Genomic DNA, 57671 nt, shown 5'->3' with positions numbered 1-57671 from the left:
CGTTACCTCTCGATGTCATTAATTGTCATCTATTCAAATAGATATTAAAGTATACGTCTTACAATTTACCGGACCTTGGCCTTTCATGCTTGGTTTCATACAGCAGCTCATGAAAATATCTGATCCCGAACTGTTTGATACCCTCGATATCAATTTTTTGGATAACACGCCCGTACATCTATTTTGGAAAAATGAAAATGGGGCCTATCTTGGGTGCAGTGAAAAGCTAGCTCAAAGTTTAGGTTTTAACGGCTCTAAAGATATTTTGGGCTGTACTGATTTTGATCTATGCTGGGCGGCCTCTGCTCCAAATTTTAGACTCAATGACAAACAAGTGATACATCATGCTAAGCCTAAAATAGCAATTGAAACGGGTAAATTGACCAATGGAGAGGTGGGAAGAGCACTGAGTTATAAGTGGCCGCTGTGCTTGCGCTCTAAAAAAGTAGTTGGGACTATATGCATTGCGATGGAATTTGAAAGTGATGACGTCTTTTCATCATTCTTTGCCGATCAAGCTCTAAATCATTCTCATATAAATTGTCCAACAATGGATGAAATTACTTCACATGGTCTTAGTAAACGCCAAGCAGAATGTGTATATTATTTAACAAAAGGCATGTCTATCAAACAAATTGCCAATATTTTGAATCTTTCTCCACGCACAGTAGGCCATTATCTTGAGGCCGTTAAAGATAAATTAGGATGTTATTCGCGAGCACAATTAATCTCAAAAATTCTCGAAAAATAACTTGGCTCTTTGACTCTAGAGGTCTACGCCGATTGCCCAAAGCGAAGAACAAGACTTTTTCAATTAAACCAGGGGTAAAATTACCCTAGTTAGACATCTTGTTACTCATTACTCTAGTCAGTAAATTAATTTTAACAAGGTAAAGGAAATGTTTCTTAAAATTACATCGCAAACCCCTTCCCAAGCAACGAGTGGTTTTTTTGCAACAAATGAGCGGTTCCAATATGAAACTTTAAAATTGGAACACATGGATGCAGTTGTAGATTTATTTACGAGCTCATTTTGTGAGTACGAGCCTATGACTAAACATCTTGGGATAGAACCGGCTCAGTTTAAGCCTTTTGCACAAAAAGTTGTGGAAAAAGCTATCGTAGATGGTCTTAGTATCGTTGCTTGTGACGGAAAGAAAATTGTGGCTTGTGCAATCGTAGAAGATATTTTCACTCCAGATCCCTTGGACTTTTCTGAATTTGATCCAAAATTCGAAACTATTTTTAGTTTATTAGAAAAACTGGGTATTCATTATTTTGAGGGAAAACAATTTGTAAAAAATAATATTTCTCATTTATTTATTACCGCTGTTGATGCTCACTATCATGGATGTGGATTATCCAAAAAAGTAAATAATGAAGCCATGAAGTTATCTGAAAAAAGAGGTTTTGGTTTCATGTATTGTGAATTTACTAACGATAGAAATGAAAAGGGCACTATTGGTCCTATGGAAAATAAAAAAACCTTAATAGGTTCATGCACGTATAACGATTTTGTTTTTAAGGAACAATCACCATTTCAAGGGCTTGAAGGTGCCGCAAATTCTTATCTCTGGGTATTAAATCCGGAAGCAAAATTGACCTATTACCAAAAAAAAGAGCAAGAGAATGAATTGGTATCTCAACCCTTTGATTCTGAATTTATGCAATCAAACTATGGGATCAGGAAATAATTTCCCCATTAATGGGGTCAGGGCCTGACCCCATACGTTCACAAAACTATAGATGAGGCTCAAGAAGATGAAAAACAAAATAGAGTACTTCATGCTTTATTACAATTCATTGATACTTTGGCCTTTAAATTTAACACTTGGTTTGCTGGTGCACGGAATGAAGTAATTCGAAATGCAGCAGATAAAGAGGTTACCCGGATGACATTCGAAACGTCTTATGCTGAAATGGCCGATTTTAGCGCTGGACGCTTAGCCAGAGCCTTTGATAATCAACAGTTTATTGAGGCTAGAATTTATGGCAAATCGTCACAAAAGGACGCTCCAGAGACACCTGGTGAAGAGGAGGATAATAAAGATGATGAACTTGGGTCTGATTGGACTTTTACTCAATAAGTAACTTAAATTTTTTCGTAGTCAAAATGAATTGATCTATTACAATAAACCTGACATTTTGGTAGGTCTGCGTTGCTGTATACTGATCTATTAATCAGTCTATAGCAACAAATAATTTTGCGGCACAAACACGGCACCGTCAGCTGACCCTATATGTCTCGTGCTTTTTATTTACAAAATTTAAGCCCAATACCTCCAGATTTTGCACTTACTTATTAGTTTTGCTTGATATGGGCAAAAGTGATAGATCTTGGGGCCGTACTGAGGAAATTGCCTCCCTGGATTGATTATTTGGAAGCAATGTTATTGCTGTAATCAAACCTATAACGGTCATAAAAAATAGATAATATGAGGGGGCTGTAGGACTAATATTGTTTACAAGCAGGGTAACAATTAGCGGGGTAGTCCCACCAAATAAGGCATTTCCTAAATTGTATGAAAAGGCTATGACGCTGTAACGTATATTTTCAGGGCAATTTTCAACAATGGCTGTCATGGTATTACCTTGGTCTAGGGAGCTAAGAAGGGTTGCTACCCCTAGAGCTAAAGAAGTCATTAATAATGATTTAAATTGCAATAAATAAAAACAAGGGAAAATGGATAATAGAATAGCTAGGCTTGTGATAACTATCATTTTTTTTCGACTAAAATAATCTCCAAGAACTCCTCCAATGGGAACGATAAATAACATGGTAATTAATGTGACCGTTTGAAAAGTTAATGCTGTTTTGAAGGGGAAACCCATGTAATGTTCTAAATAGGTGGCGATATAACCAACAAAAAAATAATAAAATGTGGCACTCATACAAGTAAGTCCCAAAATTTTAAAGAGTTGGTAAGGGGCATATCTGATACCAGTAATAAATGGGCTATTTTCAATAAGATGATTTGTTTTTAAATATGAGTACACTTTGGTTTCAGATAATTGAAAACGATAATATGTAAGTAATGAACCGAATATACCTACTACAAGAAAAGGTATTCGCCAGGCCCACGTATTGATAGTTTCCACAGAAAAAAATAAATTAAGTACTATTAATGTTAATGTTGCAAATAGAAACCCCAAATTTGCTCCACTTGCTGCAAAACTTGTAATAAATCCCCGATGTTTAGGTGAGGCTGATTCAGCCAGATAAATCATTATACCGCTATACTCACCACCTATGGATAATCCTTGAATTAATCGCAGTAAAACAAATAGGGTCGGAGCGAATACACCTATCTCGTTATAAGTAGGAATAATGCCAACTAAGAAGGTGGATAGGGTAATAATGAGTATTGAAATTCTTAATGTTTTTGCCCGGCCTCGAGTGTCTCCAAAATAACCAAAAAAAATACCGCCAATAGGACGACAAATAAAGCCAATTGCAAATACCATTAAAGCGTCAATAGTTGCAGTGCTTGCTGATTCTTGAGGAAAAAATTTGCCCCCAATGATTGGAGCCATAAAAATAAATAACCCAAAATCAAACCATTCTATAATGTTACCCATACTTGAAATGAGTATTGCTTTATTTTTCAATTAAAATTGCCAAAAGTTCGTTAATATGCAGTACATTACTGTAATGAAGAGCAAACCTCGTATGCTTTGTAACAGATTTGATCCAAATAGTGATAATCATATTAAAGAAAAAGACGTGTAAATCAAGAAAAGTATTTTGTGCTCTCATTTTTAGAGCAAAATGTTTAACTTTTAATCGATTGTCATACCATTTTGCTCTTTAATTCGATTGACCCAACAGCATCTATTATTAGTTATTTTACTACAAGCTCGAGCAATTGCTCGACCACAATGAATGAGCATTAATGGGGTCAGGGCCTGACCCCATACGTGCTAGTTAAAGGTATTTTGGACATATCCTATCAATTGAACTAAATTTAATATAAAAATCATATTAATTCAGTGCGGTTACATCTATCGATTAATAACATCTGATTAAAGCACAATAATATCAAAGGAGAGTGGGATGTTGCCTATAAGTTTGAGTCGAGTAGTAATGGTAACTTTGGGGGTTATTGGCACTATGGTGCCCACGCTCGGTTTTTCAGGAAGTGGTCGTGGAGACTTTGAGACGGTATATCATGGGCAATCTGTAGATGATTTGGTCATTCAATTCATGAAAGAGCATAATATCCCTGGTATGTCATTAGCTATTGTACAAGCACCTTATATTACCCGTGTGGTGGGATATGGACTTGCTGATACTCAAACCAAACGTTTGGCAGCGACTAACACGGTGTTTCATATTGGCCAGTTGACCAATGCTTATACCGCTGTTGCGATTATGCAACTCAAAGAAGATGGAAAACTGCAATTAGAGCAGGGCTTGGGTACTTACCTTACTGATGATTATATCCCCAAAAAGTGGAGTACTATAACCATTCGGGATTTATTGACGCATAGTTCTGGTTTACCGGACTATACTGAGGCCAGTGATTTTGATTTTAGTAAGGAATACACCCCTGCACAAATTGTTGCATTGATAAAAGATAAAGCACTGTTATTCACTCCTGGAACCCAAACGTCGAATAGTGCGACTGATTTTTTTCTACTGGGATTAATTATTGAAAAAACAAGTGGTATGTCCTACCAAGAATATGTAACTAAAAATCAAATTGAAAGGGTCGGTCTGCATCATACTTTTTTTATTTCTAATATAAATACCGTGAAAAATGAGGTGAATAATGGAACAAATCCCTTCAAGCATAGCCAATTTTTAAAAGATCCTGTGATGATTAATCCTACCGAACCGGCCTCAGGCTATTCGGATGAAAATGGAGCGAATGTTCCAGCTAAACCACTTAGTTGGACTGCAACATTTTCCAATAGTGGGCTTATTGCTTCTGCTGAGGATATTAGTACCTGGGATATTGCTTTAGCCGGTACTATTTTGGTAAAGGATCCTAAGGACAGAGAATTTTTATATCATCCTGTCACATTAAAAAATGGTAAAGTGATACCAGGAAATAGCGGTTGGTTTTTCCCTGGGCATCCAGGTATGATGGAAATTAAAGGAAATGTACCGGGTTACTCTGCATTTTTAAGTCGATTTACTGCACCCACAGAATTAGTATGTGTCACCTTGTTAGCCAACAAAGGCGATATTACTGATTTGGATATTTTGGGTCGTAAAGTAGCAGGAGCTTTTGATACTAAACTTGCTGCACCTATGGGAGCCTCTTGGTCTGACACCATTCAAAGTCCTTATTCAGTTCAAGAAACTTTAGATCGGGTTGAAGCGCTCGTTAAATCTCAAGGCGGTACAGTGTTTGCTCGTATCGATCACAGCGGCGAAGCAGCGAAGGCAGGGCAAAAGTTACAAGCCACCCAGGTACTGATCATAGGAAATCCTGCTAAGGGTACGAGTATTATGAACGCCAAGCCTGCAATGGCATTGGATCTGCCTTTACGTATTATGGCGACTACCGATCCTGATGGCCAAACCTGGTTAAGTTTTACTAATCCTGTAGCACTTGCTCATGCTTATGATCTCCATGATCCACAAGCAATGGGTATCTTGAAGCACATGGAGGCCGCTTTGAATAAAGTGTGTCACAAAGCGGTTTCTTCTAATTGAGAGTGCGTTGAAGAGGAATGAACATTCACTGACCAAAACGCGATGATATGAAAGGGGCATTATTATGAATATCCGAAAAGAAATAGGAATCTTGTTTGCTGGAGTCACCTTATTACTACTCAATGTTCAAGCTTGGGCAGATTTTGCAACTCAGAGTTTTGGTGCCAATGGTTACGATGTCGTGGCCTACCATACTCAAAATAAACCAGTACAAGGAAGTCGAGATTTTTATAGCTTGGTTCATGGAGTCACTTATTTATTTGCTAGTGAAGGAAACAAGAAGTTATTTGATGCTAATCCAGAACAATACCTCCCTGCTTATGGAGGTTATTGCGCCATGGCTATGACGCGTGGCAAAAAACATCTTACCAATCCAGAAGCTTTTTTAGTTTATAAGGGTAAACTTTATCTGAATAAGGCCGACGCACGACCTCTGTGGTTGAAAGACGTACCAGGTAATATTGAAAAAGCGGATAAAGTATGGAAAGAGATAAAAGATATTGATCCTGCAAAACTCCAATGAGTGTTAATTGGCATCTCATTCTTAATACCAGTATCGGATTTCGGGCTTGATATTCCTCTTCAAAAAGGTGCAGCCCATTCTGTAAAAGTTCTTGGGGTCATGCCTCGAATTGTGAATTTAATTTACTTTTAATGAAAAATTCACAATTCAAGGCCTGACCCCGTGGGTCCAAGTGTGGTGAGTGCAAGTTCATTCTCGTCTGAGATTACATCCTGCTGCTTTGCTCCAAATAATCCTTGTCCCGGATAATTTATTTTTATGTTTGACTTTTTCACCAGTTTTTCATCAGGCTTATGGAAGCCAGGAGATGCACGCGAGCCTTTGCGAGGTGTTAAAACCACCACTCTACTTGATACTACAGATTTAAGTTTACCTGATGGCCTTCGTCCATTGGCTCCTTCGTCCAATTGCTTATCAAATTCAACTCTTGGAGTTGTAAAGCCTTCCGTTATTTCAGAACAATCTGTCACAGCACTTTCGTCTCCAGTTAAACCGGAAAAATCAGTTTGCGCATCCTGATGTTGAGGGCCATTTGTAATATCAGAACCCTCTATATCGGCACTATCAACCCGAGGTACATCAGGATTATCTAATAAGTTTGCTTCTCTTTCATGAGACGCGGATAAAGTTTGTGATTTGAATTTATCAGATCGGCCAATTTTGTTACGCTTTATTTCTTCTTCTCTATCTTCTTTACTCCAGTATTCGCTCTCATAATCTGATGAATCCGAATTAGTAGTTATTGATTCAGAGGAACTTGTAAACGGATCAATATCATTGATGCCAATTGTTAATACATCTTTTCGTTCACGAGATTTTTTAATTTTGGAGTTAGAACGCCTAAAAGGTAATGAATCAAATTTTGATTTTTTCTTTTCATCTGCTTGAGGTAAAGTAGAATACTCTGAGGAAATTTTAGACTGATTTTGAACAACTTGTTGGCTAAGGTATCTTGGGGTTTTTTTGCGAACAAAATCATGCTCTCTGAGCTCTAATTGATCCAGTTGAAGAGGGCTAAGATTAAATTTAACCTTTTCTTGTTCTGGTCTTTTTTCTGGATGCAAAGGGAGATCAAGATGCTCTTCAAGATCCAGCGCAAATACTTCTTGAAAAAATGCTACAGGGCTAGAGCTAAGACTACCCTCATTGCTGGTATCAGAAGAGGTAATAGAGGTATCTGGATAACTGTGTCTATTATGTTCAGTTTTAGATATTTTTCTATCAGCGTCTGTTTCTAAATCTTGCCACTGGGGTTCTTGTTCGTTTCCGTTCGTATTATTTGATTCCAATTGTAGCGCTGAGCCCATAAAAAATTTATCGATGGAGCGTGTACGATAACCGAGCTCTCTCAGTCTTTCCCTGTCCGGATTTGACTGAGCTCTCGAACGCGTTTGCTCACTGCTTGCAAAAGTATCTTCTATTGATTTTTGTTCGACAAAATCTTGAGCTTCAGTAACTTGTTCTACTTGATCTATTCCAGCGGGGTCTTGTAATGCGTCCTTTTCTTTAACAGGTATCTCTATTAAACTTTTCAAGAACCCTTTAATTTTGCCTTGCTTTTTTTCGGCCTTTTTGGCTCTAAATTTTTTCGCCACTTTCTCCATGCCCAGCATTCTTCACCTCATCATAACCGTGGCTTACATAATTTTCCGCGACATATCACTGTTTTTGCGGATTCTAGCAGCTTAAGTTTTTCTGTAAAGAAATATCAACAATGCTTACTTACTTAATGGGGCAGGCCTTGAATTGTGAACTTAATTTACCTTTAATGAGCAATTCACAATTCAAGGTCTCACCCCTTAGGCTGAGTACATAAAAGACAGCGAGTCAAGGAGTAGTTCTTGATAATTAGCAGAGTTATAAGTCAACAACACGTATCAAGTCAAAGGAGCAGATAAACCATCTGTCTTATTTTGGTCTAATTGGATACAAATATGTTATATTGGCTTGGAATTTTTTAGAAAGGAAAATAAATGCGTTATTACTATGAAACAAATGGTCGAATCTGTACAACAGAATCCATTGACGAGTTGGTTTATTATTCATTCCCCGCTCATCTACAATCACCGGAAAAAGAAGCTCATTATAAGGCAGTTGCCCCAATTATTTACTCACCAGAATATAAGGGAACTTGTCCAGTTACGGCAGAAGAGCTCAATTTAGGCCAGGATTTTATAGATTTTATAGCAGAACATAAATTAACTTTGGCAACCAAGTATAATGGAGTTGATCTTTTATATCTCTTGTCCTTAAGCCATGAGGGCGCATTGCGTGCTGGAATTTGGACCTTAGGTTCTCAGTCCCATATGAAAGCGACTCAAATTATCAGTAACCTGTTACAATTAAAGACTGCTGATCGCGTACCGCTTATGAAAGAATCCCTAGCGGCATGGATGGCATTGTTTCTGGAGGCGAAAATTGAATTAAAAATCCAAGAGGCAGGAAGTGGCCCGGATAGTACCCGAAATATGTTGGGTCGGTTGTCTTTATATGCCTCAGCAAAAAATGATAAAGAGAATGGACCGTCTCAGAGTGAGCAAACACGATTAGAGGTTGAACAGGAACAATTTCGTTTGCTGGAAAGAGCTTATTATAAAAGAGAGCAGGAAAAGAAAGAAATAGAATCCTACAGCAATGAAGATGAGGAATACTACGTCTCACAACCGCAGTATTACTACAATTAATGATTCTATTGTAGAAAATTTCTATTGGAAAATGCTTCATGGGTTCAGGCCTTGAATGGTGAAGAAATTGGGGGTTATTTTTGCTTGCATTATTCTAGTGTGAGTAAAGGAGTCAAAAATTACGACTTCGGTTTCGAAAATTTACAATCCAAGGCCTTGCTCGTGAGGCATCGAAGTGAGAAGGACAAAGGAGTAAAGGAAACAACGATGCTGGCTCTGAAGTTAATTTAGAATTGAATGATAAAGGAATTGAAATGAAATTTGCATGTAATATAGATAAAACAGATCGGATAAACCGTACAATATTTGGTGCTGTATTGTGTCTGGCTGCGATCTTTGGAATGGGAAAGTTTTTTTATATCACATTGGGTGTTGTATTGATTTTAGAGGGCATTATCGGTTGGTGCTCTATCCCTTATTTGCTTGGGAAACTAAAGTTAAAGCGCTTAAAACGATAGATTCTCTCACAAATGTATCACTTTCTCTTCATTTGCCAGGATAAAGAAATTAAAAGGAAATTTATTGGATGCCTCAATTTAAAAATTCAAAAAATTTTACAATTTAAGGCCTGACCCGGTAAGCTAACGCAGCTTTTTATCATTGGTTATTAGTTGAAATAATACCTTGATGTTGAACATCATCCTCAAAATATTTAATAAAAAATGTTTTAGTTAGTTTTGGATTATGTTTATTTTCTCGAACAAACTCCACCTCATAGCCGCATTTTTTATAAAACTCTGGAGCTTGAAATGCACTGGTTACCAAGTTGATATTATTATAACCTTTGCCTTTGAACTTATTTTCAAGAGTTTCAAGAAGCGTGCTCCCAATTTTATGCTTTCGATAATTGGCGTGCACCCACAGATCTTCCACGTAAATTTCTGCAAAGGCAGTGTACGCGGTCAATAGCCCAACTAAATGATTCTCTTCATCTCTAGCTGCAATGTAAAATAATGCATAATTACAAACAATACCATGTTCCGCTTCCGCTGCGATATGAGCTTTTTCGACTAGGTCCAACTCAGCTTGTTTTACACCTGCCTCATAATGATAACTGATTTCGTCCATACATTTTCCGCTCTAAATTAATTTGAAAAAGAATCCCGTTAGGTTAATAAAATTGTCTGGATTTTGGAGGGGTGCTTTGTTAATGTTTTCACTTTATAGGATAAGTTTAGAAAATCAAGATCAATCGAAAATGAATTTAATATTAATCATCGCGCTTGCTATCAACATAGTGGTTCTTCTACCGGTGATCGTCGGTTTTATTTTAGACGCTCATTGGATTATCCAAGCATATGGGCCCAAAACCCCAGCAAGACAAATATTACTATCAATTTATCTAGCTATTCTGGTCTTATCTATCGCATTAATTTTAATGCCTAATTCGCAAATCATCATTACATTACTTACGATTCAAATTATTTATAAGATAACTACACCATTCACAGTGAATTCCTGGAGAAATCCAGTGGTGGTATCCAACTTAATTATTGCAATGAGTTTTCTCATTTTAATTTCTATCTTTGGGTTTCTTCTTTAATCAGATCAACGTTCTAATTTGAACAAAATTAAAAAGATTTCCTCTTTGGGGTAACGATACAATTTTAAATAAATACGCCATGGGGGCAGGCCTTGAATGGAGAGGAAATTGGGGGGTATTTTTGCTTGCTTTATTCGAGGGTGAATCAAAGCGTCAAAAAATTACGACTGCAGTTTTGAAAAGTCACAATTCAAGGCCTTCCCCCTCGCTGTGATCAAATCCCTCATCCTTTACTATTTTTAGAATCATACATTTTAGAATCGGCAAGAGTTATCATATCCTCAAGTGTTTGATGTTCTTTTTGATTGTATTCGATAATACCGACACTAAATTGAATCGGATGATCCTTGATTTTTGCAGATTCCAAGGAGTCTTTTAGGCGTTGAATGATTCCAGTGACATATTTTCGCTGTAAGCCTGAACAAAATACACAAAATTCATCACCACCCAAACGTGCAATTATATCGTAATATCGAAAGTTCTGGAGAAGAGCGTTCGCAAAAGTCTTTAAAACCTTGTCACCCTCCAAATGTCCGAATTCATCATTAATCTGCTTAAATTTATCTAAATCAAAAAATAACAGGGTAAAAACTTGATTTTCACGTTGGCATTTTTGAAACAAATAGTCGGCTAATTTTAAAAAACCTCTGCGGTTCGATAAACCGGTTAATTCATCAGTCATGGAAACCTGTAATTGCTCTAAATCCATTTCCACCATTCGCGCCAGGTCATTTACCATTTTTTGATCAATTTCCAATTTCGATCTCGGCTTGTTGTCGATTAAACAAAATACGCCCACATTGTAGCCTTTAACTTGCAAAGGACATCCTAAATAAAATCTGAAATTGGGTTTTTTTAAGACAAAAGGATTATCATAAAATCGCTCATCTTGAGCAGCATCTTCAACTACCATAATTTTATCGGAAAGAATAACATGACCACAAAAAGAAGTTTCGCGCGCAGCTTCTTTTATATTCAATCCTTGAGTAGATTTCATCCATTGGCGGTCAGCTTCAAGAAAAGATATGGCCGAAATAGGGACCTCAAAAAGTTTGCGCGCAATACGTGTTACTCGATCGAAACGCTCCTCTTTCTCCGTATCGAGGATGTGCAATTTGTAAAGCGTTGCTAAACGTTCCGCTTCATTTTTGGGTTTTTCAGGCGGAATCATTAATATTCCCTCGCTTGCAAATTTACAATATTAAGAAAAACACTTATTAAATAGTATATATCATTTATTCTGGATAAATTGAACGTGTGAGTGCTGCATTAAAAGCAGTAAGGTCATGCAAACGAAATTTGATAGTGTTTTATTCTGAGCATGCTTAAAAATGAGGGTCTTTTGATGAGATGGCACTCAAGGAAAATGAGTGCCATCTAAAAACAACTACTCTTTAGGAATTAAAACGTGATCGATAACGTGAATCACGCCATTAGACGCTTTCACATCAGCTTTGACAACCTCGGCATTATTGACAAACACTTTACCCTCTTTAACCGTTACATCAACATCTTGCCCGCTGAGTGTTTTAACCATTCCTGGCTTAATTTTATCAGAAGTAACGTCTCCACTGACGACGTGATAAAGTAAAACAGCCTTCAGCTTCTCAGGATTTGCGAGAAGGGCATCTAAATCAGCTTTTGGAACACTGGCAAAAGCCTCATTGGTTGGTGCAAAAACCGTGAAAGGTCCTTTACCCTCAAGTGCACTGACAAGCCCTGCTTTTTTAAGTAAAGAAACAAGAGTTGAAAAATCTTTATTGCCTTCAGCAACGTTAACGATTGTATCGTTTGCGCTTGCTGCGAAGCTGTAGAGGGAAATGAGTGCAACTAAGAACAACTGTTTAATTAATTTCATTTTGATATCCTTATGAGTTTTAACATCATTTGAAGATTAGACTATTTTCTGATTAAAGCAATTTCAAATAGTCCTTAAATTCAGCCTAGCTTATTTAATAAATCATAAACATTTACTCTCAGTACGAATCAAATTTTTTGATGTAACACCTCCTTATTGCAAAGTTTTTTCTAATACTTTTTTGTTGATCGATGAACATTATTTTTACCCGTTGATCTTACCTGTCATAGATTATCCACCAGCGATGGCGCACTCCTTTTGCATTTTGATGAGCTTCAGCTTGCTGTCCTGGTACCGCTCAGGATTTTTATCGACTAAAGTAACATGGCCAACCTTGCGCTTCGGCTGAGACGTTTTACCATAATCATGATAATGGGCACCTGGTATTTCCAGGCACGCTTGGATGGGGGGCATCTTGCCAAGGCAGTTGACCAAAAAGCACTTGCTCATAAGCTCCGTAAGGCCCAAAGGTAAAGCAAATACCGCACGTAAATGATTTTCAAACTGACTGGTTATTGCCCCTTCAATGGTTAGATGCCCAGAATTATGGACTCTTGGAGCAATTTCATTGACTATCAGTTCGCCCTTGTGGTGAAAAAATTCGATGGTTATGACGCCGACATAGCTTAAAGAATCCATAATCTTGCTCGCAATGTCTTGGGCTTTTTGTTGCAATAAATTATTGTCTAACGGGGCTTCGGACCACTGAAGGATGCCCTGATGATGTTGATTTCTGATGAGAGGATAAAATTGAACCTCTTCTTGCTGATTTCTCACGGCAATAAGCGATAGCTCCTCCTCAAAAGGAACAAACTGCTCCAAAATCAAATCACGAGACTGCATCAATTCCCAGGCAGTTGCTATGTCAGACTGCTCATGCAGAACATATTGTCCTTTGCCATCGTAGCCTAATCGTCTTGTTTTCAAAATGGCAGAGCTATTCCAGCTGACAAAGGCATCCTGCAGTTCCTTAAGCGTTTCAATCGCGGTAAAACGAGCCGTTTTTATTTTTAATGAGTTTAAAAATGATTTTTCCAAAAAGCGATCTTGAGTGATCTGCAGCGCTTTGGTAGAGGGATAAAATGGAACTTTTTTGGCAATGAACTCAGCACAAGCCAAGGGAATGTTTTCCGTTTCAAATGTGACGCAATCAACTTCATTACAAAACGCAGTAAGTGCTTTTTCGTCATCAAATGATGCTGAAATGAGGCGAGTTAAATGGCGCACACAAGGATTAGGATCGGGAGATAAGCATACCGTACTAATTCCTAACGAGTGGGCTGCCAAAACCAGCATTTTTGCGAGTTGCCCGCCACCTAAAATACCGAGTTTCATAATGACTCCAATTGGGGTTTGCTGTTATCAAGAACCTTTTGGGTTTGTTGCGCCCGGTATTGATTTAAGCGTTCGCAAATCTCCGGGTTATTGTTGGCAAGGATTGCGGCTGCTAAAAGAGCTGCATTAATTGCGCCTGCTTTGCCGACTGCTAATGTACCAACCGGTATCCCTGCCGGCATCTGTACTATGGAAAGCAGGGAGTCCAAGCCATCAAGTAAAGAAGAAGGTATTGGGACACCCAAAACAGGAAGTCTGGTCATTGCGGCCATCATTCCTGGAAGATGAGCCGCGCCTCCAGCACCCGCAATAATAATCTGTATTCCGCGTTTTTCCGCATTTCGTGCGTAGTCATGGAGTTTGTCTGGTGTCCGATGTGCCGATACAATGTCTGCGTCAAAGGAAATCTTCAAGCCCTTTAGTGTTTTTGCGCTCTCAGAGAGTATCGGCCAATCACTTTGAGAGCCCATAATGATGCCAACTAAAGGTTTTTCTTGCATTTCAATATACTCCTAATCGGGTTACTTTTTTTAAGGGTTACAATAATCACAATATTGCGGCTCAGCTGCTTCTAACCCGTCTTTCCTGGGGTGAGTCTCCCGATAATCACATTGAATGCAGCCCCAAACTTCGTGCAGGTAGAAGGAGGTCGGGGATGTGCAATCATTGCAAGGAAGACTGCCTGAGGTTTCTTTAAACCCAAAACCAGGAGCACCACAATTGGGGCAACAACATTGAATTCGATGAGCTAGTTTTTCTGCGAGTTCAGAAATCGCCTGCATCCTCAAGGGATTCATCATGGCTCTCATATCCGTTGCAAGAAAGAGTTCATTTTCTTGTTGGAAGCCAAGAGACAATGCGGTCTCGAGGGCCTCCTTGTCTCTGATTCCTTTGGCAATAACCGCTTTATCTTTGTTGGTTTGCAGGGTTAGAGCATGCTCGGGAAAACCGGCTTTTACTAAAAATTCGTCAAGCTCTGTTTTTGGGGTTATGGTCATCATACGATAGTTTGTTTTGGTTGTTGTCAATTGCTCTGCAATCACCCAATTGTTTTTGAGATCTAAAAATACCATGATTTCATGGTCGCTGGGAATAAAGGGAAATGCAGGATGCGGACCAAAACTTCCTTCACTCGCAATTGCTAATTCATAACCGTAGTGCTCTGCAGCACGTTTTGCTTTTAAAATACAGGTATCATAGGGGCTTAATGTCCTTGCTATTTCACCAGTAAAAGTCCCAAATTGGTCGGTATCGAAATCATGTACATCCAATGTGCACGAGAGTGTATCAAAAAAAGCTTTGGCAATTGCTTTTTCTTTCTCATGTTTTGAGGCCAGCAAAACCGACTGATTGCGATAGTGCATGATCAGGCTCCAGTGATGGAATGGAAATAATCCATACGTGCCACATCAACATCGGAAACAAACATGACCCCCGAATTCTGCTGAAATAAGGTTTTCATTCCTAATGCAAGGGTTGCTATGACTTCTTCCGGAGCTACGGCAAGAAACATAATCAGCGACGCTCGGTCGTTGAATAATATTTTTCCTTCATGAAATCCATTATGGCCTTTACCTGAAATGTTGCGAAACAGGGTAAACCCTGTGACTTTTGCCTCTTCCATCATCGAACTGATGAGCTGTTCATGCTCACCAGATACGATTATTTCTATTTTTTTCATAGGGTGGAGGTTAATGCCAATATCCTTTCTTTCTTGAACTTTAATCACCTTCATTTTTTTCTCCTCATTAGCGAGCTAAAATCCAACTGCCATTTTGATTCAGTTTGTAGGCTTGACCATCACTTGGTTCAATGATGATAAGATGAACCCATTCATTGAAGAACAATGTTTTTAAAATCGCTTGACGCTCAATGATGCTTGAGACGAGCGCTTTGGGTGCATGGACTACAGTCAACAGGCGTTGTGGCTGATGGTAAGGGGTTTCATCACTTCTCATCACGGATTGCAAAGGAAGTCCATGCATTAAATCACTGCCATTGCCCTGCATGATACCCATTTTGCCCGTGACATTGTGAGTGATTTTGCTGCCACTGCCGTAAGCAACATTATCAAGGGTTGAAAATAAATATTGGGTATTAATCCATTGAGCAACCACCATGGGTGCGGTGAGGATTGTTTCCAGGAAACTTCCTTCGGGGTCTTGTTCCCAGTCATAGGAATGTAAAAAGCATCGACCATCAAGATTGATATTTTTAGTTAAAGAACGGGGCGCCACAATAAAAGCAGCATTGCGGGCAAGACCCCATTCAGGGCGTGTTTCAGACCAATCCTGACTTCTTCGCAGAATGTCTTGTTCTGCATGTTTTGAATTTAATTTGCGACCCCGTTCCAGATTATTGCTCGATTTTGCTTCCTCCAAATCGGCAAGTAACTGATTGAGCAGCGCTGGATAAATGACCTTACTTGATTTTAGGTTATAAAGCGCAATAGAGTCGGTGGTGGTGTTGTGAAGAGCACCATAAAACACGGTATCGATTGGAATGTGAATTCCTTTATCCTCTAATCCCCTTCTTACTTCCGTTTTATTAAGAATTGCTGCCAAGAGTTTCGCGTTAATGCCTCCAGGATTCCCGCCGCAGGCACCACAATCTAGAGCCGATGCATAGGGATTATTTTCGGTGGAACTTCCATGACCGCAAAGGACAATCACTTTTGCAAAACCTGAAGAGAGCCCCATGAGGCGTAATACCGTTTCGGCATAGTCAATCTGCTCGCTTAACGCGATGCCTTGCTCCAAATTAGTCTCATTTAATTCAAACGAGGGCTCTGTATGGATTTTGGGGACAATTAAGTGATTTAGAGCTTGACTTGTTTTCTTGGTATAGTTAGGCGCTAACGATTGCAGCACCATCTTCAGGCCACACCAAGCCCCAAGGGTTTCAACCAAAGCAAAAGGGGTTGCAAAATTATATTTTAACTCTTGATAGACTTTGCCAAGAGTGGTCTTAACCGTTTTCCCCTGTTGGTGTTGCTCAATAAAGGCCTTATTTGCGGCGCTTGGTTTTTCATCGACACGATAACGGGGCTTTAATAATACCGGGCAACAATCTTTTGTTTTGCCACTCTCAAACTCTTGCACACGAATAGGTATCCCAAAAAAGCCGGCAAATCCTAAAGTTTCATAATTTCCCAGCTTCTCTATAGCCCTACGAATAGGTTCAGAGCGGACATCAATACAAAAGACCAGTTGCGCATCTGCTCTTTGAGTCTTGGTTGTCCGCTGATTGACTGCAGGTAACAAGGTCTCAAGCAATGCCTCCTCGTAGTGTTTTTCATTGCGTTTTATTTTTTTAAGCGCCTCCTGAACCAAAGAACCATCTCCTTCGCTTTTTTTTTCCAGACCCGCTTCGGGCCAGAGCAAACAGGTAATAACCAGGCGCACCGCAAGAAAGTCTGTGAGTGTAACCGGTATTTTGTCTTCTGTTGTAGGATTGTGCCAGTGGGTTTTCCATTTCACAAAACCCGCCCAACCTGGCAGATAAAGAAAGGTTTGGGTGATGAATTCTTCTGCTTTGTCTCTGGGCACATTAAGTTTTTGCAGGCAAAGAATGATTGCCTCTTCAGCAGATTCAGGCAAGCTCATTAACCATTGTTTTGTCTCTTTCTTATTCTCATGAAGTTTTTTGTCAAAACACGCGAGTTTCAAAAATCCAAAATAGAACCCTTTTTCTCGATAGGGCATTTCAATAGCACCTTGTCCGGCATCAAAGAAACCACCACACCATTTAATCATCTGCAGGTTGACGTTTTCTAAAGCGCGATTGCGGGAAACTTCCTTTCGTCGAAATCCGCCTTGTGCTAAAGCCTCTTCAAAATTTTGCGCTTCAAATCCTTGTAAGGGGTTGCATGCGATAAACGTTTCTAGCGGCCAAACCGGGGCAATCCGTTGGGCAGCGTTATCCACTAATGCACGGACTTCGAGTTTCTTATTTGGCGTTTTGACTGAAGCCGTTGTTTTCAAAGGCTGCTCATTTAATTTTTCTTTATTCGCCATTGCTTTTGCTCTGCTCATGGTTACTCCTCAGGATAATTAGTATTTATAATCAGACCGTAATGTGGTTACCGTTTTGGGGGCGGGTTGGCTTAGATTGAATAGGTTCATGTACAGCCAGCACCAGAAATTTGAATCTTTAATTTTTTTCGTAAACCCAAGGTTAAACAGCAGCCAGGGGAGTACAAGCAGAACTAAAGCAATCAGATGCAGTATTGATAGCTTGGGTAAGTAATACTGGGTTAAGTTAGGAAGAAGCGCTTCAATCAGATGAATGCTTGCTCCATATATCAATCCCGCTAAGGAAGCCATCAAAAGTCCAAGTGTCATGTTAATGATGGACAAGCGATTGTTCATTACTGTGAGCATCAGTTGTGTTCCGGCAATGAATGCAAATACCAGTAAGAATGAGGTTGCCTGCAGAGACAGGATTGGCTTATTCGTCATGAATGCAAAACCCAGCATTCCTAAGAAGCCGCCACTGCACGCAATTAAAAAGAGAAGCGGTTTGTATCCAGTGGCTTTAGGTTCATTCCTTTTTTGAGCAATCGCAGAGCCCGAATTGAGGAATAAATAAGCTTTAAATAAGCCATGCCAACATAAGTGAGCTACAGCGGCGGCAAATAATCCCAGACCGCATTGCATCATCATAAATCCCATTTGCGCTAAAGTGGAGCAAGCCAGCATTTTCTTGATGTCATGCTGCATGAGCTTCCAAAAGGTTCCTAAAAATGCTGAGAGGGTTCCCAGAATGAATACAGTCATGAGTAAGTGACTGGATGCGGCAAAGAGCGGGGCAAATTTGACAATGAGGATGCCACCGCCGTTGACAAGGCCTGCATGCATCAGCGCGGAAACCGGGGTTGGTGAATTTAAAGAGCTAATCAACCAGCGATGAAACGGCCAAATGGCTGATTGAGTTAATGCCGTGAGTGTCATCAACGTCATCGCTGGCATAAACACTGCGGAACTTACTATATCTGTCTGATTGATAGCTTGGATGGATGCAGTATCAGTGCTTAAGGTGATTAAGATAAAAGCAGCTAGCAAGCTGATACTTCCTACTAATAAGGTATTGAGGGTGAGCCGTCCTGAATTTCTTGCCGCGGTCCATTCGCTCTTGTGAACCATTAAAGCAATTAATAAGAGGTTGCTGAGTGACCAGGAGCACCAAAACAGAAAAAGGTTATCGGCAAGAACCATAACTACAGCACTAAGCGTAATCGCTGACAGGGTGCAAAAATAACGCGAATAGAGCCGGTCGCCATCCATGTACCTTAGTGAAAATCGATGAACAATAAAGCTCACCAATAAAACTAAAGTACATAATAACAGGGCTAAGGTATTCAGGCTGGTGAGTAGATAAATCATCGGCATTTCTGAAAAGCGCAAACAGCTTAACAAAATAACACCGATTACAAATCCAAAACCAATCAATGCACCGGCCCAGCGAGCAGCAGAGGCAGCTCTTTTCCTGCCACTAAAACAGTTAATGAACAGGGCGAGGGTTGGGCATGCCAGAAGCGCGCCAGATAAAAAAAGTATTATTGTATTCACAGCATTCCTCATTAGAAAATGTTTTGCTACAATGGAAATATATAAGATAAACTTATATTAGTAAAATTAATAATTTTTATATCTTTGATTAGGATTTCTAATGAGCCTTGATACCGTAACCTTGCAATGCTTTTTGGCGGTTGCAGAAACCAGAAGTTTTACAAAAGCAGCCGTTCGGATTGGACGCACTCAATCCGCAGTGAGTCAGCAGATTGCAAAACTGGAGCAGTTGATTGAAAAACCCTTAATTCTTCGCGGACGCGAGCTGTCGCTAACCCCTGATGGCGAGCTTTTTTTAGGTTATGCCAAAAGAATTTATGAACTGCATCGCGAATCACTTGACCGATTCAAGGCCCCAGAACTCCATGGGGAACTTCGATTTGGTTTGCCTGAGGATTTTGCGTCAATGTTTTTATCGGATGTGTTGGTGGAGTTTTCACGACTGCATCCACGGGTGATGCTGAATGTTGAGTGTGAACTGACTCTTAATTTAATCGAACGTTTTAACCACGGCGATTTTGATTTGATATTGATTAAAACAAATCAAAGAAATCAAATTGCTGAGGGTGTCGATGTGTGGAATGAGTCAGTCGATTGGGTGGGGAAGAGAGAGCTTCTCACTCAACTCAATAAAAACACACCAATTCCGCTGGTGCTCTCACCAACACCTTGTGTTTATCGTGGAAACGTGATTGATTCTCTAGAGAGTCACCATTTAAACTGGCGTCTTGTGTTCAGTAGTCAAAGCTACACTGGGAAAATGGCTGCAGTGCGCGCAGGGTTAGGCATTACTGCCATACAACGCAGCATGATTCCTAATGATCTTGACCGACTTGATGAGGATTTTTTACCTAAATTAAACGATATTCATGTATCCTTGCTAAAAAAGAAAGAGCACAATAAGGCAATCGAGTCCCTTGAGTTTTTTTTATTGAAAAAATTAAAACACTAGTTTTTTACGATTAAAAAAGGATAATAAGTAAAGAAATGAATTCAATTACTGATGTTTTAGATAGACCCACCCTGATATCGATTGCACTCATTAGCTTAATAGCAAGCTTATTCACATTAAGCATTCCGATTGCAGCACAGACATTAATCAATTTAATTGCTTTTGGCAAATTAATGCAGCCTGTATTGACCTTGAGTCTGATTGTGTTCATCTTAATGGCGGCACTGGGGGCCTTAAATGTTTGGCAAACTGTAATTCTTGAAGTCATTCAGCAAAAATTGATGGTGAAAATAAGTCTAAACCTCACCAATCATTTTACCCGTCTGTCGCTTGATAGTTTTTCAACGCATCATGGTCCTGAACTGGTCAATCGTTTTTTTGAAGTGGCTACCATCAATAAATCACTTGCCAGCCTTTTGCTTTATGGGGTTAATTTAGGATTACAGCTTTTTTTGGGGTTGTTACTTCTCCTCATTTATCATCCCCTATTTATCATTTTTGACGTAGCTATTATTCTTAGTATCTTGTTAATTATTTTTATCCCCTTTCGTAAAGGATTAGAAAGTGCAAAAAAAGAATGCGCCGAAAAGCATCAAGTGGGTGCCTGGCTTGAAGAACTTCTAATCAATCGATTTTTATTTCGATTTAGTAATTATAATCACTACGCCACATTACAATCCGACAAGCATTTGGTGTCTTTTTTAAATGCAAGAAAGACTCATTTTAAACAACTGATTAAGCATCAAATTGGTTTTTATCTGCTGGCTGCGTTTTCAAGTAGCCTCCTTTTAGGATTAGGAGGATATCTTGTGATTAAAAATCAATTGAGTTTAGGACAACTGGTAGCTGCTGAAATTGTGCTTGGTGCATTGATTTATGCATTTAAGCGCTTTGGTGTTCTTCTTGAGAATTATTACGATTTAATTGCCTCCAAGAATAAGATTGATGTAGTCCTCAATTTACCCTTGGAAGAAATTAAAATCGATCTGAATGCTTTATTTGTGCCAATCCAAACCATAGAAATAAAATTCGCCAATAAACGTCACGCAATTGCCTCTTTGAATAATCCTCTTTTTGTTTACTCTCAAGATGCACAGAATTGCAAAACATTTTCTGAATCACTGCTGGGATTTGGAAAAAAATATGATATGCACGTTCAAGTTAATCAACAACTATGCAATGAAAAGCATCGAGCAGCACTTCGACAATACAGTTTATTGTTACGAAGACCTGAATGGTTTGTAGGCACCATTTATGACAACTTAGTACTAAACCATAAGAGTATCTCTCCTAAACAGGTGATGGAGCAGCTCAATCATTTCGGACTTTCTGAAAAAATAGTACATCAACCTTTAGGTTTAAAAGCGGTAATATATGATTGGCAAAATGAATTTACAGAATTTGAGCTGATTGCACTCATGATAGTACGAATTATTTTGCTTGAGCCTCAATTACTGATTATTGACCGTACGTTTGATGGATTGGAACGCGATAAAATTGACTTGCTCATGGGACCATTGCTGAACCTAAAAAATACCCTGATGATTTTAGTTAGCCAAACTCATGAATTTACAGAAATATCAAATTACGCGGTGCTTCCATGAAATTACATGCCTATACGATGATTGCCAAACTTCCCAAGCCCCAAAGAATCGCCAAAATCATTGTTCTTATTGCATTGATTCTCATTTTGTTTTTAATTTTTACTCCATGGCAACAGTTTGCCCTTGGCAATGGAAAGGTGATTGCTTATTCCCCGACTGAACGACTTCATACATTGAACTCACCAATCAATGGACGCATTAAAAAATGGTATGTTGATGAGGGAATGAAGGTAGAGCCTGGCGATCTTATCGTTGAAATCAGCGATATTGATCCTCAATTATTGAAGCGATTGGAATTAGAAAAAAAAGCTATCGAACTGCGCATACAGGCAGCGCAGCAATCCATAATCGCCGGAAAAGCCAATCTAGAGCGTCAAAAAAGATTGTATCAGCAAGGAATTAATTCAAAGCGTCAGTTTGAATTGGCACAAATTGAATACTCGAAATACCAAAGTGAGTTAGCGCAGGCAAATATTGATCTAGTCGATGTTGATGTGCGCATCGCCCGTCAGCAAACACAACTTATCAAAGCACATGTGGCGGGAGTAATTTTTAAACGGTTGACCGGTCAAGAGAGTGTCGTTATTAAAGCAGGAGATGTTTTGGCGCAAATTATTCCCGACACCCAATCGCGCGCGGTGGAGTTATGGATTGATGGCAATGATATTCCGTTTGTTCAACTTCATCAAAAAGCTCGATTACAGTTTGAAGGATGGCCTGCAATCCAATTTAGAGGTTGGCCAGAAATTGCTGTAGGTACCTTTGGTGGTACGGTAGCTTTTATAGATCCCACCGACAATGGCATGGGGTTATTTCGTGCGGTCATTGTCCCGGATGAGCCTTGGCCTCAACCTCGATTTTTAAGGCAAGGTGTGCGTGTTCATGGTTGGGTTCAATTAGGCCAAGTCCCATTATGGTATGAATTGTGGCGCCAATTCAATGGCTTTCCGCCCGAAAGTACTCCAGAAAAGAATTCGTTAAGTACTCCAGGGAAGAATCCGTCATGATTCGATTTTTTACTCATACTGGTCTTAAATATCAGCTCATTTTAGGTTTGATGTGTTGTCTTCCCTCGGTTGTCAGTGTGGCTAGTGAAGACCATCAATTAACCCTGGATAAGGTGCTTCAGAGCGTTACTCAGTATTATCCCAAAATTAAAATAGCACGTTTGGAAATTACAAAGGCTCAAGGCGCACATTTGAGTGCATTGGGAAAGTTCGACCCCTCTCTTGATGCAAGCACTCGATCTCAGCCAGCAGGTGGTTATATTAATAATTATGGAGATGCCCAGATTAGTGTTCCTACTTTTTATAATGGAGTCCAATTATTTGCTGGGTATCGAAATGGAAATGGGGACTGGCCTATCTATTATCAAAATTATCTAACGAATTCAGGTGGAGAATACCGAGCCGGCTTATCATTACCTTTACTTCGAGATCGATTGATTGATAAGGAGCGAACCGATTTATTAACCACCGCTGAGTCCATTGAGTTGAAAAAACACGACATGGAAGCAATAAAAATTAAGATATATCAGGAGACGATTAAAGCCTATTGGCAATGGGTAGAAGCAGGGTGGCAATTAAAAACCTTTAGAGAGTTATTAAAATTAGCGCGAAAGCGACAAGTTGCCATTGAACAGCAAGCAAATCAGGGCGATCTCGCGCGACTTGCAATCACTGAAAACACACAACAAATAGTCCAAAGAGAGCAGTTGCTTAATCAAGGGAGAATGATATTCGAACAAGCTGCAATCAATTTATCTTTGTATTATCGAGATGAACGAGGGAACCCCAAAATTCCATCGGAACAAAGTCTGCCTTCCCAGAGTTGGATGCAGCCACGTCAATCAGCCCAAGGTTTCCCCCAGTTAGTTCGCCATCCTGCATTACAGAAGCTGCGAAACTACTCAAAAATAATAAGACTTAAGCGTGATTTAGCGAGAAATGAGTTGCTCCCTAATTTGGATGCTACGGCATCTACTTTTAAGCAAAACGGCAGTGGCGGATATCCTGCGTTAATTCCTCAGGCAGCTTTTATCGGCGTTTCGTTCAAATTTCCTGTATTACGACGAGAAGCCAAAGGAAAATTAATTCGTACCCAAAGTGAGCTGGAGCAAATACGAGCGGAAAAAAAGTTTACGTATGAGCAGCTTAGAAATGAACTTACCAATCTTTATATTGGGATTAGAAGAATGCGTCAACAAGTCGCTTTCTTAAAAAAAGAATACTCTTTGGCACTAAAGGTGCAGCAGGGAGAGACAAAAAAATTCACTGAAGGGGATAGTACTTTGTTCCTTGTGAATCAACGAGAGCAATTAACTACCCAGGTGAAACTTAATTGGATAAATGCCCAAGTGCAACAGGAAGTGTTAAAAGATTTGGTACGTTTCTTTTCCTCAACGAATTTGGAAAAGTAAAATCGAAAATACAAGAAGCAGTCGATATGCATCATTTTGCTCGAATCATGAGTCAATTTTTACCAGAGCAGAGAAGAATGCATCCCGTAGTGAGCGAAGTGACTGAGAAAATTAGTGAGCACAGCAGCAAAGCAGTGGTTATTTAAATCACCTCGAAAAATCATCATCAAAGGCTCACAAGGGCGTGTATGACCTTGTAGTAATTGCCACATGGGTTTAGGTGGTGAACTAATCCTCCTTAGGATAGAGGATATACCAACGCCAACGATCTCACAATCAGAGTGAATACTGTAAAAGTAATGCAGACGAACAGTGCAAAAGCCTTTTTCAAATAGGGCATCAGGTAGGGGTCACTCCGAACAGCGTTGCCTATCTTTATTCCATGCAGATCAAATCCTATACATTTGCTTTTTATTTTTGTATAATTATTACAAAACTTTACTTAAATGATACATTTCAAGGGGTGATTTTAGAATGAGTCATTATTTATATGTTCCTTTTAAAAAGAGAGCAGTTCCGCCAAATCTAAAAAAAATCATCGAAGAATGGTTATTATTAGAAGCAAAGCAAAATCATGAGGTTATAGTCTGTTACCATGGTGAGAAAAAATTAAGCCAATTACCGAACAACAGCAAAGTTTCTGTACTATTCCCGGGTAAGCCTGGTAAAAAGTCGCTCCTTCAGGGGCTTGAACAGGTAAAAACTGAAACCTTAAGGTTTTTTGAAAATTTGTCTTTGCACCTAAGGGTCACTGATGAAAGTAAAAATTCAATTTTAGTCCCTGAAGTCGCTGATAAAATGAAAGAAGATGGTTTGCTGGATGACTTTAAAGGGAGTCTACAGATTAATCTTATTTATCTTGATGCCAACAAAAAAGAAGCATCCATCATGACTCACTCATTTTTAGACTCGCTCAAAAAATATCAAGAACATGAAAACGGAGCAATTAGGCTTCAAACTCTCTCCAACAACCTACCAGAAAAATCAAATTTCCAGCAAACGGGCCGCACAAAAAAAACGAAATTAGAGCTATTTAGAGAGCAAGCACAACACGGAGAGTGCTTTATGTATAACAGCAAAGAGAATTATCCTAAACTGTCAGTTGGTGAAATCGCTTCGGTTATTAAAGATTATTATCAGTATAAATCATCAAGATGCTGTGGTTTATCCGGCCTATTGGGCTTAAATTGGTTTTTTTCTAGCACTGCAAGCTCGGAAGCTATGAAGTATCTTAGGGATAAAAAAATATCGGATACTGAGCGATTTGCTTACGCTTCTCGTTTCATAAAATACTATAAGGAAAGCCATTTATCCCAGCTTCTTGCGCCAGCACTTGAAAAAGGATTAAAACAACACCACGCCAATTGGGATGTTGAGTCCGTTCCCTCGAGTGAATTACAGTTGTAGCATTATGGACTTTCGTTGTTTATAGGGCGTTATGGAGAAAAATTATAGGCTATGGAAGTCGCATTGGTCCATTTCTGAATGTCGCTGGTTGGACTCTAGTAAAATTCCATGTAATTTTGCGGTGATGGGTTTTACACTAGCGATTTTCATTATAAAATTTTTTCAAACTGAATCCGTTTTTTATGTTATTCCACTAATAAATCTTGATATTGATTTAAGGTTCTTCGTATTTCTATTAATTTATTAGATAAATTGATACATTTGGAATTATCGTTTTCTGTTTGAGATTGATATGACCATTGCATTAGTCTGGTTTCGTTACGATTTAAGATTAAACGATAACCCTGCGTTTATCGAGGCCTGTTCTCGGCATCAGTTTGTGATCCCGCTGTATATTTATGATGAAAAAAATAGTGTTTTAGGAGGAGCACAAGCGTGGTGGCTTCATCATAGTCTGACCTCTTTAAGTAACTCCCTGGCACAACTTGGATTGAAACTTATTCTGCGCAAGGGCGAGCCCCTGGAGATTATTTTAGACTTAATTAAAAACATTTCTGTGAGCTCAGTCTATTGGAATCGCTGTTATGATCCCGCTGCTATTTTGCGTGATAAAAAGATTAAAGCAACTTTGTTGGAACAGGGTATCGAAGCCCTAAGTTTTAACGGAAGTGTGCTGCATGAACCTTGGACAATTAAAAATAAAAACGGTGATTATTTTAAAGTTTTTACGCCCTATTGGAACCACTGTAAACAAAATCTTAATCTGCAAGCGGCAATGCATTTAGAACATCGACCTGCGGGCATTGAAGTGAAAAGCGATAAGCTTTTGGAGTGGAAATTATTACCTACCATCGATTGGGCTGCGCGATTTAAAGAATATTGGACTCCAGGAGAAGAGGGGGCGCAACAAAAATTACTTGAGTTCGTAGAACATCAACTGAATGATTATAAAAAAAGTCGAGATTTTCCGATAAAAAATGCAACTTCACGTTTATCACCCCACCTGCATTTTGGTGAAATCAGTCCATGGACCATCGTACGGGCAATCGAACTGGCAAAACTCGATCCGAAATGTGATTTATCATCTGCCGACCATTTTCTCTCGGAATTGGGATGGCGAGAGTTTTCAGTGTATTTACTGTATCATTTCCCAAAACTTCCATTCGAGAATTTCAGGAATGAATTTGATGCATTTCCGTGGCACAACGATGAGAAATTATTGGCTTGTTGGCAAAAAGGTTTGACCGGTTATCCAATAATCGATGCCGGCATGAGGGAGTTATGGGCAACAGGCTATATGCACAATCGTGTCCGTATGATTGCTGCATCATTCTTAACCAAGGGTTTGCTCATTGATTGGCGTTTGGGCGCCGATTGGTTTTTAGATACTCTTGTCGATGCCGATTTAGCCAATAATAGTGCGAGTTGGCAATGGGTGGCTGGCTCTGGTGCCGATGCAGCCCCTTATTTCCGGATTTTCAATCCGGTGTTACAAAGTCAGAAATTTGATGCGGATGGTAGCTATATTCGTCAATGGGTTCCGGAGCTTGCTCCATTAAAAAGTCAAGCAATCCATGCACCTTGGGAAGCTATTGATTCTGAGAAGATTTATCGAACTACAAACTATCCAAGACCAATTATTAATCATCATGAGGCCAGAACGAGGGCTTTAAATTATTACAATCAGTTAAAAAAGAAGGAACTCTAATGACGCCATCTTTCTTTATTTTTGGCTTTGGCTATACCGCAAATCGACTCGCGCAGCGATTGATTCAACTCGGGTTTAACGTTGTTGGAACAACACGCCATGCCCCTCAAAAAGCGATGACTCATCCTGCAAAAATCACCCTGATCGATTTTCAGGCTGCAGATCTAGAATACTACCTCAGCCAATCCACTCATTTACTGATGAGTGTCCCACCTGATGCACGAATGGGTGATCTGGTGTTGTCTTCTTATGCAGAATTGATTCGGGAGAATAGGGCGCATATTCAATGGTTAGGCTATCTTTCTTCTACGGGTGTCTACGGTGATTATCAAGGAAACTGGGTTGATGAAGAGAGTATTTGTAAACCCAAGAGCGCCACTGGAATTTTACGTTTGCAAGCAGAAAAAGCATGGTATTCTTATGCAGAAAGCAATCAACTCCCTTTACATATCTTCAGGCTAGCAGGAATTTATGGACCGCAAAGAAATCCGCTTGAGCGAATTGTAGCGGGGAAAAAGTTCAGTATTTTTAAAGAAGGTCAGGTCTTTTCGCGTATCCATGTTGATGATATTGTGTCCGTGCTTCTTGCTTCAATAAAGATCCCGCATCCTTTATCTACCTACAATGTCGCTGATGATGAGCCAGCTGCATCGCATGAGGTTGATGCTTATGCTGCTTCGTTATTGAAACAAGCACCATTGCCTTTAATCCCGTTTGAAGAAGCTTCATTATCCCCAAGAGAGCAAGAGTTCTATTGGAGCAATCGTCGTGTGTCTAATTTAAAAATAAAAAACGAACTTAATATTGTTTTACAGTATCCTTCATTTCGAGAGGGACTCATGCAACTATGGAGAGAGCATTTTGCGTAAAGACAGCGGAATTAAACTGATTGTTTGGATTTTATTTTTCGAGATCATTGGATTGTTCTTAGGTTTATTGACCGAAGAGAATATCCATTCTTGGTATGAAGGGCTAGATAAATCAATTCTAACTCCTCCTGGATGGGTGTTTTCACTGGTGTGGTCAATCTTATATGCTTTTCTTGCAATTGTTGGTTTTACTTTATGGCAAAATCGACATAAGCCCCAAAATAAAACAGTGCTTCGTCTTTATCTCATTCAACTCATTATGAATTGGCTATGTACACCACTTTTTTTTCAACTGCATTGGTTGGGATTTAGTTTTTTATGGATAGTCGTTATGGTGGCTTTAAATGCAGCCCTTATTTTAATGACCATCAAAAATAAGCAAAAAGAAATTACCTTACTGCTAACCCCCTATTTTTTCTGGCTTATTTTTGCAAGTTATCTCAATGGGATCATTTGGATTCTTAATACGCAAGCCTAAAGACGGCCTGAATCTAAAGCGGATAATATTTCTTGTGCCTGAGTCTGTATGGCTTCTTGTTTATCAGGGGCCATTTTTTGCCAATTCATGTAAGCATAATGAAGTCGAGGATTCTGTTTCAACTTGTCTTCATTTTGTTTCAGAAAATTCCAATATAATGCATTAAAGGGACAGGCTTTTTCTCCTAATGAATCATGGGGATTGTAGGAGCATGATTCACAAAAATTACTCATGCGTTGAATGTATTTTCCACTGGCAGCATAGGGCTTACTTGCCATCAAGCCCCCATCGGCATAAAGTGCCATGCCTAGGGTGTTGGGGAGTTCTACCCACTCATAGGCATCAGCATAAACTGCAAGATACCACTCACAGACTTGTTTTGGATTGATGCCCGCAAGTAATGCAAAATTACCGGTTATCATGAGTCGTTGGATATGATGCGAATAAGCTTCTACGGAAGTTTGGCGAACTACTTCCTGAAGACAAAACATGTTAGTATTTGCTCCCCAGAAAAAAGCAGGTAAATCTCTTGTAGCCTGAAAGTAATTCATTTCTTTGTAGGCGGGCATAAATTGCCAATAAATACCACGAATGTATTCTCGCCAGCCTAGAATCTGCCGGATAAATCCCTCTACTGAATTAAGAGGTGCCTTTTGTTCTAGGTAAGCTTGTTCTGCAAAACGACATAGTTCGATAGGTAATAACAGCCCGACATTAAGATAAAACGACAGTTTTGAATGATACAAAGTGGTTTCATTGGTCAGCATGGCATCCTGATAGCTGCCAAAAGAGATGAGGCAATGCTCAATAAAATAATGTGCTTCCGATAACGCATCCGCACGAGTCACTGCCAAATCAAAGGGGTATAATTGACCAAAATGTTTTGAAAAATGTTTTTTCACTACTTCCAAAACTTCGGCGGTAATCTCATCTTCTGGATAATCCAGGCGTTCTGGAAATGAGGAAATGTTTTTTGCAGGATTACGATTTTGCACATCATAATTCCAAGAGCCCCCGATTGGATTGCCCTTGTCATCGATTAAAATCCGATATTTTTGACGCATCATCCGGTAAAAAAACTCCATGCGCAGTTGTTTTTTTCCTTTGGCCCAATCTTTAAATTCATTGATTGGGCATAGAAAGCGATTGTCCTCGAAAATGTTTAATGGAACCGATAATTTGCTCTGCAGATCCTTAAACATTTGAAGAATGCGCCATTCCCCTGGCTCTGTAAGATTGACTACGGAGGGCTTTATTTTTTCAACGGCCCGCATGAGTTCTTTGATCAGACTTCCCTGATTATCTGGATCATCATACTTGATGTAGTAAACACAATACCCTTTATCTTTAAGTGATTGAGCAAAATGACGCATGGCCGAGAACAAAAAGGCAATTTTTTTAGGATGGTGACTGACATAAGTTGCTTCTTCTTTAACCTCACACATCAGTATACAATCATCATGCCTATTGATGTCACTTAGTGCGGACAACGTGTCACTCAATTGATCGCCTAAAATAAAGCAGAGTTTTGTCATAAATTGTTTTTTATTAGTGAATTAAATTTTCATCTTGGGTCGGACATGGCTTAAGCCTCCATCCACCGCAAGAACTTGCCCGGTTATCCAGTTATTTTCTGGACTGAGTAAAAATATAATCGCTTGAGCAATATCTTCTGGCGTCCCAATGCGTCCTAAAGGGTGCATTGCTTTGGATGCATTATGCGCTAATTGATTCGTTAACAAAGGAGAGGTCAATGGGCTCGCGACCATTCCTGGTGCCACCACATTGACTCTTAAATTATTAGGGGCATAAGTAGCTGCTGCTGCCTGAGCAAGACCTATAACTCCCGCCTTTGCGGCGGCAATCGCCTCGTGATTTGCAAGTCCAACTAATGCGGCTGCCGATGAAATCAATACTACTGAACCGCCTTTTTTCATCACCAGACCTGCAGCACGGACCGTTGCAAATGAGGTGGTTAACGAAGCATTAATGCAGGCCTGGAAGTCTTCAAATCTTGTCGCATGAGCACTTTTCAAGAGTAATGAACCGGCGCAATTTACAACACCATCAATGCTGCCCACTTGATGAAAAACTTCGGTAACTGCATCAAAATTGCTGGCATCGAGTATAAAGTCAGGATTAATCTTATGGTTATCCCTTGCCGTGGTAAATACTTTGTCGCCACGCTTGGTCAACAAAGTAGTAACCGATTGACCAATTGCACTGCTTGCTGCAATAACCAAATAATGACCCATAGTGAAATTTCGCCAAAAAGAAAATTAAATTCACTATGCTTGATGAAGTTTAAAAGTTCAATATTTTTCATCGAAAAACCACTAAATTTAATCGCAGATCAATTGGCTTTGTTACTATTCATAAAAACATAGAACTTACGTGAGCAAAGATTTTTTGTTACATTGAGACGAATAATCTATTTATTGAGATTTAATCACGATTCTTGAATTAAAATATTCCTACGAGTCAATAGCTGAAAGAGGGAAATGCAATGGCACAAAAAAACAGTCTCGTTATCCTTTTAACCTATTTAGGAGCCCTCCCTTTTCTTATTGCTGCATTGTGCTCTCTTTTAGGAATCACCGAGCTTCCCTATCTCGGTGTCATACAACCTTTGCTTAACTCGTATGCAACACTTATTGCGGGTTTTATGGCCGGAACGATTTGGGGATATGTGGTGCGTTCGGATTCATCTCACAGCCTAATTCTTCTTGCAAGTATTCTAATCGTGTTGATCCTATGGGTCCTATGGGGCAATAGTAAGGCATTGACTTATCCGGCTTTTCTAGTCCCCATTTACCTGCTTCTTTGGTGTTTGGATTATTGGTTGTTAAAACACCAATATGAGGACCGCTCTTATTTTAAGATGCGCACAGGAGTAACCGTTCTGGTCATAGCCAGCTTATTGATAATTTATTTCAAATAATAGAGGCTCGGTATTAGATAATTTATGGTGCCGATACACGAGTTTTTCCTGAAATTGAGTTTTATCGAGTTGATTTTAGTGACAAGTTATATGGAGAATAGGCTCTTGTTGGCTCTACCCAGGCTATTTGCCATATCTAATTGTGAAAAATGCCAATCTCTTGATGATTACAATTTTTTTAAGAAATTATCTAATGAGTTTCCATAATAGAACATTGGGGGGCCTTGAACCTTGAATAACTATGTTGATTGAGTTGCAATGCAAGATTCAAGGCCTGACCCATATAAGCAATGAAGTGTTTAATTTAAAGAGGCCGTGTGGTTAACCTGTTGTTCAGAGATATCGGCTCCTACAGGTTTGAATAGACCAAGAGTTGAAACCGGTAGTTCTGATCGAGTTTCCTTTAATACTTCTTCTGGTGTTTTGTCTCGCCAATTGACTGTGGATTGAGCACCAAAACTTTTTAGCAAGCTCATCATTTTCTCATCTCCTTTTTTTGCCGCCGCATGTAAGGGAGTTAAGCCATTGCTATCGGTTTTATTGGGGTCCGCCCCCTTGCTCAATAGAAGCATTATATAGTCATCCCATCCCTTGTTGATGGCCACATTCAATTCCAGGTTGCCACTAAAGCTCAATTCATTGGGGTCTGCTCCATGTTCGACGCATAAGATGCGCAGGCAGGGTGATACATTTACCTTTTGGAGGTTGTTGTCTCGCATTAGGGCCCATGGGCTAACAAATTTAACCGTAGGGTTTAAATCGAACCATCCTTTCGAGATAGCAATCGCTTCGTTCTTGTTGAGATCAAATCCATGAGCTAACATTAATGTCAATGCATCCTTAAACGCTGGGCTACCTTCAGGATGGTTCGCCAGATAACTGAGTAATGAATTGAGATACATTGAACCAGCCGCTTCAAAATGAAACTTAGCGCCATCTTGAACTAAAGGTTCAACAAGATGAAACTTATTCTCTTTGAATACTTGGCAGAGGGCCGACTCTCCTTTTGGATTAACATACTTCACATCCGCTCCAAGCGTAACAAGAAGTCGATACCTCTCAATTTCTTTTTTTTCATCATAGCTCGTACTTTCTGTAATCAAGTTAATGAACACTGAATTATCCACTTCATCAATTTGATTGAAGTTCAGTTTTTGATGCTTATTTAAAAAGCAAATTTCTTCAACTTCTAAACGGCTCAAAACATTTCGGTACATATGTGAACTGGGAGATTGGTAGAATTCGGGATGACTTGAAGATATTTCTTTAGGCGAACGATCAAATTCTGTTTGAGTTAGGTATGAGAAGCCATCGGTATTAGATTGTACCAGCTCTTCAAGCAGCAACTTTCTTTTATCTGCGTCAAAACAATCCCTTATGTCATATAGAGAAGTCTTAAATTGGTCATAACGTGCCAATACTGGAAGACAATCTGGATGTATTTTCAACCCCTTAGCCCGCAAGTATTCCAAATGATGTCGTCCCAGGCTGGTGTAAGCTAAAACCGCTTTTAATCCTTTGATATCACCTGACTCGAGACAATAATCTACAACGGTTAGTCCTTTCTCATCGGGTTGGCAGGGATTAGTGCCCTCTTCTAAAAGATACTGCAAGGTTTTAAGATCTTTATTTTTCACGGCCTGAATCAGCATAAGACTATTTAATGATGCCCCAGCGGAATGAAGTAATCGGACCATATCTATATGGCCTAGTTGCACCGCTTGTTCGACCAGTGAAGGTTCTACACCATGAATTCGGTCAACACTTAGATAATATTTAAGGTATTCTTTATCTGAAAGCAGTTTCTTGATTTGCTCAACATTATTGCTTTGGACGGCTTCTTGAAACTGTTTCGCCATACCAAAATAATTTTTCAGCCAAGGATATTTCTTTTGATTTTCAGGATCCTGCAGACAACGCAGCATTTGCTGTTGGACTACCCCAAAAGTAATTTTATAAGCATCCATAAAACCACTAAAATCCAGTGCATTTAATTTATCGAGTTCAAAGGTCTTGGCAACTGTTTCTTCTGAAAATAAGATATCAACTAAACGATTTAACTGAACCTGTTGTTGGTTTAACATTCCATTAGATTGAAAAATTTGCGCAAATAGCTCGCAGCAAAACTGTAATTTTTCAGCGAGTGCATGTTTTGGGTTAATTTGTTCGATTTTTTTAATGAGCTCTTCTTCTGCCTCGCCTCGCTGTTTCTCATCCTCTAAATAAAAATCATTGATCTGATTCGAATAGTATGTTGCTTTAACTAAAAGACTCACCATTCCAGTAATCACAGCAAATTCATTACTGTTTAAAAGCCTTTTTTGCTGCTCTGTGGTCGCTTGCCCTAGCGTATAACCCCTGACAAACTGCCGAAATTCATTATCTATTAAAGAACCAATTGCTTCGCTATAGCTTCTTTTATGTTGATTATTTGCAGCAGCGTGCAGTTTCTTTCCTAAGTCAATCATTGAATTAAAAACTGCTTTATGTGCCTCTGAGGTAAAAGATAAGAGCACCACATGGTAGAGATCATGCAAAGCAAAGCCAAAACGACCCGACTTAAGATTATCAGCCTCTGTTTTCTCATACTTGCCAGGAAAACTGAGACCAAATGGATGAGCATCTTGCTTATGCATCTCATAAACCTCATCAAAATCATCGTCACCAATTCGTGCGACGAGCTTCTTTGGTTTTTGTGCCAATACATTGAGAGTAGACTGAATCATGGTCATTGAAGGAATAATAAATTCGTATGCCCCATCCTTTTTTTTCCTTGGCATAAATAAATCAAAACCAGTTCGAGCAATCGCTTCAAAAATTCCAAATGGTTCACCAGGATTTTTAACGGTAAAGGTATAAAAGCAACGCTCTGATTCTGGAACATCTTTATTAAATAAGGATTGAAATAACCGTTCCTTAGCTTGCTGATCCATTTCATCGTTTAATACCTCATGCCCAAAAAAATTATCCCCCACATGTTGAATACGTAGAAATTCGTTTAACTGCTGCTTTGTGCCCTTATCCTCTTCCGTTAAGTGATACGTCTGACACGAGATTTGCTCTTTTTGCGGATAGTCTTTAAATGCACCCCAAATAAGCAACATCGAAATAAATTGTGCTTCATTTATCTCTTCGTCTTGAAGTGCAATTAATGCATACTTGGGAAGGTCATCATGAAAAAAAACCGAGGAAGCCATTTCTGCTTTATGCAATGCATTAACTAAGCTCTTGCAGCCTTCCTGCATTTCAGGTTTATCTTGATATTCTTTGAGATCGGCTAAAATAGACTCTGAGTTTTTAAAAATAGGCAATTGACTTAAATCGCGCATGAGTTACCTTAAAAATTATCAAGACAAAATATTGAAGCATGATACATAAAGATCAAAATATAATCAATTAGATTTAAATTGGTGAATTATGTTTTTTTTGTGATGCTTTTAATGCGCAACAATACAAAAAAAGTCAATTTTTGATATTTTTGGACTAAATTTATAATCTCAAGGATATGGCAATTAAACTAGCACGCGTTGCTACTGTCTTGAATTCTATTTATAGACAGTAGCAAGGCGCTACGCGCCATAAAAAAACTATACGGCAAGTAGGTTTTGTTCTGCTCTTGCTGCAGATTCGATACGCTCAATTTCGGCTGAGCCAATTGAAGAAGTTTTAAAGAAGCCAAAACAAGTTAAAGCACCTACTGTGACGCCACAGCCGCCACTGATAAAAAGCAATTCAGCAGTAGATCCTGTTGCAATACCTGCTAGCAAGGCAAAAGGTCCGGTCCAGGCACTGGAGGCGCAGCCTATGGCAAACCCAATGGTAAATACCAGCAGACTGGTAATAACCGCTGTAACAATACCCGCAAACGCATCTTTAAGGGTTACCGGTTGATCATTCAAAATTCTTTTGCATTCCTCTATGCTCATCGTGATAAGCTCCTCTTTATCTGTACGATTAGTCCGCAGATAAATAAGCAAGAGGTCTATTTGCACTCCAAGTTGCATAAATTGCTCATCCGATAAATTAAATTTTTCGGCGGCAGTAATAAAATTATCTATGGCTTGATAGAGAAGCGAGCTGGGATCTAATTTATTCCTGGCTCGTTGTAACGGATAAGAGGCACCTGGGCCCAGGGCCTTCATGCGTTGTGAAAGATTGACTAAACTTTCCCCATTATCTTGAGCTGAAAAGAAAATAGATTCTGCAAAACCTTTTGTGTTTTCAGGAAGTTCGGAGTTTATTTGTTGAAATATAGCGTTGAGACGTTGGTCGTTAACACATTTATCCTGTTTTGTACCCACTAAAATGAGGGGAGCATTTGGATTGTGTGCTCTAAATTGAACAATTTTTTCTTTTATCTCTTGGACAACATAGTTTTCGGATACATCAACACAAAAGAGTGCTATTTGTGCATTGGATATCAGCTGAGAATTGATTCTTCCCCTTTGTGACAGATTTTTAGTGTTCCATATATCCCATTTTTGTGATCGGAACACATCATAATTAGAGGTTGATTTCGACGATACGTCAACAGCCTTACCCGTTAGCAATTGGCAAAGTGTAGTTTGACCTGAGTTCTTAACACCAAAAACAACTACCTCAACAGTCATAATTTTAATCTCTTAAAAGAAACAGATTGGGCGATTGTAATGCATTTGAAAAAAATAGGATATAAATCAATCCGCTAAGCACTCGATTAATTTGCCATTTTCTTTTGAAATTTTAGCAAGCATATCACGCGTAGGCTGGCTGCAAAGCCCAGCGTCCGGTCTTCAGTGTTACTGGCAATTGATACTAAAAAAGAAGGTTAACTCCAATATCAGACTGTTAAATGGCCGTTATATAATGGTACAGCGCCTATCAACTTGATGCTCTGCTTGATGTTCTCTTTGTCTTCCGTCAAAACTTAATTCCAAGGGACTTTCGATGACTCTGAATGCAATCATTTTTAGCTTGTCCTCAGAATTTCGGCCATGCTCAAGTTGTGTAGGTGACAAGTCGTTAAAAACTTCCCCATTCCTACTGTCAATAGCAAGTGATTTAGAATATCCATCATGACACACATCGGCTGAAAGAATCTTTGCGTTTTTATGTTTTTCCACAAGTTCTATAATTTGTGTTGCTTGTTTTTTAGAGCTCGAGTCGCCACTGTGCAAATGCACCTCTAAAAGATCATTATCATTGCTGGATATCCTGTTAAATAATGACTCTACGGAGCTTAACGTGGTGATCGCATCAACATGCGCTAATAAAGCAGTTTTAGTAGTGGCATTCCAAATTGCAATAATGAAGCAAGGTCCTGCGCCATACGAGCCTAAAATGGGTTTTAAGCTTGTATTATCAGTAATTCCAACTTCATGTTGTAAAACAGCATACCCTTCTGTCGATGAGAAATTTCCTCTTGTCGGTCTCTTGCTATTTGCAGAGTTTACCAGTGCTAATAGTCTGATTTCTTTTTCGAATTCCAGCTTGCTCTCTTGGTAATTTGCTGAAAAAAAACCACTTGGCCGGTCATATTCCGGTCCATTATAGACATATTGACCGTTTTTAAACGATATAACATTTGAAAAATGACTTACGAGCTCATTTTCAACCTGTTTATCAATTAGCGGCTTGCCACCATTAATTCCTGTTGCATCATTTAAAAAATCAGCTAATTGTGCAACAGGTAATTCTTTATAATTGCAATTCTTATCTTGAATCATAAATCTTGGGCCTACAGTGCCGCATTGGCCGACAGGATAAGAAATAATTGCTCTAATTTATGAACTTTCTATATGATTTTCTAAACGATGCATAATATTATCCTTATGATGAACAGGACTTAAATTGAGCCATTCAAGCAGCTCCCGTGCTAACCGAATTTTAATCAGAACGGGTCAGTACAAAAAAACTCAATCCCATGGATCATCTTATCATTTGAATATTAATTTAGTATTAATTTTAGAAATTGTGTGTTAAAAATTACCATGCACCTCTGGTCAATCATTACTCGATCTTACTGCCTCGTTCGCTGATTTAGAACAATTAAATGGCTTATTGAACAAGGTGCTACTTAGGATGAGTATGTTTCACGAATCAATTGATGCGTGGGGTTGACCTAATCAATTAAAAAGGTGCACGAAGCACTATCCGACTCGCTGCAGAAGGCTATGTATAAAGTGCTATAATTACCTGTGTGAGGTAAATTATGTACATAGATCCGATCGATGACGATGTTATTTCCTATAAATACGCACCTTTCTATGCGGAGTGCGATTCGAGAAATGTAATAAATATTGAACCAAGCCAGGCCCATGGAATTTTCGCCTCCGGTATGACGGAATGTGTTTCGTTTGCCTTTTTTATAAAAGAAAATAACCAAGTTAAGCGTCTGTCTATGATTCATTTTCCAGGAGGTATTTCGAGTGCTACTTTAGAATCCGAGGTGGGGAAAGAGGTCATTATGGCAATGTTGGCTCATGCGCCTAAGGGTGCTGAAATTGACGCAGTAATAGGATTCAGCAGTTTACACTATCCCAACGGCTTGTATGATGATGAGGAAATTTTGGATGTCCTTGATCAACAACTTACGGTGTTAGGATTCCAACTGACTAATCTGCACCTTTGTGCAGGGAATGGTCGAAATTTAGACGAGTCAGGTTTTAGCTTCGGGATAAATTTTAATGGTCAATATGGCGAATTTATTAATTGCCATGGTCTCCTTGCTAAAGGAAACTTAAACTCAAAAGAGGCTTGTGTCAATTACAGCGATTCCCCCACCAATCTATCGCAACTGAGCTATTTGCTTCATTTGGCGCGTTTACGCGGTGATAAGCAACGATGGGATGAGTTACAAAAAGACCTTCAACACCTGGAGAAAATTCATTCCGATAAAGACTTTTCTAAAGTGAAGCATATGGCGTTTCAATTGGCACAGCAGGATATTCCATTGAGTAATCCTGCTCAATTAAAAGATGTGATGCTAAGAGCGCGCGAAGGAGAAAACAAGGAATTATGGAAACAAATAAAAACCGCTATAGTGCAAGAAATTGAGCAATGCGATGATAAATATACGTCGCTAGTGAAATATAAATCAATTTTAAAACTTCATTTTGAGAAAAATTCTGCCAATCGATACGAGGGAAGTATTTTCAGTAGAACTTTTCAGCAAGGAGAGCCTACTCATTGGCGACAAGTCAAAAAATATGACCCAGGAACTCAAACTGCCGCTGGCGCACAAGGGTCGACATCAGTCGATTCTGAGTCTCCTGACCCAGAATCATCGAATACTCTAAAAAGGGTTTGAAGAACCGCTCTGGGTATAGAACGAATTCTAAGATCGCAACAATCTGAGGCATCTAAATGGCTTTCGCTTCATCGGGTTGCATCACCTCCTTAAACGTCATCCATAACTTTTTCTCGAAATCATACAGTTTACATTGTTTAAAAATACGCAGCACGTCACTCAATTTAAAACGATACTCATGAAAATAGATTCCATATTTTTCTTTTAAAGCATGATGTGCCTGGGGTAAATTATAAAATGGAATGCGCGGATCCAAATGATGCGGAACATGGATCATGATATTGTGCAGCAAGAGCCTTGATATTTTGGAGCAATGGATAATGGTACTGCAATATAAAGCACTAATCGAATGAGACCACTCGTTTTTCACATCAAAAAAGGGAATATTAGGATGGGTATGATGTAAATAGACGATAATGGCAATAAAATAATTAAAAACGATAAAAGGTACGAGAACGGAAAGTACTATCCCCATTACCCCTCCGGCAAAAAAATAGGACAAAATTGACACGATAAGTGCGTATGAGAACACCATTATTTTTCCCTTTTTATAATACCTTCGTTCTTTTGGGTTTTTCCCAGGGTTGAAACACAGCATTTGTTCCCACCAAATCCTGCGTAAATAATGAAAAGCGCTGGTAAAAAAACAACGTTCAATTCGATACATGCCGCGTTGTATTAAGGAGAGTGCTCGGTATTCTTCGGAAGTTAAAGGGCGCCATATCCAGTCAATAGGAGAAAAAGAAGCAAACCCATGATGGGCTTTATTGTGGCCAAAACTCCACATCCGGTACACGTTCAAGGAGGGGAGCATGGCTATGGTTCCGAGGAATTCAGCGACTTTGCTGCTTTTAAAAAGTGCGCCATGTGCCGCATCATGAGCCCAAACAAAAAGCATCGCCGTAGCGAGTCCTGAAATGAAACTTCCGACCAGCTGCAGTTTCAAGTTAAAAGATGAAAAAATGAGACTTAATCCAAATAGGAAAAGAAATAAGTCCAAAAAATACCAAAAAAATGTTTTCCCATGAGAGCGCTTATAACATGCTGGAGGAATCAATGTTCGTGCGACAGATGATTTTATTAACTTCACATCCTTCCATGAATTTTTGGGGGTCAAGCTCATAAATACTCCTTAAGAAGGATTTAAACATACAGAATACTTTCTTTTGAATCAGATTTTTTTTTGAGCACATTGTAAATGATTTTTAGCAGAAAATCCCTGATTTAGATCATGGAATGAATGTCAATTTTCCAATTGGCTAAAACGTGGCACAGAAACCCAAGCAAACTAATTCACTATCCCGGCGATTAACTTGAGCTGGTCTACTTGCAGCAATTGAACTTTCTTCTGTTCGATGGAGATCATTTTATTTTTTTTAAACTGGGAAAATAAGCGGCTCACTGTTTCTGCTGTTAATCCCAGGTAGTTTCCAATATCCTGACGAGACATGGGTAAAACCAATTCCATTTGCTGCTCACATCCATGCAGCCGTTTAAATAAGTCGACAAGAAACGCGGCTAAACGTTGTTCTGCAGTGACAAAATTTAAGTACGAACCCACCGTTAATTTTTGACTGATTAAATACAAAATATGTTTTTGCAGACTGGAATTAGAATTCAATAATTCAGTAAAATGATGGTAGGGAATTTCGCACACAACAGTCTCAGAAAGGGCAACCGCTGAGAAAAGATAAGTACCCGATGCAATCGCTTCAAATCCTAGAATTTCTCCCGCAAAATAAAAACCCCGAATTAATTCATTTCCTTCACTATCCACTTCAAAAGTTTTTAAAGTTCCTGATTTGATTGCATAAAGGCTATGGAATGTATTTTGAGGAAAATACAAGGCCTGCTTCTTTTTAAGAACATGTTGTTGTTTTACCGCCGAACTAATTTGATTTATCCAGTGAGGGTTGCCTTCCTCAAGAGTACAAAAAGGGAAAAATCCGCAGTTGGAACAGGGTGGAGTTTGATTAACTGGGTCGCTCATCAGAGATTAGGGATTGCTAAATGACCTATTTTATCTTGTTTTGAGACTTTTTTGTATTTTTCCATGACCTAGATCAAGGTATTTGAGGGGAGAACGTAGATACAATGCGGCAGACTGAATAAAAAAATCAGCAAGTAATTAAGAGGTGATTAAATGATTCCCGCAACTGATGTAGTTGATTTGTCTCGATTACAGTTCGCTTTAACTGCATTATACCATTTTTTATTTGTCCCTTTGACCCTGGGATTTTCTGTTTTGTTGGCAATTATGGAAACCGTGTATGTGATGAGCGGTAAAGAAATTTGGCGTCACATGGTTAAATATTGGGGCGTTTTATTTGGCATAAATTTTGTTTTAGGTGTAGCTACCGGTTTAACCATGGAATTTGAGTTTGGAACGAACTGGTCCTATTATTCGCGCTATGTCGGGGATGTATTTGGTGCTCCATTAGCAATAGAAGGACTAATGGCCTTCTTTCTAGAAGCAACTTTTGTAGGATTATTTTTCTTTGGTTGGGAGCGCTTATCCAAATTCCAACACTTGGTGTGTACCTGGTTACTCGCTTTAGGTACTAATTTATCCGCGTTGTGGATTTTAATCGCCAACGGCTGGATGCAAAATCCTGTGGGTGCTTATTTTGATTATCAAACCATGCGCATGGAGGTGAGCAGCTTTTTTGATATTTTATTTAATCCGGTGGCACAAGCAAAATTTGTCCATACTATTAGCGCTGGGTATGTTACCGGTTCGATCTTTGTTTTATCCATTAGCGCTTATTTCCTGTTAAGAAATCGCAACCACGATTTCGCAAAACGATCAATGACTGTTGCTGTATCATTTGGGCTTGCTTCGGCGTTATCGGTTGTTGTCCTTGGTGATGAGAGCGGCTATCTTGCCAATGACGATCAGAAAATGAAAGTGGCTGCTATGGAATCGATGTGGGAAACAGAGAAGACCCCTGCCAGCTTAACTCTTTTAGGGATTCCCGATGAGCAGACAAAAACTACAAAATATGCGATTAAAATTCCCTATGCTTTGGGAATTATTGCGACCCGCTCATTCAACACTCCTTTATTAGGGATTAATGAGCTCATTGAGGATGGTAAGGAGCGGATTAAAGATGGCCTGTTAGCCTATAATGCATTAAGCATCTTACAAGGTGATCCTGATGACAAAGAGGCGAAAGAGCACTTACAAAGCCATGTTAAAAACTTAGGTTATGCCCTTTTGCTGAAAAAATATACCGCAAATCCCTCTCAGGCAACTGAAGCACAAATTAATCAAGCCGCCAATGACTTGAAACCTAAGGTAGCCCCCCTCTTTTTTTCATTTCGGTTGATGGTCGCATGTGGCTTTTATTTCATCCTTTTGTTTGCTCTAGGTTTTTATCTTTCTACCAAAAATAAACTGCAAGTTACGCCCTGGTACCATCGGATGGCATTTTATTCCTTACCATTGCCTTGGATCGCGGCTGAATTGGGCTGGGTCGTTGCTGAGTATGGGCGACAGCCCTGGGTCGTTCAAGGGGTGTTGCCGACCTTTATGGGCGCTTCTTCTTTATCAATCGCTCAAGTCCTGACTTCGCTAACTGGGTTTGTATTATTTTATACCGTGCTGGCAATCGTTGAGCTGTACCTCATGGTTAAGTACATTCGATTGGGCCCAGAGGAGATGCTTGCCCATTAGCGATTGGTATCTTGTTCTTTATCGATTAGGGGGCGAGAAGATTAAAGCGTATCACCCACCTTCATTATGGAGTGTACAATGATTTTAGATTATGAAACCTTAAGAGTAATTTGGTGGCTATTACTAGGCGTTTTACTAATTGGTTTTGCGATCATGGATGGGTTTGATCTGGGGGTTGCCATGTGGTTACCCTGGTTTGCCAAAACAGACACCGAACGTCGTATTTTAATTAATACAGTGGGACCTACCTGGGAGGGTAATCAGGTATGGTTTATTCTGGGCGGCGGGGCAATTTTTGCGGCGTGGCCAGATCTCTACGCGCTCTCATTTTCCGGGTTTTATTTAGCGATGCTGCTTGTGTTGCTGTCATTAATTTTAAGACCTGTGGGATTTAAATACCGGTCTAAACTAGAGAGTTCTCTCTGGAGATCCATCTGGGATGGGCTGCTTTTTATTGGCGGTTTTGTGCCGGCGCTCATTTTTGGAGTAGCGGTAGGTAATGTGTTACAAGGCGTTCCCTTTTATTATGATGACAGTTTAAGAGTAATGTATACAGGGACTTTTTTTCAGCTACTCAATCCCTATGCCTTGTGCAGTGGGGTACTTTCAGTGTTCATGCTTGCGATGCAGGGTGCTTTTTTTCTCCAGATAAAAACAGAAGGTGTATTGCAACGAAAAGCAAGAACAGGGGCGCGTTATGCCGCTTTCTTAATGACGCTGTTATTCATCTTGATGGGCTTTTGGACTCATTTCATAGATGGCTATGTCTTAAACCAACCCATGCTCCATGATGGCCCATCCAATCCTTTACACAAAGAGGTAGGCAGGCAAATTGGCGCTTGGTTCATTAACTATAGGGATATGCCAATTTCGCAATGGGTTCCGCTTTTAAGTATTCTTTTTGCCTGGTTGGCTATCTTTCTAGCGAATAAGGCATTGATTGCATTTATTTTAAGTAGCTTGAGCGTTGGCTCATTAATAGCCACGGTAGGCATAAGTATGTTTCCATTCATTCTGCCTTCTTCCTCTCATCCCCAATACAGTTTGACGGTATGGGATAGTTCATCGAGTCAAACGACTTTATTTATTATGCTGATTGCGACTGTAATTTTTCTTCCTATCGTTCTTGCATACACCGGATGGGTTTATCGGGTTCTACGCGGAAAGGTTAATGAAAAAACAATTAAAGAACAAATATCTTCATACTAAAACTAAGGAGAAAAAAATGTGGTATTTCTCTTGGACTCTTGGAACTGGACTCGCTTGTTCATTTGCCATATTAAACGCCATGTGGCTGGAGCTACGGGATGCCGATAAAAAAACGTAAGAATCCAAATTAGGTCGGGTAGTAAAGGAAAGGAGTGAGTCTTAACATGCATTTAAAAAGAGATATTGGCATCATCGGTGCAGGTTCAACTGGGTTACCCCTTGCACCGTCCCTTGCGCATACTTCTTTGAACCTGGTCTCAAAAGTTCTGTTACCCAATTCAATAGTCAGTTGTTCGCTTTTGGCCGAGCTGCTCAGTCGGTGTCGCTTAAGGGGCGCTAATCAGGATATATGGCCTTTTAAGGGGATTATTAGGGATTATTTGGGCGGTAGGGCAAGCCCTATCACTTCGCTTATTGATAAGGTTGGTTCATGTTTTTAAATAATGTATCTAAGCGTTTAATATTAGAGTACGAAGGGCAGTTTCCACGATATACGAGCTACCCAACTGCCCCTCATTTTTCTACGGGAATTAACGGGGCAATTTATTCGCAGTGGCTTGCTGAGATCCCAGAGCAGGAAACTTTGTCCTTATATATTCATATCCCATTTTGCCAACAATTGTGTTGGTATTGCGGATGCTATACGAAAATTAATAACAAAAAAAACGCTATTGAAGAGTATATTAAGGTATTAACTCAAGAAATCGCATTGGTTGCAAAACGGTTATCCCCCCGAAACCCTTATGTCACTCATATTCATTTTGGTGGCGGCTCTCCAACGATCTTACCCCCGCAGTTATTTTTGCATTTAATGAACAGGGTTCGTGAAGCCTTTAATATAGCTCCTCATGCAGAAATCGCTATAGAAGTCGACCCTCGTACAGTCAATGAAGAAAAAATAAACGCTTATGCTACCGCTCTCGTGAACCGGATCAGTATTGGTGCCCAAGATTTTAATCCCGAGGTGCAGTTAGCGATCAATCGAGTACAACCATTCGAATTGGTGCAATCATGCGTCACTCTTTTTAAACAGTACGGTATGAACACGATAAACCTTGATTTGATTTATGGATTACCCAAACAAACCAGATCAAGTATTCAAAATAATATCGAAGCGGTTACTTTGTTAGATCCAGACCGAATTGCTTTTTTTGCCTACGCGCATGTCCATTGGATGAAAAAACACATGCAACTGATTCAGGAAAAGGATCTTCCCAATGCTGCGGAGCGAATAGAGATGTTTGCTTTGGCTTCTGAACTGTTGAAACAAAAAGGGTATTTACCTGTTGGGTTAGATCATTTTGCTAAACCTACCGACTCTATGGCACTCGCGTTAAATGCAAAAAACCTCAAACGAAATTTTCAAGGATACAGTGTTGACAATGCCTCGCATTTGATTGGACTCGGGACCTCATCCATCAGTCAGCTCCACAATCGATACGTGCAAAATACCTCGGAGTTAAGGCAATATAAGACCGATATTTTAAATCAGGCCTTGCCTATTGTGCGCGGAATAGAAATTACCGTAGAAGATCAATTAAGAAAATGGATTATTAACGATATTATGTGCTATCTGGAAGTGGATCTCAAAAAAAGATGTACAGAGTTTCATTATCCGCAGGATTATTTTGCTAGTGCGCTTCGCTCGCTGGATCATTTAGTCAAAGATGGACTGGTGCTCATTAACAATGATGTAATTCAAATTCACCCCAAAGCAAGGCAGATAACCCGAGTGGTGAGCAGCTATTTTGATCGCTTTTTTATAAGCGACAAGCAAAAACATTCAAGAATCACTTAAGATGAGCCATATAGAACCAGGACTTAATCACCTTTTTGAACGGTTTAATGACTTTTCTAATTCATTGATTATCGCACTTTTTTATGAAAATTTGAGTAAGGGAATACAATAGAATTTTTAGTTCAGCACTTTATTATTCTGTAACAATCGAATTGGCTAAAGATTGTGATTGATGGGCAAATTATGTATTATCAGTCCTTTTTAAGACCTTAATTGAAAAGAGCCGGGATTATTTAAATGAAAAACGAGCGCGCCACCTTACCGCAACAAGAAACATTGTTTGAAACAATTTGTCGCTTAGCCAAAGCAAAAGACGAAGAAAAATTAGCTGATTTATTTGAAGGTCATCAGAACTACTTTATCAGTTCATATTACGGTTTTGATAGTTCTCATGGGTACTATGCAACTCCAGAATGGTTGTTGGCAAAAGAAGGACATAGCGAAGCAGTCGACTTTTTAATTGAAAAATTTGAAGTAAGCCGAGATTTTGCTGCACAGGGCTATGCCGCAGGAGGCCATGTTGAGCAAGTGAATGCGCTGCTCGCGCAAGGAGCAGACAAGGGTTATGTCGTATGGGGTTACGCGCAAGGAGGCCATGTTGCGCAGGTGAATGAGCTGATTGATCTCGGAGCAGACCCCACTTATGCTCTACTGGGTTATGAGGGAGCAGGTTATGTTAATCAAGTCGGTATATTGCGCCTTATGGCCTTGACTGATAATGAAAAATTACGAGAACGGTTAGCAGACAAAGTTAAGGAAGAAAATCAGTCTCTTGATGTCTCCACATTGCTTATAAAAGCGCGCAAATTAAATCTGTTTATGAAAGAAAATAATCTGTCTTTTGAACAAGCAATCAGTTACTTAGCATTATTTAGCCCAGCTGAAAAAGAATCGATTAAGGATGGCCTTGTTTGGGAGCGAGAAGGACAACAATTGGTAGAACAAGGGATAATACCTGAAGAAATTAATTCGCGTATTTTGTCTTATGTAACGAGTTCCTCGGAAAGAGATAATCGCCACATTTTTGCTGCGGTCGAAAAAAGAAGATTATTATTTTTCTCAGAGAAAAGAGCAGCTGAAGCACAAGAAGATATCAGTAGATTCGCCGTTCCTTATTGTAATGTGATGTAACAAAGTTAGGCATTTTAATGGTCTTCAAAAGCTTTCCAGTTTCTAATGGAGCTTTACAGAGCTCTCGGCCAATCCATCAGGAGACGCCTGGGCATACAATATCGGTATTAATCCGTTTACTACCAGAAAGATCGCCACCCTTGGGGGGCGGTGTACCCGTTCCTTAATCCATCGATCCTTTGGCTCCAAGGACCTCAGCAAGGCTATTAATTTAATGACGTTTTAGGTTTATTGACCTAAAGAGAATATCCCTTGCTGCTATGAATGACTAACTAAATCAATTCTGACTCCTCTTGGCTGGGACTTTTCACTGGTGTGGTCAATCTTATCTGCATTTCTTGCAATTGTCGGTTTTACTTGATGCAAAATCGGCATAAGCCCCAAAATACAATAGGCGCCAATGGTTTGTACCATAAACTCAACACGACTTAGCCATTCAATTTTTGCCGTCTCGGTTGAGGTTGGTCCTCTAGGTGTTGCGAATCATTTTGGTATAACTCACTTTCTTTACGCACATAAGAGGGCTCATTAAATACTAGGGCTGAGCGGGGAAAAAAGGTTATCTTCGACTGTTCCATAACGAGAGAAGCAACCTGATTCGATAAATTTTTAATGGCGTTGAGCATTAACTGCGCATCAACGTCGCGATCCAACTCCTGTGCTTTGCTTGAGCAAGCTAATGAATGCTCGATGATCCCTTGCATTTTGTTCATTACACGTTGTTTTAATGATTTACTTATTTCGCCCTGGCAATGAAATTGAACTAAGGAATCGTGTAATTTTTTTAGATTATCAAATAATGCGTCCAGCAATAAACCATTTCGAATCATTTTTTTATGATCATCATTTGCTTTAAAAGTATCTTTTAGCTTTTCATATAGACCAAGCAACCACTCTGATAAAACCGCCGTAGGGAGATGTGATTCTTGGATACGATGACAAAAATGATAAACACTGAGGTTGTCACAGTAATGTTTACGATAATTAAATGCTTTGAGCCGGTCTTTTATTTCAGGGAGGTATTCTTTAATTTCGGCCATATTTTTAATGTAATTATCGATAAACTCACTCACATTTCCCATTGGTTTTTTACAATGCGAATCAAGCACCACTTCTATTCCAGCTAGTTTGGGGAAGTGCGCCTCTAATTCTTCTGAGCTCAACTTTAAAAAATTAATTTCGCGGATAAGCTGGCGAAAGTCAGCTTCAAGTATTAAATAGTCTATATAAGTTTTAAGATCGATGCATAATTGATGAACAGCATTTGGTGTTAATAGGAGTTCACACTTATCGGCAAAAAAATCCCTTAGCCCAATTTGGATCAATCTTTGTCGAGAGTCATCATTCATCGGATCGATTTGACAAAGCATATGAAATTTGTCGAGAGCACTCCCTATGAGTTTAAAATAGTTCGTTATTTCAGGGTATTTTTGCTTTAATTGATGATTCACCGAATGCAATTGATGAAGTTCTTTCATCAAAACAAAATCGTTCGGCTCAGGATATTTATGCTGCTGATGCAGGAGTTCGTAGAGCGTGATTAATTCATCTTTTTTTGTAAGGGATAATTGATTCCACCAGTTGAGCAAGCAGGCTTTCTCTAAAGCAGAATTCCACTGTTGCTCAAGTCCAACCTTGGCAAGGGTATAAGGAGAGGCAAGTTCGAGTAACAGTTGGTAGACCTCCTCCTCTGATTTAACATTTTTCTTGAATATGGTTTTGGCAAGCTTGGGCTTAATGCTGATAATTTCGGCATAATCATGCCAATTGCCACCAAGAAGAACCTCAGTATCCGTGCGAAAATTAAGCGGTCCAAGTTCCACCTCAACTCTATGAGTATAAAAAATTTGCGGAATCTCGTGCTGAAAATAAGGTACATCCCATACCGTTCCTTCTATCACCTTGATACCAGTTTCCTCCCCATCATGGGTCAGTCCATTTGTTCCTCCGGTTAAATGAATAATCTCAGCAATTTCAGAGTGTAAAAAAATAAAATGAATGTATGTACCTCCATAAGCCAGTACTGATTCCAGCCCCATTCCTTTGCTGTATTCAAAGGTGCTCAAATACCCTGAATCCACATAGCCACTCCGATCATGAGGCAATAAATTCAAATGAGTCGCTGGATTTACATTATATTTTTCAAAATGTTTTGGAGAAATAGAAGTTAAATTATCTGTTCTAATAAATAACTTACGAGGAGGAGGACGATGAGTTTCTTTCTCAACTTGACTAAACACAACTACACCTTATCGTTAAACGGCGTTATTATAATCAATTGGTTAATTTTGGTCAATTTGGTTTATTATTTATCTTTATGTTTCAGTCAATCCACTGTTATCGACATAAGCATGGGGCGAGAATCAATCAGCAAGTACCCTTTTAATCATTCTGATGACCGCGATAAATCCAATTGATTCAAGGCTATGTTCCTATCGAGCATAGAGCAAAACTTTTCGATGAATTTTTTATCTCGTCATTTTCCTCTACTCGAAACTTAATCCGCTCTTACCCTGGTCGAATCTTTGATTCTAAGGTGGGGTTTGACACTGCATTTATAATTCCAATACAATGTAATGCATAATATTTGTTTCATTTGTACCATATGAGTGGCAAAGGGTTATCTTATTGGCGGCAAGCTTGGGATAATGCAGGATTCCTTAAAGATTATCAGAATGCTGACTATTTGTTGCAACGTTATGCACGACTATCGTTTACTTCTTATGGGAAGGAGGTAGCCAATTTTTATTTTGGTGAATCAAGAAGTTTTTTTACCCCAACTATTAGTTCTAAAAACAGTCGCTCCACTCCGAAAAGACAACGAATGAGTAGTGTTATTGAGGATTTGCAAGGTATCCTCAAGGGCCGTCCTATTTATAAAGATGGTGATTTGCATCACATACTTCAAGTGTTTGCCGAAAAGACGAATCGAGATTACACGCCATCTTTTACTGTTGTAGAAAAGCCATCCTTTTTTGCACATTTTATTTTCTTGGAATTTTTCTTTTCGTTTTTGAAGCGATGTTTTGGGGGAGATCACCGTGAAGAAAAAGAAAATAGTTTCTCTCAGAACAAGTAAAAATCATTGAGGCTAAGTCCTGGGAAACTGTTTTCAAAGTGTTTTAAATTGAAAAGTCAGTTCTGCCATTTTGTGTACAGAATTATAGAAATAAACTATACCCAATCAGGAATAAGATTTGTACGGCGGTCACGATCAGTCCATTTTGTATCATTGCTTTGATATTCTCGCTCCCAGCAAAACCCATTGCGGCAAACATATTCGCACCAGGATAGGCATAATTCGTGACACGGGTGGCGAAGATCATCGCTAAAGCGAACGTGATCATGGGTAATTGCATCTGAAGCACACTCGGAAAAAAAAGCTGATGCAGCATTTTAATGGTTGCTTCAGCAGCGCCAGGCATGCCAAAAGCCCCAGTGAAACCAATCAGCATCGTTAATACTGGTTTTCCACCGAAATGAATTAATGGGGTTAATAGTTCGGTTAATGCACTAAATCCTCCCGCCTGATGAATCAAAACCATAAAAGGATCAAATAATACAAACAAAAAGAAGAGATGCAGGCTTTTTTGCATTCCGGTAATGAACAATTTAAAAATTTGATTTAAGCTTAATTTACTTGTCACTCCAGTACTCAGTGCGAGAAATAACATGACAAAAATAACGTAGGGAGTTTTTGCTTGAGTCAATAAGCCATACACGACACAAAGTATAAAGGAGAGCAAAAAAAGCAAAGTGGCGCGCTTTTGTTGTTTGTTGGGGGTAAATGGTTCTGAGGTGTCCTCTTCGTCGCACGATTCATTCGCATACTGTCGTTGCAATCGATTCGCCATAACCCAAGTAGTAATTAAAGTAATCATGGCAATGGGAAGCGATGCATAAAGAAGTACAGACTCATAGTTGAGCCCTGTAATACCCAATAAAGCCACTACTGGAGGAGCAAAAGGTCCAATAATTAATGCTTCTTCTGCCGAAGCCTGCATTAATACAGCCAAACTGGGGCGTGATAATCCCACTGAACCTGCAATAGGACGTAAACTAGGAGCTAAAATAGCTAATCCTCCTGCCAAGGTGCCGAGCAAGCCTACAATGATAAACGAGGAAAGCACAATGCCAATTTTAGCTCGTCGCTGGGTATTGATTCCAATCCCATAAACAATTTGATGCACCAATGTATGACTAACCTGAGTATGCGTTAAGATCTCGCCTAGGCCATGGCCTAGCATGATAATAAAACCAACTAACGCCATGAACGATCCCAACGCACTAGCCATTGAGTTTCCAATAGCAATTGGGCTGCTCAGATTCCAAAGATAGCCCAATCCCACACAGAGTGCCGTTGCGATTAAAGGATTAACATTGCGAAATAACATCACAACATAGAGGACAATAATAGATAAACTGGCCAACTGAATGTAAAAAGACATTAGCGGATCACTCCAATCTTATTTAATCCTTGGGTAATCCCCTCAATGCCCAAACCGGGTTTATCTGACAAAATAATTTGATTACCAAGGCGTTGTGCCCCGCCTGCAATATAATTGTCTCGAATCAAATAAAGAGGATCAAGGTCTGCATAGGAGATATCCGGTTTACTTAAAGCAAAACTGGTTATCGCTGCAACGCCAATCGGAGATTCCAACATACATCCAACCATTATTTTCATCTGTGCCGTTTTAGCAATAGTGTAAATCGCCTGGGCATTCTCAATTCCTCCCGATTTCATCAACTTAATGTTAATGCCATCACAGGCATTCATTTTTGCAATATTCAGTGTATCTTCGGGGGAAAAACACGCCTCGTCGGCGATGATAAGACAATCAACCTGTTCGCTAAGGGCTTTTAAGTGGGCCAGATCCTGGGCATCAATTGGTTGTTCTATCAATGGGATATTCAAATGCTGCTGTTTCAATGAGTCAATAACCTTGATGGCCTCTTCATAAGACCATCCCTGATTGGCATCGACAAGTAATGTAATCCAGTCGCCTACAGCCTGTCGAATCGCATGAACGCGTCGGATGTCCTCAAGTGGATTTAATCCTAATTTTATTTTTATTGTTTGGTGCCCTTGATTGACCAGCTCAATTGCATCATGCACCATCGCCTCAACCTCTTTAACGCTCACAGTAATACATGAGTTAATGCGGTTCGTATTCCCCCCCAGCAATCGATAAAGGGGTAAGCCGCAAGATTGAGCAAACAAATCATGCAGGGCAATGTCAATGGCCGCCTTTGCAGAAGTATTACCTGGGATGGCCTGTTGATTCATTTGCAGTAACAAATTCAATTCAGAAATACTTCGTCCAATTAACTGGGGACCCAGAATGGATTTAATGGCACTAATAATCGATTCCGTACTGTCTCCAGTGATGGCTGGAGTTGACGCTGCTGAACCATAACCGAGATTGCCCTTATCGGTTTTAATGATTACCACCACATCCTCAACATATTCGGTACGTCTTACGGCGGTGATAAATGGGCGTATTAATGGAATAGTCAATTGCGCAATCTGAATCTCCGTAATGTTCATCAAAGCACCTTTTAAACGGATTTTTTTAATTGAAATAAGGGAACAATATACCTCATTTTTTTAAGTTCAACCAAATGCACTGGGGTTGGAGAGGGGGCAGCATATGCCTGGGATCTCTTTGTATTGTGGTTGAGGAGTCAATGTTCTATCGTTAATAAGTCGTACACCTAATAAAACCAACTATGGAATGAGCGTGATGGGGAAATTAAAGAATAAAATTGTCTTAATTACAGGCAGCACCAAATCAATTGGTCTTGCAATTGCTGAGCTATTTTGTAAGAAAGGTGCCACAGTCATTGTCACCGGCAGACTCGCAACCGTGGAGGGAGAGAAATTTGCCCAATCAATAGGGGCAAGCGATTATCTAACCCTCGATGTTTGTTCTGAACAAAATTGGCAAGAGGTTGCTAGTTATGTTGGAAAAAAATATCAAAGGCTTGATGTTTTAGTGAATAATGCTGGTATCGATTCTGCACCCAAATCGGATAAATCCCAAGATATAGAACATTGCTCTCTTGAGGATTGGCGAATGGTGCATGCGGTTAACCTGGACGGAACATTTCTTGGGTGTAAAACGCTGATGCCACTTTTGAAAAAAAGCGCCAATGCGTCAATTATCAATATGGGTTCTCGCTCGGGCCTGGTAGGAATTCCTTCTCATGTTGCCTACGCATCGAGTAAGGCTGCCATTTTGAATTTTACGAGAACGGTAGCCATGCATTGTGCCAAAATGGAATACACGATTCGCTGCAATGTCATTGTTCCTGCGGCCATTTTGACTGAAATGTGGGACTCTGAATTTGGCCAGGATCAAGAACGCTCGCGGCGGATTGAGGAATACACTAAGACCATTCCATTAAAGCGGATGGGGAAAGCAAATGAAGTCGCCAAACTTGCTGTATTTTTAGCGTCTGATGATTCTTTGTTTATCACCGGTTCCCAATATAATATCGATGGTGGCATTATGGCTGGTAGTGGTTCGTATGAGTCAAATAAAAACACTGCAAAAAATCGGTTTTTTGGCTTGCCCATAACAGCAGATAAGGCGGAAAACGAAACTCCTTGCGTAAATTCAGTGTATTCGCCGATCAATGCGGGAATCAGCCGTCTTTAGGCTGAAACCCTTGGATTTTGGCTTAGCAAAATTGAAGCATAAGTCATAATAAAAATGTTTTAAATTCATAATCCTAGGATTGTTTTTGTATGTTTTGGGGTATCTCTAAGGCGCTTTCTTTTTTGAAATTATACTCAATATGATTTAATATTGTGCGCAGAAAGGCTAATTTATGGCTTTTCTGCAAAAATAATTGTATTCCATGGAGAGAGTGTATTATGTTTTCACGAATGATTTCATCAGGTTTGTCGTCAATTAGTTCTCTATTTTCAGAAACCAAGCAGGAAGAAAAATCGAAATTTCAATATGAACTTAATGATGAGGAACAAAAACAGCTAAGACATGCAGAAGATAAACCTAAAATTGTTGCGCTTTATGATGAACATGATGGGGCAGTGAACGCCGATCTGGCAATTCAGCACTTTGAAAAGGATGGATTAGATGTTGTCAGAGTTTCTCCAGAAGAGGGATTAAGTCATCCTACTTTTACAAGCACTTCAATTGACGGTATTTATTTGCCTGGTGGTTCCGATATTCCTGTTGAAGATGACCATGATCCGCGTAAAAAGTTTGAAGGCCAGCTGACCCAACTGGCACGCGCTCAAGACATTCCTCTCATTGGTATCTGTCGCGGTCAACAAGCAATTGGGCATCATAACCGTTTGGCGGTAGAGGATTTGCCCGACTATGAACAGCATTATGGCGGCGCGGATAACGGAAGTAATTCAGATGCAAATAATACAGTTGTTGTAGAAAAAGGAAGTCAATTGTTTGCCGCATTACAAAATGAATTTAAGGAAACTAATAATGAGTCCTTGGAGTATCCTGTGACATGCTTACATCATCAACATATACCCGATAATCCAAGTTCTACGGAGATACAGGTCACAGGCCGCAATAAATTTGATAATACGATAGAGAGCATTGAGATAAAAACGGGGAAATATTTTACATTTGGTGTACAACATCATCCCGAAGTGCTTATCCGTGCTTGTGAGGATGAAAGAAGTAAAAAAATTGACCAGGTAGAAAAACAAGCTGAAGAAGCCCGCTTTACTTCGAATTTTTTCGAGCCAGATACGGCGCTCATTGCAGAGCTCCAATATGCTCAGAAACTACGAGAAGCGCATTCGCAATCAAGAGATGAACGAGCCGCCAGAGCTGAGATGGGTTTTTTTACAAAACAAGTTAAAAAACGCTTTCTTGAACACAGGTTACAACAAAAAGAAACACAGTCCAGTGATGTAGATACCCCTGAGGGTTCTAATGTATTTGAGTTCTGGAGCTAAAGTCATTCTAAGCGTCTAGCTCTTATGCCAGGGAGGGCAAAGAGCGGATAGAGAATAGTACCGCCCGATTCGTCATTAATTTTGATGCAAATTCTGTTGCTTAATAGAAAACTCGTCCTCTATTGGTTTATCCATCTTCAGGTACCGCCTAGAGAGTGCCTATCTTGTTTTGAGTCCATGCACAGAACAGACCTAAATAAAATTTATAAGCTTATAATAAAAATTATATGTTCTAATAATGGCCGGTTAAGCTTATAAGAATACAATTTGGATATTCAATGACTCTGATTCGCTCATTGTCTAAATTTAAATTGAGGTACACTATAATGTTTCAAAAATTTTCTGAATTTTTATCGGGTTTCAGGACTCTTAACAATCCACAAAGCACTAAAGAACAGACGTCAAAATTTGAATTTGCTTTGGATAGGGATGAAAAAGAACAATTAAAGCAAGCGGACGAAAAGCCAAAAATTGTCGCCCTTTATGATCAATCAGGGGGGACTACCTATTGTGATCTGACGATTGAGTATTTTAAAACGAAAGAGCTTGATGTGATTCCGGTTACACCCGAGGAAGGGTTAAGTCATCCCGTTTTTAGCGGTAAAATCAATGGCATCTATTTACCCGGGGGGCCCAATGTTCCAGTAGATGATCCCAGTGATCCGCGTAAAAGGCTTGAAGGGGAACTTACAGAACTAGCCCAAAAAAGGGATATTCCTCTTTTAGGTATATGTCGGGGACAACAAACAGTCGCGCATCATCATGGATATCCTGTCAAAGACATCCCTAGCTATGATAGGCATTATGAGCATTCCTATGAAATATATGAGAAAACTCAAGATCCTAACCTCAATAATAGAGTGGTCGTTGAAGAGGGAAGTCAGTTATATAATGCGTTACACTATAAGCTGAAGCCCAAGGATAGAAGGAGTATAGAATATAACGTCACTTGTCTGCATCATCAACATGTAGAAGAAACTCAGGACAATCCCAGTCTTTTTGTAACAGGACGTGGTAAATTTGATAGAGCAGTTGAAAGTCTTGAAAAAAGAACCGGGAAGTATTATACCGTGGGCTTACAACATCATCCTGAGTCGGTAATCACCCTATGTAAAGAGGCAAGACAAGAAAAAGTTAAAGAGTTAGAAAAAGAAGCTGAAGAAGCTCGATTTACTTCAAATTTTTTCGAGCCAGATGCGGCGATTATTGCAGAGCACCAATATACTCAAAAACTCAGAGAAGTGCATTTAAAATCAAAAGATGAAAAAGCAGCAAGAGCGGAGCTGGGCTTTTTTTCAAAACAAGTGAAACATCACTTTCTTGATGATGCTCCCAAAAAAGAACAAGCACAAGAACCCAGTCATTATTTTCCTTGTGCTTTCTAAGGTTCAATTAATACTTTATTTCCTGCACCAAGGAAGGTGGCAGGGGTTCTTGGTCTCTATGGAATTTCCTTTGCTTGTTCCATCTTCAGGTACCGCCTAGAGAGCCTATCTTGTTTTGAGCCCATGCAAAGAACAAGCCTCAATAAAATTTATAAGCCTATAACAAAAATTATATGTTCTAATAATAGTTAGTTAAGCCAATAAGGATACAATTTAGATATTCAATGATCCTGTTTCGCTCATTGTCTAAATTTAAATTGAGGTACACTATCATGTTTCAAAAACTTTCTGAATTTTTATCGGGTATCAGGGCTCTTAACAATGCACGAAGTATCAGCGAAGAAAAACCAAAATTTGAATATTCTCTAGACAAGGAAAAAAAAGAGCAATTAAAGCAAGCAGACGAAAAGCCAAAAGTTATCGCCCTTTATGATAAATCAGGCGGTACTACCTATTGCGACCTTACGATTGAGTATTTGCAAAAGAAAGGGCTTGAAGTGGTTCCGGTTACACCCGATGAAGGCTTAAATCATCCTGTTTTTAGCGGTAAGGTCAATGGCATCTATTTACCCGGGGGGCCCAATGTTCCAGTACATAATCCCAATGATCCGCGTATGAGACTTGAAGGTGAACTTGCTGAATTAGCCCAAAAACGGGATATTCCTCTTTTAGGTATATGTCGGGGACAACAAACAGTCGGACATCATCATGGTTATAAAATAGCAGACATCCCTGAAGATGCTCAGGAGCACCAACCCCATTATGAGCATTTTGAAACAGTATATAATGAAACCCAAGATGCTACCTATAACAGTAGAGTAGTGGTTGGAGAAGGAAGTCAATTGTATAATGCGTTACACTATAAGCTGAAGCCTAAGGAAAGAAGCAATATAGAATATAACGTCACTTGTCTGCATCATCAACATGTAGAAGAAAGTCCGGACAATTCCAGTCTGGTCATATCAGGACGTGGTAAATTTGATAGTTTAATTGAAAGTGTTGAAAAAAGAACCGGAAAATATTATACCGTGGGCTTACAACATCATCCTGAAGCGGTTATCAGTGCGTGTGAAGAGGCACGACAAGAAAAACTCAGAGAGATAAAAGAACAAGCATTTCAAGCGCAACTTGATGTCAATCATTTTTCAGATCCCGATATTGCCTACATGATGGAGCTTAAATATGCGCAACGACTGAAAGACGCCGCTCTTTTAAAATCAAGAGATGAGAAAGCAGCAAGAGCGGAGCTGGGCTTTTTTTCAAAACAAGTGAAACATCACTATCTTGATGATGCGCCCACAAAAGAACAATCACAAGATCTGCGGGATCATTTGTTTTGGACTTCCTCATGTTGAATTTATAGTCTATTTCCTGCACCAGGGAAGGTGGCAGGGGATCTTTGTCGCTACAGAATTTTCTCAATTGCAGCCGTATCTAACACTTAAAGCCAAACAATCTGCTTAGCGTGGTCGCGGATTTTAATTCGTTAGTCCAACTTTGTCTAAACATCCACTTGCCTACCAATTTCGACAACTGCATCCGGAGAAAGCTGAAAATATTCACTTTCATGTAATGCATTTCGCTGCATAAAGGCGTAAAGCGTACCCACCCATGTTGGCAATCTATTTTTTCCTTTCTCACGGGAGATAATTCGCGCATGGCCCACATAGTAGA

51 protein-coding genes (1 of these 51 running past the window's edge) are annotated in these 57671 nt (G+C 39.5%); 29 read left to right on the top strand and 22 right to left on the bottom strand.

The annotated features are described in order from the left end of the window. The first annotated feature begins 109 nt into the window (after positions 1-109). The 3 genes from OQJ13_RS07905 to OQJ13_RS07895 all read left to right on the top strand — a co-directional run bounded on the left by OQJ13_RS07905 (position 110) and on the right by OQJ13_RS07895 (position 2087). A complete protein-coding gene (locus OQJ13_RS07905; protein ID WP_265710336.1) occupies positions 110-751 on the top strand; it encodes a helix-turn-helix transcriptional regulator in 642 nt (213 codons plus the stop codon). A 247-nt stretch (positions 752-998) separates the two neighbouring features. Next, positions 999-1694, top strand: coding sequence for a hypothetical protein (locus OQJ13_RS07900; RefSeq protein ID WP_265710335.1), 696 nt, complete (start codon positions 999-1001; stop codon positions 1692-1694). A 198-nt stretch (positions 1695-1892) separates the two neighbouring features. Continuing rightward, positions 1893-2087 (top strand): hypothetical protein, encoded by a 195-nt coding sequence (locus tag OQJ13_RS07895; protein WP_265710334.1) that lies wholly within the window; start codon positions 1893-1895, stop codon positions 2085-2087. Positions 2088-2295: 208 nt separating this feature from the next. Here the strand turns inward: OQJ13_RS07895 and OQJ13_RS07890 are convergent, their stop codons facing one another. Further along, positions 2296-3609, bottom strand: coding sequence for an MFS transporter (locus OQJ13_RS07890; protein ID WP_265710333.1), 1314 nt, complete (start codon positions 3607-3609; stop codon positions 2296-2298). A gap of 445 nt (positions 3610-4054) precedes the next feature. On the opposite strand from OQJ13_RS07890, the gene OQJ13_RS07885 reads away from it, so the two are divergent. Together OQJ13_RS07885 and OQJ13_RS07880 are read left to right on the top strand one after the other, a co-directional pair. Then, a complete protein-coding gene (locus OQJ13_RS07885; RefSeq protein ID WP_265710332.1) occupies positions 4055-5665 on the top strand; it encodes a serine hydrolase in 1611 nt (536 codons plus the stop codon). A gap of 64 nt (positions 5666-5729) precedes the next feature. Next, positions 5730-6188 (top strand): YHS domain-containing (seleno)protein, encoded by a 459-nt coding sequence (locus tag OQJ13_RS07880; RefSeq protein ID WP_265710331.1) that lies wholly within the window; start codon positions 5730-5732, stop codon positions 6186-6188. A 140-nt stretch (positions 6189-6328) separates the two neighbouring features. On the opposite strand, the gene OQJ13_RS07875 is transcribed toward OQJ13_RS07880, so the two are convergent. Further along, positions 6329-7783, bottom strand: coding sequence for a hypothetical protein (locus tag OQJ13_RS07875; protein WP_265710330.1), 1455 nt, complete (start codon positions 7781-7783; stop codon positions 6329-6331). A gap of 378 nt (positions 7784-8161) precedes the next feature. On the opposite strand from OQJ13_RS07875, the gene OQJ13_RS07870 reads away from it, so the two are divergent. Together OQJ13_RS07870 and OQJ13_RS07865 are read left to right on the top strand one after the other, a co-directional pair. Further along, positions 8162-8872 carry a hypothetical protein gene (locus OQJ13_RS07870; RefSeq protein WP_265710329.1) on the top strand — a complete coding sequence of 237 codons (711 nt, stop codon included), beginning with the start codon at positions 8162-8164 and terminating at the stop codon, positions 8870-8872. 254 nt (positions 8873-9126) lie between these two features. Then, complete coding sequence (locus OQJ13_RS07865; protein ID WP_265710328.1) at positions 9127-9330, top strand: DUF2892 domain-containing protein; 204 nt, start codon at positions 9127-9129, stop codon at positions 9328-9330. A 139-nt stretch (positions 9331-9469) separates the two neighbouring features. Here the strand turns inward: OQJ13_RS07865 and OQJ13_RS07860 are convergent, their stop codons facing one another. Then, positions 9470-9940: a GNAT family N-acetyltransferase gene (locus OQJ13_RS07860; protein ID WP_265710327.1), complete on the bottom strand. Its 471-nt coding sequence runs from the start codon at positions 9938-9940 to the stop codon at positions 9470-9472. Between the two features lie 130 nt (positions 9941-10070). On the opposite strand from OQJ13_RS07860, the gene OQJ13_RS07855 reads away from it, so the two are divergent. After that, a complete protein-coding gene (locus OQJ13_RS07855) occupies positions 10071-10415 on the top strand; it encodes a hypothetical protein (protein WP_265710326.1) in 345 nt (114 codons plus the stop codon). A gap of 223 nt (positions 10416-10638) precedes the next feature. Here the strand turns inward: OQJ13_RS07855 and OQJ13_RS07850 are convergent, their stop codons facing one another. The 8 genes from OQJ13_RS07850 to OQJ13_RS07815 all read right to left on the bottom strand — a co-directional run bounded on the left by OQJ13_RS07850 (position 10639) and on the right by OQJ13_RS07815 (position 19178). Next, positions 10639-11586 (bottom strand): sensor domain-containing diguanylate cyclase, encoded by a 948-nt coding sequence (locus tag OQJ13_RS07850; RefSeq protein WP_265710325.1) that lies wholly within the window; start codon positions 11584-11586, stop codon positions 10639-10641. 216 nt (positions 11587-11802) lie between these two features. Next, positions 11803-12273 carry a fasciclin domain-containing protein gene (locus tag OQJ13_RS07845; RefSeq protein ID WP_265710324.1) on the bottom strand — a complete coding sequence of 157 codons (471 nt, stop codon included), beginning with the start codon at positions 12271-12273 and terminating at the stop codon, positions 11803-11805. Positions 12274-12504: 231 nt separating this feature from the next. Further along, a complete protein-coding gene (locus OQJ13_RS07840) occupies positions 12505-13608 on the bottom strand; it encodes a 5-(carboxyamino)imidazole ribonucleotide synthase (protein WP_265710323.1) in 1104 nt (367 codons plus the stop codon). Beyond that, the gene (gene purE / locus OQJ13_RS07835; RefSeq protein ID WP_265710322.1) at positions 13605-14108 is read right to left on the bottom strand and encodes a 5-(carboxyamino)imidazole ribonucleotide mutase; all 504 of its coding nucleotides are present in this window, start codon (positions 14106-14108) and stop codon (positions 13605-13607) included. Before purE ends, OQJ13_RS07840 begins: the two co-directional genes overlap by 4 nt. Before the next feature lie 30 nt (positions 14109-14138). Then, positions 14139-14972, bottom strand: coding sequence for a DUF6671 family protein (locus OQJ13_RS07830; protein ID WP_265710321.1), 834 nt, complete (start codon positions 14970-14972; stop codon positions 14139-14141). A gap of 2 nt (positions 14973-14974) precedes the next feature. Beyond that, the gene (locus tag OQJ13_RS07825) at positions 14975-15343 is read right to left on the bottom strand and encodes a P-II family nitrogen regulator (protein WP_058476080.1); all 369 of its coding nucleotides are present in this window, start codon (positions 15341-15343) and stop codon (positions 14975-14977) included. Between the two features lie 13 nt (positions 15344-15356). After that, positions 15357-17642: a DUF2309 domain-containing protein gene (locus OQJ13_RS07820; protein WP_265710320.1), complete on the bottom strand. Its 2286-nt coding sequence runs from the start codon at positions 17640-17642 to the stop codon at positions 15357-15359. A gap of 18 nt (positions 17643-17660) precedes the next feature. Further along, the gene (locus tag OQJ13_RS07815; RefSeq protein WP_265710319.1) at positions 17661-19178 is read right to left on the bottom strand and encodes a proton-conducting transporter membrane subunit; all 1518 of its coding nucleotides are present in this window, start codon (positions 19176-19178) and stop codon (positions 17661-17663) included. A gap of 100 nt (positions 19179-19278) precedes the next feature. Here OQJ13_RS07815 and OQJ13_RS07810 point away from each other — a divergent pair, with 100 nt between their 5' ends. The 8 genes from OQJ13_RS07810 (at position 19279) to OQJ13_RS07775 (ending at position 28615) form a co-directional block, all read left to right on the top strand. Continuing rightward, entirely contained in the window at positions 19279-20130 is an 852-nt protein-coding gene (locus OQJ13_RS07810; protein WP_265710318.1) for a LysR substrate-binding domain-containing protein, read from the top strand. Between the two features lie 35 nt (positions 20131-20165). After that, a complete protein-coding gene (locus OQJ13_RS07805; protein ID WP_265710317.1) occupies positions 20166-21734 on the top strand; it encodes an ABC transporter transmembrane domain-containing protein in 1569 nt (522 codons plus the stop codon). Next, complete coding sequence (locus tag OQJ13_RS07800) at positions 21731-22741, top strand: HlyD family secretion protein (RefSeq protein WP_265710316.1); 1011 nt, start codon at positions 21731-21733, stop codon at positions 22739-22741. Before OQJ13_RS07805 ends, OQJ13_RS07800 begins: the two co-directional genes overlap by 4 nt. Before the next feature lie 50 nt (positions 22742-22791). Further along, positions 22792-24153 (top strand): TolC family protein, encoded by a 1362-nt coding sequence (locus OQJ13_RS07795; RefSeq protein ID WP_265711909.1) that lies wholly within the window; start codon positions 22792-22794, stop codon positions 24151-24153. A 474-nt stretch (positions 24154-24627) separates the two neighbouring features. After that, entirely contained in the window at positions 24628-25560 is a 933-nt protein-coding gene (locus OQJ13_RS07790; RefSeq protein ID WP_265710315.1) for a hypothetical protein, read from the top strand. A gap of 292 nt (positions 25561-25852) precedes the next feature. Beyond that, a complete protein-coding gene (locus tag OQJ13_RS07785; protein ID WP_265710314.1) occupies positions 25853-27268 on the top strand; it encodes a cryptochrome/photolyase family protein in 1416 nt (471 codons plus the stop codon). Then, entirely contained in the window at positions 27268-28137 is an 870-nt protein-coding gene (locus tag OQJ13_RS07780; RefSeq protein ID WP_265710313.1) for an SDR family oxidoreductase, read from the top strand. The genes OQJ13_RS07785 and OQJ13_RS07780 overlap by 1 nt, the downstream gene beginning before the upstream one ends. Beyond that, a complete protein-coding gene (locus OQJ13_RS07775) occupies positions 28130-28615 on the top strand; it encodes a TspO/MBR family protein (protein ID WP_265710312.1) in 486 nt (161 codons plus the stop codon). The genes OQJ13_RS07780 and OQJ13_RS07775 overlap by 8 nt, the downstream gene beginning before the upstream one ends. Here OQJ13_RS07775 and OQJ13_RS07770 read toward each other — a convergent pair. Then, a complete protein-coding gene (locus tag OQJ13_RS07770) occupies positions 28612-30150 on the bottom strand; it encodes a cryptochrome/photolyase family protein (RefSeq protein ID WP_265710311.1) in 1539 nt (512 codons plus the stop codon). The genes OQJ13_RS07775 and OQJ13_RS07770 overlap by 4 nt on opposite strands. A 21-nt stretch (positions 30151-30171) precedes the next feature. Next, the gene (locus tag OQJ13_RS07765; protein ID WP_265710310.1) at positions 30172-30870 is read right to left on the bottom strand and encodes an SDR family NAD(P)-dependent oxidoreductase; all 699 of its coding nucleotides are present in this window, start codon (positions 30868-30870) and stop codon (positions 30172-30174) included. A 251-nt stretch (positions 30871-31121) separates the two neighbouring features. On the opposite strand from OQJ13_RS07765, the gene OQJ13_RS07760 reads away from it, so the two are divergent. Further along, complete coding sequence (locus OQJ13_RS07760; RefSeq protein WP_265710309.1) at positions 31122-31556, top strand: DUF3429 domain-containing protein; 435 nt, start codon at positions 31122-31124, stop codon at positions 31554-31556. A gap of 299 nt (positions 31557-31855) precedes the next feature. On the opposite strand, the gene OQJ13_RS07755 is transcribed toward OQJ13_RS07760, so the two are convergent. From OQJ13_RS07755 to OQJ13_RS07745, 3 genes are all read right to left on the bottom strand, one after another. Continuing rightward, complete coding sequence (locus OQJ13_RS07755) at positions 31856-34885, bottom strand: ankyrin repeat domain-containing protein (protein WP_265710308.1); 3030 nt, start codon at positions 34883-34885, stop codon at positions 31856-31858. Between the two features lie 258 nt (positions 34886-35143). Next, positions 35144-36166: a GTPase domain-containing protein gene (locus tag OQJ13_RS07750; protein WP_265710307.1), complete on the bottom strand. Its 1023-nt coding sequence runs from the start codon at positions 36164-36166 to the stop codon at positions 35144-35146. 228 nt (positions 36167-36394) lie between these two features. Then, positions 36395-37261, bottom strand: a complete 867-nt coding sequence (locus tag OQJ13_RS07745) for a hypothetical protein (protein ID WP_265710306.1) — start codon at positions 37259-37261, stop codon at positions 36395-36397. Between the two features lie 485 nt (positions 37262-37746). Between OQJ13_RS07745 and OQJ13_RS07740 the strand changes: the two genes are divergently transcribed. Beyond that, positions 37747-38844, top strand: a complete 1098-nt coding sequence (locus OQJ13_RS07740; RefSeq protein WP_265710305.1) for a hypothetical protein — start codon at positions 37747-37749, stop codon at positions 38842-38844. A gap of 52 nt (positions 38845-38896) precedes the next feature. On the opposite strand, the gene OQJ13_RS07735 is transcribed toward OQJ13_RS07740, so the two are convergent. Further along, on the bottom strand, positions 38897-39967 hold the full coding sequence (locus OQJ13_RS07735) for a fatty acid desaturase (RefSeq protein WP_265710304.1): 1071 nt from the start codon (positions 39965-39967) through the stop codon (positions 38897-38899). Between the two features lie 165 nt (positions 39968-40132). After that, positions 40133-40834: a helix-turn-helix domain-containing protein gene (locus tag OQJ13_RS07730; RefSeq protein WP_265710303.1), complete on the bottom strand. Its 702-nt coding sequence runs from the start codon at positions 40832-40834 to the stop codon at positions 40133-40135. Positions 40835-40987: 153 nt separating this feature from the next. Here OQJ13_RS07730 and OQJ13_RS07725 point away from each other — a divergent pair, with 153 nt between their 5' ends. The 6 genes from OQJ13_RS07725 to OQJ13_RS07700 all read left to right on the top strand — a co-directional run bounded on the left by OQJ13_RS07725 (position 40988) and on the right by OQJ13_RS07700 (position 46658). Beyond that, a complete protein-coding gene (locus tag OQJ13_RS07725) occupies positions 40988-42520 on the top strand; it encodes a cytochrome ubiquinol oxidase subunit I (RefSeq protein WP_265710302.1) in 1533 nt (510 codons plus the stop codon). 78 nt (positions 42521-42598) lie between these two features. Further along, a complete protein-coding gene (gene cydB / locus OQJ13_RS07720) occupies positions 42599-43729 on the top strand; it encodes a cytochrome d ubiquinol oxidase subunit II (RefSeq protein WP_265710301.1) in 1131 nt (376 codons plus the stop codon). Between the two features lie 16 nt (positions 43730-43745). Continuing rightward, a complete protein-coding gene (gene cydX, locus OQJ13_RS07715) occupies positions 43746-43847 on the top strand; it encodes a cytochrome bd-I oxidase subunit CydX (protein WP_265710300.1) in 102 nt (33 codons plus the stop codon). A gap of 46 nt (positions 43848-43893) precedes the next feature. Next, positions 43894-44169: a hypothetical protein gene (locus OQJ13_RS07710; protein WP_265710299.1), complete on the top strand. Its 276-nt coding sequence runs from the start codon at positions 43894-43896 to the stop codon at positions 44167-44169. Then, a complete protein-coding gene (gene hemN / locus OQJ13_RS07705) occupies positions 44160-45527 on the top strand; it encodes an oxygen-independent coproporphyrinogen III oxidase (protein ID WP_265710298.1) in 1368 nt (455 codons plus the stop codon). Before OQJ13_RS07710 ends, hemN begins: the two co-directional genes overlap by 10 nt. Positions 45528-45764: 237 nt before the next feature. Further along, positions 45765-46658, top strand: coding sequence for a hypothetical protein (locus tag OQJ13_RS07700; protein ID WP_265710297.1), 894 nt, complete (start codon positions 45765-45767; stop codon positions 46656-46658). Positions 46659-47086: 428 nt separating this feature from the next. Here the strand turns inward: OQJ13_RS07700 and OQJ13_RS07695 are convergent, their stop codons facing one another. Continuing rightward, positions 47087-48898: a hypothetical protein gene (locus OQJ13_RS07695; RefSeq protein ID WP_265710296.1), complete on the bottom strand. Its 1812-nt coding sequence runs from the start codon at positions 48896-48898 to the stop codon at positions 47087-47089. Positions 48899-49245: 347 nt separating this feature from the next. Between OQJ13_RS07695 and OQJ13_RS07690 the strand changes: the two genes are divergently transcribed. Next, on the top strand, positions 49246-49737 hold the full coding sequence (locus OQJ13_RS07690) for a hypothetical protein (RefSeq protein ID WP_265710295.1): 492 nt from the start codon (positions 49246-49248) through the stop codon (positions 49735-49737). Positions 49738-49819: 82 nt separating this feature from the next. On the opposite strand, the gene OQJ13_RS07685 is transcribed toward OQJ13_RS07690, so the two are convergent. Further along, entirely contained in the window at positions 49820-51106 is a 1287-nt protein-coding gene (locus OQJ13_RS07685) for a Na+/H+ antiporter NhaC family protein (protein WP_265710294.1), read from the bottom strand. After that, entirely contained in the window at positions 51106-52209 is a 1104-nt protein-coding gene (locus tag OQJ13_RS07680) for a dipeptide epimerase (RefSeq protein WP_265710293.1), read from the bottom strand. Before OQJ13_RS07680 ends, OQJ13_RS07685 begins: the two co-directional genes overlap by 1 nt. A 196-nt stretch (positions 52210-52405) precedes the next feature. Between OQJ13_RS07680 and OQJ13_RS07675 the strand changes: the two genes are divergently transcribed. From OQJ13_RS07675 to OQJ13_RS07660, 4 genes are all read left to right on the top strand, one after another. Then, on the top strand, positions 52406-53323 hold the full coding sequence (locus tag OQJ13_RS07675; RefSeq protein ID WP_265710292.1) for an SDR family NAD(P)-dependent oxidoreductase: 918 nt from the start codon (positions 52406-52408) through the stop codon (positions 53321-53323). A gap of 218 nt (positions 53324-53541) precedes the next feature. Next, positions 53542-54612, top strand: coding sequence for a gamma-glutamyl-gamma-aminobutyrate hydrolase family protein (locus tag OQJ13_RS07670; RefSeq protein WP_265710291.1), 1071 nt, complete (start codon positions 53542-53544; stop codon positions 54610-54612). A 326-nt stretch (positions 54613-54938) separates the two neighbouring features. Then, positions 54939-55997 carry a gamma-glutamyl-gamma-aminobutyrate hydrolase family protein gene (locus tag OQJ13_RS07665; protein ID WP_265710290.1) on the top strand — a complete coding sequence of 353 codons (1059 nt, stop codon included), beginning with the start codon at positions 54939-54941 and terminating at the stop codon, positions 55995-55997. Positions 55998-56269: 272 nt separating this feature from the next. Further along, complete coding sequence (locus tag OQJ13_RS07660; protein ID WP_265710289.1) at positions 56270-57352, top strand: gamma-glutamyl-gamma-aminobutyrate hydrolase family protein; 1083 nt, start codon at positions 56270-56272, stop codon at positions 57350-57352. A gap of 146 nt (positions 57353-57498) precedes the next feature. On the opposite strand, the gene OQJ13_RS07655 is transcribed toward OQJ13_RS07660, so the two are convergent. Beyond that, positions 57499-57671: the final stretch of a potassium transporter Kup gene (locus tag OQJ13_RS07655; protein WP_265710288.1), read on the bottom strand. 1696 nt of this gene lie beyond the right edge of the window; only the last 173 of its 1869 coding nucleotides appear in the window; its start codon lies beyond the right edge, outside the window; it ends in the stop codon at positions 57499-57501.

The organism is Legionella sp. PATHC035, from assembly GCF_026191115.1.
In the GTDB taxonomy this organism is placed as follows: Bacteria; Pseudomonadota; Gammaproteobacteria; order Legionellales; family Legionellaceae; genus Legionella.
This window is presented reverse-complemented; position numbering and strand designations above follow the sequence as displayed.

Coding starts and splice junctions, on each gene's coding strand:
- OQJ13_RS07905 (WP_265710336.1), top strand. CDS start 110: ATGAAAATATCTGATCCCGAACTGTTTGATACCCTCGATATCAATTTT.
- OQJ13_RS07900 (WP_265710335.1), top strand. CDS start 999: ATGGATGCAGTTGTAGATTTATTTACGAGCTCATTTTGTGAGTACGAG.
- OQJ13_RS07895 (WP_265710334.1), top strand. CDS start 1,893: ATGACATTCGAAACGTCTTATGCTGAAATGGCCGATTTTAGCGCTGGA.
- OQJ13_RS07885 (WP_265710332.1), top strand. CDS start 4,055: ATGTTGCCTATAAGTTTGAGTCGAGTAGTAATGGTAACTTTGGGGGTT.
- OQJ13_RS07880 (WP_265710331.1), top strand. CDS start 5,730: ATGAATATCCGAAAAGAAATAGGAATCTTGTTTGCTGGAGTCACCTTA.
- OQJ13_RS07870 (WP_265710329.1), top strand. CDS start 8,162: ATGCGTTATTACTATGAAACAAATGGTCGAATCTGTACAACAGAATCC.
- OQJ13_RS07865 (WP_265710328.1), top strand. CDS start 9,127: ATGAAATTTGCATGTAATATAGATAAAACAGATCGGATAAACCGTACA.
- OQJ13_RS07860 (WP_265710327.1), bottom strand. CDS start 9,940: ATGGACGAAATCAGTTATCATTATGAGGCAGGTGTAAAACAAGCTGAG.
- OQJ13_RS07855 (WP_265710326.1), top strand. CDS start 10,071: ATGAATTTAATATTAATCATCGCGCTTGCTATCAACATAGTGGTTCTT.
- OQJ13_RS07850 (WP_265710325.1), bottom strand. CDS start 11,586: ATGATTCCGCCTGAAAAACCCAAAAATGAAGCGGAACGTTTAGCAACG.
- OQJ13_RS07845 (WP_265710324.1), bottom strand. CDS start 12,273: ATGAAATTAATTAAACAGTTGTTCTTAGTTGCACTCATTTCCCTCTAC.
- OQJ13_RS07840 (WP_265710323.1), bottom strand. CDS start 13,608: ATGAAACTCGGTATTTTAGGTGGCGGGCAACTCGCAAAAATGCTGGTT.
- purE (WP_265710322.1), bottom strand. CDS start 14,108: ATGCAAGAAAAACCTTTAGTTGGCATCATTATGGGCTCTCAAAGTGAT.
- OQJ13_RS07830 (WP_265710321.1), bottom strand. CDS start 14,972: ATGCACTATCGCAATCAGTCGGTTTTGCTGGCCTCAAAACATGAGAAA.
- OQJ13_RS07825 (WP_058476080.1), bottom strand. CDS start 15,343: ATGAAGGTGATTAAAGTTCAAGAAAGAAAGGATATTGGCATTAACCTC.
- OQJ13_RS07820 (WP_265710320.1), bottom strand. CDS start 17,642: ATGAGCAGAGCAAAAGCAATGGCGAATAAAGAAAAATTAAATGAGCAG.
- OQJ13_RS07810 (WP_265710318.1), top strand. CDS start 19,279: ATGAGCCTTGATACCGTAACCTTGCAATGCTTTTTGGCGGTTGCAGAA.
- OQJ13_RS07805 (WP_265710317.1), top strand. CDS start 20,166: ATGAATTCAATTACTGATGTTTTAGATAGACCCACCCTGATATCGATT.
- OQJ13_RS07800 (WP_265710316.1), top strand. CDS start 21,731: ATGAAATTACATGCCTATACGATGATTGCCAAACTTCCCAAGCCCCAA.
- OQJ13_RS07795 (WP_265711909.1), top strand. CDS start 22,792: ATGTGTTGTCTTCCCTCGGTTGTCAGTGTGGCTAGTGAAGACCATCAA.
- OQJ13_RS07790 (WP_265710315.1), top strand. CDS start 24,628: ATGAGTCATTATTTATATGTTCCTTTTAAAAAGAGAGCAGTTCCGCCA.
- OQJ13_RS07785 (WP_265710314.1), top strand. CDS start 25,853: ATGACCATTGCATTAGTCTGGTTTCGTTACGATTTAAGATTAAACGAT.
- OQJ13_RS07780 (WP_265710313.1), top strand. CDS start 27,268: ATGACGCCATCTTTCTTTATTTTTGGCTTTGGCTATACCGCAAATCGA.
- OQJ13_RS07770 (WP_265710311.1), bottom strand. CDS start 30,150: ATGACAAAACTCTGCTTTATTTTAGGCGATCAATTGAGTGACACGTTG.
- OQJ13_RS07765 (WP_265710310.1), bottom strand. CDS start 30,870: ATGGGTCATTATTTGGTTATTGCAGCAAGCAGTGCAATTGGTCAATCG.
- OQJ13_RS07760 (WP_265710309.1), top strand. CDS start 31,122: ATGGCACAAAAAAACAGTCTCGTTATCCTTTTAACCTATTTAGGAGCC.
- OQJ13_RS07755 (WP_265710308.1), bottom strand. CDS start 34,885: ATGCGCGATTTAAGTCAATTGCCTATTTTTAAAAACTCAGAGTCTATT.
- OQJ13_RS07750 (WP_265710307.1), bottom strand. CDS start 36,166: ATGACTGTTGAGGTAGTTGTTTTTGGTGTTAAGAACTCAGGTCAAACT.
- OQJ13_RS07745 (WP_265710306.1), bottom strand. CDS start 37,261: ATGATTCAAGATAAGAATTGCAATTATAAAGAATTACCTGTTGCACAA.
- OQJ13_RS07740 (WP_265710305.1), top strand. CDS start 37,747: ATGTACATAGATCCGATCGATGACGATGTTATTTCCTATAAATACGCA.
- OQJ13_RS07735 (WP_265710304.1), bottom strand. CDS start 39,967: ATGAGCTTGACCCCCAAAAATTCATGGAAGGATGTGAAGTTAATAAAA.
- OQJ13_RS07730 (WP_265710303.1), bottom strand. CDS start 40,834: ATGAGCGACCCAGTTAATCAAACTCCACCCTGTTCCAACTGCGGATTT.
- OQJ13_RS07725 (WP_265710302.1), top strand. CDS start 40,988: ATGATTCCCGCAACTGATGTAGTTGATTTGTCTCGATTACAGTTCGCT.
- cydB (WP_265710301.1), top strand. CDS start 42,599: ATGATTTTAGATTATGAAACCTTAAGAGTAATTTGGTGGCTATTACTA.
- cydX (WP_265710300.1), top strand. CDS start 43,746: ATGTGGTATTTCTCTTGGACTCTTGGAACTGGACTCGCTTGTTCATTT.
- OQJ13_RS07710 (WP_265710299.1), top strand. CDS start 43,894: ATGCATTTAAAAAGAGATATTGGCATCATCGGTGCAGGTTCAACTGGG.
- hemN (WP_265710298.1), top strand. CDS start 44,160: ATGTTTTTAAATAATGTATCTAAGCGTTTAATATTAGAGTACGAAGGG.
- OQJ13_RS07700 (WP_265710297.1), top strand. CDS start 45,765: ATGAAAAACGAGCGCGCCACCTTACCGCAACAAGAAACATTGTTTGAA.
- OQJ13_RS07685 (WP_265710294.1), bottom strand. CDS start 51,106: ATGTCTTTTTACATTCAGTTGGCCAGTTTATCTATTATTGTCCTCTAT.
- OQJ13_RS07680 (WP_265710293.1), bottom strand. CDS start 52,209: ATGAACATTACGGAGATTCAGATTGCGCAATTGACTATTCCATTAATA.
- OQJ13_RS07675 (WP_265710292.1), top strand. CDS start 52,406: ATGGGGAAATTAAAGAATAAAATTGTCTTAATTACAGGCAGCACCAAA.
- OQJ13_RS07670 (WP_265710291.1), top strand. CDS start 53,542: ATGTTTTCACGAATGATTTCATCAGGTTTGTCGTCAATTAGTTCTCTA.
- OQJ13_RS07665 (WP_265710290.1), top strand. CDS start 54,939: ATGTTTCAAAAATTTTCTGAATTTTTATCGGGTTTCAGGACTCTTAAC.
- OQJ13_RS07660 (WP_265710289.1), top strand. CDS start 56,270: ATGTTTCAAAAACTTTCTGAATTTTTATCGGGTATCAGGGCTCTTAAC.